At 43.0% G+C, this 57,671-nt stretch carries 60 protein-coding genes (1 of these 60 cut by a window edge); 17 read left to right on the top strand and 43 right to left on the bottom strand.

The features are described 5' to 3' along the window. From MHH68_RS17090 to pta, 9 genes are all read right to left on the bottom strand, one after another. Positions 1–885, bottom strand: the 5' portion of a protein-coding gene (locus MHH68_RS17090; RefSeq protein WP_339164321.1) for a T7SS effector LXG polymorphic toxin. 651 nt of this gene lie to the left of the window's left edge; the window shows 885 of its 1,536 coding nt (coding positions 1–885); it begins with the start codon at positions 883–885; its stop codon lies off the left edge, out of view. Between the two features lie 11 nt (positions 886–896). Then, entirely contained in the window at positions 897–1,175 is a 279-nt protein-coding gene (locus tag MHH68_RS17095) for a YwqI/YxiC family protein (RefSeq protein ID WP_061409906.1), read from the bottom strand. Beyond that, positions 1,168–1,578 (bottom strand): DUF5082 family protein, encoded by a 411-nt coding sequence (locus MHH68_RS17100; RefSeq protein ID WP_058013432.1) that lies wholly within the window; start codon positions 1,576–1,578, stop codon positions 1,168–1,170. Before MHH68_RS17100 ends, MHH68_RS17095 begins: the two co-directional genes overlap by 8 nt. A 175-nt stretch (positions 1,579–1,753) precedes the next feature. Beyond that, positions 1,754–2,020, bottom strand: a complete 267-nt coding sequence (locus MHH68_RS17105; RefSeq protein ID WP_058013431.1) for a hypothetical protein — start codon at positions 2,018–2,020, stop codon at positions 1,754–1,756. 13 nt (positions 2,021–2,033) lie between these two features. After that, positions 2,034–3,368 carry a TRAP transporter large permease subunit gene (locus MHH68_RS17110; protein ID WP_339164325.1) on the bottom strand — a complete coding sequence of 445 codons (1,335 nt, stop codon included), beginning with the start codon at positions 3,366–3,368 and terminating at the stop codon, positions 2,034–2,036. Between the two features lie 36 nt (positions 3,369–3,404). Then, a complete protein-coding gene (locus MHH68_RS17115; RefSeq protein WP_339164328.1) occupies positions 3,405–4,289 on the bottom strand; it encodes a prephenate dehydrogenase/arogenate dehydrogenase family protein in 885 nt (294 codons plus the stop codon). Between the two features lie 17 nt (positions 4,290–4,306). Then, entirely contained in the window at positions 4,307–4,972 is a 666-nt protein-coding gene (locus MHH68_RS17120) for an RraA family protein (RefSeq protein WP_339164331.1), read from the bottom strand. 143 nt (positions 4,973–5,115) lie between these two features. Further along, positions 5,116–5,967: a MurR/RpiR family transcriptional regulator gene (locus tag MHH68_RS17125; RefSeq protein WP_339164334.1), complete on the bottom strand. Its 852-nt coding sequence runs from the start codon at positions 5,965–5,967 to the stop codon at positions 5,116–5,118. A 130-nt stretch (positions 5,968–6,097) separates the two neighbouring features. Further along, positions 6,098–7,069 (bottom strand): phosphate acetyltransferase, encoded by a 972-nt coding sequence (gene pta / locus MHH68_RS17130; RefSeq protein WP_061409912.1) that lies wholly within the window; start codon positions 7,067–7,069, stop codon positions 6,098–6,100. Positions 7,070–7,308: 239 nt separating this feature from the next. On the opposite strand from pta, the gene hemQ reads away from it, so the two are divergent. After that, positions 7,309–8,079 carry a hydrogen peroxide-dependent heme synthase gene (hemQ, locus tag MHH68_RS17135; RefSeq protein ID WP_058013426.1) on the top strand — a complete coding sequence of 257 codons (771 nt, stop codon included), beginning with the start codon at positions 7,309–7,311 and terminating at the stop codon, positions 8,077–8,079. 66 nt (positions 8,080–8,145) lie between these two features. Then, entirely contained in the window at positions 8,146–9,306 is a 1,161-nt protein-coding gene (locus MHH68_RS17140) for an MFS transporter (RefSeq protein WP_339164339.1), read from the top strand. A gap of 13 nt (positions 9,307–9,319) precedes the next feature. On the opposite strand, the gene MHH68_RS17145 is transcribed toward MHH68_RS17140, so the two are convergent. Then, the gene (locus tag MHH68_RS17145) at positions 9,320–9,799 is read right to left on the bottom strand and encodes an Lrp/AsnC family transcriptional regulator (RefSeq protein ID WP_058013424.1); all 480 of its coding nucleotides are present in this window, start codon (positions 9,797–9,799) and stop codon (positions 9,320–9,322) included. Between the two features lie 145 nt (positions 9,800–9,944). Between MHH68_RS17145 and MHH68_RS17150 the strand changes: the two genes are divergently transcribed. From MHH68_RS17150 to MHH68_RS17175, 6 genes are all read left to right on the top strand, one after another. After that, positions 9,945–11,177, top strand: a complete 1,233-nt coding sequence (locus tag MHH68_RS17150) for an MFS transporter (protein WP_339164342.1) — start codon at positions 9,945–9,947, stop codon at positions 11,175–11,177. A gap of 149 nt (positions 11,178–11,326) precedes the next feature. Then, entirely contained in the window at positions 11,327–11,929 is a 603-nt protein-coding gene (locus MHH68_RS17155) for a bacilysin biosynthesis protein BacA (RefSeq protein ID WP_058013422.1), read from the top strand. A 1-nt stretch (position 11,930) separates the two neighbouring features. Further along, complete coding sequence (locus MHH68_RS17160) at positions 11,931–12,638, top strand: cupin domain-containing protein (RefSeq protein WP_058013421.1); 708 nt, start codon at positions 11,931–11,933, stop codon at positions 12,636–12,638. Continuing rightward, on the top strand, positions 12,635–13,396 hold the full coding sequence (locus tag MHH68_RS17165) for an SDR family NAD(P)-dependent oxidoreductase (RefSeq protein WP_339164347.1): 762 nt from the start codon (positions 12,635–12,637) through the stop codon (positions 13,394–13,396). Before MHH68_RS17160 ends, MHH68_RS17165 begins: the two co-directional genes overlap by 4 nt. Before the next feature lie 15 nt (positions 13,397–13,411). After that, on the top strand, positions 13,412–14,833 hold the full coding sequence (locus tag MHH68_RS17170; protein ID WP_339164350.1) for an ATP-grasp domain-containing protein: 1,422 nt from the start codon (positions 13,412–13,414) through the stop codon (positions 14,831–14,833). A gap of 15 nt (positions 14,834–14,848) precedes the next feature. Beyond that, positions 14,849–16,045, top strand: a complete 1,197-nt coding sequence (locus MHH68_RS17175; RefSeq protein WP_339164353.1) for an aminotransferase class I/II-fold pyridoxal phosphate-dependent enzyme — start codon at positions 14,849–14,851, stop codon at positions 16,043–16,045. A gap of 14 nt (positions 16,046–16,059) precedes the next feature. Here MHH68_RS17175 and MHH68_RS17180 read toward each other — a convergent pair whose 3' ends face one another. The 12 genes from MHH68_RS17180 to MHH68_RS17235 form a co-directional block, all read right to left on the bottom strand. Then, positions 16,060–16,851, bottom strand: a complete 792-nt coding sequence (locus MHH68_RS17180; RefSeq protein ID WP_339164356.1) for an SDR family oxidoreductase — start codon at positions 16,849–16,851, stop codon at positions 16,060–16,062. 100 nt (positions 16,852–16,951) lie between these two features. Further along, a complete protein-coding gene (locus tag MHH68_RS17185) occupies positions 16,952–17,407 on the bottom strand; it encodes a dTDP-4-dehydrorhamnose 3,5-epimerase family protein (RefSeq protein ID WP_339164359.1) in 456 nt (151 codons plus the stop codon). After that, complete coding sequence (gene rfbD, locus MHH68_RS17190; RefSeq protein ID WP_339164361.1) at positions 17,400–18,254, bottom strand: dTDP-4-dehydrorhamnose reductase; 855 nt, start codon at positions 18,252–18,254, stop codon at positions 17,400–17,402. The genes MHH68_RS17185 and rfbD overlap by 8 nt, the downstream gene beginning before the upstream one ends. A 3-nt stretch (positions 18,255–18,257) precedes the next feature. Then, a complete protein-coding gene (rfbB, locus tag MHH68_RS17195) occupies positions 18,258–19,223 on the bottom strand; it encodes a dTDP-glucose 4,6-dehydratase (protein WP_339164364.1) in 966 nt (321 codons plus the stop codon). Beyond that, on the bottom strand, positions 19,220–19,960 hold the full coding sequence (locus MHH68_RS17200) for a sugar phosphate nucleotidyltransferase (protein WP_180309900.1): 741 nt from the start codon (positions 19,958–19,960) through the stop codon (positions 19,220–19,222). Before MHH68_RS17200 ends, rfbB begins: the two co-directional genes overlap by 4 nt. A gap of 2 nt (positions 19,961–19,962) precedes the next feature. After that, positions 19,963–20,991: a glycosyltransferase gene (locus MHH68_RS17205; protein WP_144461579.1), complete on the bottom strand. Its 1,029-nt coding sequence runs from the start codon at positions 20,989–20,991 to the stop codon at positions 19,963–19,965. Next, a complete protein-coding gene (locus MHH68_RS17210; protein ID WP_180309898.1) occupies positions 20,988–21,728 on the bottom strand; it encodes a glycosyltransferase family protein in 741 nt (246 codons plus the stop codon). Before MHH68_RS17210 ends, MHH68_RS17205 begins: the two co-directional genes overlap by 4 nt. Next, positions 21,718–22,842, bottom strand: a complete 1,125-nt coding sequence (locus MHH68_RS17215) for an N-acetylneuraminate synthase family protein (RefSeq protein ID WP_339164372.1) — start codon at positions 22,840–22,842, stop codon at positions 21,718–21,720. The genes MHH68_RS17210 and MHH68_RS17215 overlap by 11 nt, the downstream gene beginning before the upstream one ends. Position 22,843: 1 nt before the next feature. Further along, positions 22,844–23,719: a GNAT family N-acetyltransferase gene (locus tag MHH68_RS17220; protein WP_144461572.1), complete on the bottom strand. Its 876-nt coding sequence runs from the start codon at positions 23,717–23,719 to the stop codon at positions 22,844–22,846. Then, positions 23,716–24,894, bottom strand: coding sequence for a DegT/DnrJ/EryC1/StrS family aminotransferase (locus tag MHH68_RS17225; RefSeq protein ID WP_144461569.1), 1,179 nt, complete (start codon positions 24,892–24,894; stop codon positions 23,716–23,718). The genes MHH68_RS17220 and MHH68_RS17225 overlap by 4 nt, the downstream gene beginning before the upstream one ends. 21 nt (positions 24,895–24,915) lie before the next feature. Then, on the bottom strand, positions 24,916–26,328 hold the full coding sequence (locus tag MHH68_RS17230; RefSeq protein WP_058013408.1) for a CDP-glycerol glycerophosphotransferase family protein: 1,413 nt from the start codon (positions 26,326–26,328) through the stop codon (positions 24,916–24,918). Positions 26,329–26,334: 6 nt separating this feature from the next. Then, on the bottom strand, positions 26,335–27,105 hold the full coding sequence (locus tag MHH68_RS17235; RefSeq protein WP_339164379.1) for a glycosyltransferase family 2 protein: 771 nt from the start codon (positions 27,103–27,105) through the stop codon (positions 26,335–26,337). 174 nt (positions 27,106–27,279) lie between these two features. On the opposite strand from MHH68_RS17235, the gene MHH68_RS17240 reads away from it, so the two are divergent. From MHH68_RS17240 to MHH68_RS17250, 3 genes are all read left to right on the top strand, one after another. Next, the gene (locus MHH68_RS17240; protein WP_339164381.1) at positions 27,280–27,954 is read left to right on the top strand and encodes a YIP1 family protein; all 675 of its coding nucleotides are present in this window, start codon (positions 27,280–27,282) and stop codon (positions 27,952–27,954) included. A gap of 222 nt (positions 27,955–28,176) precedes the next feature. Then, entirely contained in the window at positions 28,177–28,719 is a 543-nt protein-coding gene (gene gerQ / locus MHH68_RS17245) for a spore coat protein GerQ (RefSeq protein ID WP_012011646.1), read from the top strand. A 133-nt stretch (positions 28,720–28,852) separates the two neighbouring features. Next, a complete protein-coding gene (locus MHH68_RS17250) occupies positions 28,853–29,470 on the top strand; it encodes a cupin domain-containing protein (protein WP_061409937.1) in 618 nt (205 codons plus the stop codon). 41 nt (positions 29,471–29,511) lie between these two features. Here the strand turns inward: MHH68_RS17250 and MHH68_RS17255 are convergent, their stop codons facing one another. From MHH68_RS17255 to MHH68_RS17265, 3 genes are all read right to left on the bottom strand, one after another. Beyond that, positions 29,512–29,883 carry a DUF423 domain-containing protein gene (locus MHH68_RS17255; protein ID WP_003215282.1) on the bottom strand — a complete coding sequence of 124 codons (372 nt, stop codon included), beginning with the start codon at positions 29,881–29,883 and terminating at the stop codon, positions 29,512–29,514. 70 nt (positions 29,884–29,953) lie between these two features. Next, complete coding sequence (locus tag MHH68_RS17260) at positions 29,954–31,261, bottom strand: purine/pyrimidine permease (RefSeq protein WP_061409939.1); 1,308 nt, start codon at positions 31,259–31,261, stop codon at positions 29,954–29,956. A gap of 33 nt (positions 31,262–31,294) precedes the next feature. Beyond that, entirely contained in the window at positions 31,295–31,627 is a 333-nt protein-coding gene (locus MHH68_RS17265) for a YwdI family protein (protein ID WP_339164386.1), read from the bottom strand. 170 nt (positions 31,628–31,797) lie between these two features. Here MHH68_RS17265 and MHH68_RS17270 point away from each other — a divergent pair, with 170 nt between their 5' ends. Further along, positions 31,798–33,156 carry an aldehyde dehydrogenase gene (locus tag MHH68_RS17270; RefSeq protein WP_339164389.1) on the top strand — a complete coding sequence of 453 codons (1,359 nt, stop codon included), beginning with the start codon at positions 31,798–31,800 and terminating at the stop codon, positions 33,154–33,156. A gap of 33 nt (positions 33,157–33,189) precedes the next feature. Here the strand turns inward: MHH68_RS17270 and MHH68_RS17275 are convergent, their stop codons facing one another. After that, the gene (locus MHH68_RS17275) at positions 33,190–33,870 is read right to left on the bottom strand and encodes a uracil-DNA glycosylase (RefSeq protein ID WP_058013401.1); all 681 of its coding nucleotides are present in this window, start codon (positions 33,868–33,870) and stop codon (positions 33,190–33,192) included. Next, positions 33,867–34,694 carry a glycosyltransferase family 2 protein gene (locus MHH68_RS17280; RefSeq protein ID WP_144461550.1) on the bottom strand — a complete coding sequence of 276 codons (828 nt, stop codon included), beginning with the start codon at positions 34,692–34,694 and terminating at the stop codon, positions 33,867–33,869. Before MHH68_RS17280 ends, MHH68_RS17275 begins: the two co-directional genes overlap by 4 nt. Before the next feature lie 128 nt (positions 34,695–34,822). On the opposite strand from MHH68_RS17280, the gene MHH68_RS17285 reads away from it, so the two are divergent. Both MHH68_RS17285 and MHH68_RS17290 read left to right on the top strand, forming a co-directional pair. Next, the gene (locus MHH68_RS17285; RefSeq protein WP_169055932.1) at positions 34,823–35,128 is read left to right on the top strand and encodes a general stress protein; all 306 of its coding nucleotides are present in this window, start codon (positions 34,823–34,825) and stop codon (positions 35,126–35,128) included. Between the two features lie 126 nt (positions 35,129–35,254). After that, entirely contained in the window at positions 35,255–36,064 is an 810-nt protein-coding gene (locus MHH68_RS17290; protein WP_058013398.1) for a bifunctional hydroxymethylpyrimidine kinase/phosphomethylpyrimidine kinase, read from the top strand. 259 nt (positions 36,065–36,323) lie between these two features. Here the strand turns inward: MHH68_RS17290 and MHH68_RS17295 are convergent, their stop codons facing one another. From MHH68_RS17295 to MHH68_RS17315, 5 genes are all read right to left on the bottom strand, one after another. Further along, complete coding sequence (locus MHH68_RS17295; protein WP_058013397.1) at positions 36,324–36,578, bottom strand: hypothetical protein; 255 nt, start codon at positions 36,576–36,578, stop codon at positions 36,324–36,326. Positions 36,579–36,766: 188 nt separating this feature from the next. Further along, positions 36,767–38,224: a sucrose-6-phosphate hydrolase gene (locus MHH68_RS17300; protein WP_339164396.1), complete on the bottom strand. Its 1,458-nt coding sequence runs from the start codon at positions 38,222–38,224 to the stop codon at positions 36,767–36,769. 19 nt (positions 38,225–38,243) lie between these two features. Then, complete coding sequence (locus MHH68_RS17305; RefSeq protein WP_339164400.1) at positions 38,244–39,632, bottom strand: sucrose-specific PTS transporter subunit IIBC; 1,389 nt, start codon at positions 39,630–39,632, stop codon at positions 38,244–38,246. A 254-nt stretch (positions 39,633–39,886) separates the two neighbouring features. Then, on the bottom strand, positions 39,887–40,720 hold the full coding sequence (locus tag MHH68_RS17310) for a PRD domain-containing protein (RefSeq protein ID WP_058013394.1): 834 nt from the start codon (positions 40,718–40,720) through the stop codon (positions 39,887–39,889). Positions 40,721–40,772: 52 nt separating this feature from the next. After that, positions 40,773–41,051 (bottom strand): hypothetical protein, encoded by a 279-nt coding sequence (locus MHH68_RS17315; protein ID WP_180309883.1) that lies wholly within the window; start codon positions 41,049–41,051, stop codon positions 40,773–40,775. 500 nt (positions 41,052–41,551) lie between these two features. Between MHH68_RS17315 and MHH68_RS17320 the strand changes: the two genes are divergently transcribed. Next, a complete protein-coding gene (locus MHH68_RS17320; RefSeq protein WP_339164402.1) occupies positions 41,552–43,978 on the top strand; it encodes a S8 family serine peptidase in 2,427 nt (808 codons plus the stop codon). 81 nt (positions 43,979–44,059) lie between these two features. Continuing rightward, positions 44,060–44,287, top strand: coding sequence for a hypothetical protein (locus MHH68_RS17325; RefSeq protein ID WP_058013391.1), 228 nt, complete (start codon positions 44,060–44,062; stop codon positions 44,285–44,287). Positions 44,288–44,302: 15 nt separating this feature from the next. Here MHH68_RS17325 and MHH68_RS17330 read toward each other — a convergent pair whose 3' ends face one another. The 3 genes from MHH68_RS17330 to MHH68_RS17340 all read right to left on the bottom strand — a co-directional run bounded on the left by MHH68_RS17330 (position 44,303) and on the right by MHH68_RS17340 (position 47,432). Continuing rightward, positions 44,303–45,304: an LLM class flavin-dependent oxidoreductase gene (locus MHH68_RS17330; RefSeq protein ID WP_339164404.1), complete on the bottom strand. Its 1,002-nt coding sequence runs from the start codon at positions 45,302–45,304 to the stop codon at positions 44,303–44,305. A 56-nt stretch (positions 45,305–45,360) separates the two neighbouring features. Next, positions 45,361–46,110, bottom strand: a complete 750-nt coding sequence (gene nfsA / locus MHH68_RS17335; protein WP_058013389.1) for an oxygen-insensitive NADPH nitroreductase — start codon at positions 46,108–46,110, stop codon at positions 45,361–45,363. A gap of 110 nt (positions 46,111–46,220) precedes the next feature. Next, positions 46,221–47,432, bottom strand: a complete 1,212-nt coding sequence (locus MHH68_RS17340) for an FtsW/RodA/SpoVE family cell cycle protein (protein ID WP_058013388.1) — start codon at positions 47,430–47,432, stop codon at positions 46,221–46,223. 476 nt (positions 47,433–47,908) lie between these two features. On the opposite strand from MHH68_RS17340, the gene MHH68_RS17345 reads away from it, so the two are divergent. Next, complete coding sequence (locus tag MHH68_RS17345; RefSeq protein ID WP_058013387.1) at positions 47,909–48,175, top strand: spore morphogenesis/germination protein YwcE; 267 nt, start codon at positions 47,909–47,911, stop codon at positions 48,173–48,175. Between the two features lie 77 nt (positions 48,176–48,252). Here MHH68_RS17345 and qoxD read toward each other — a convergent pair whose 3' ends face one another. From qoxD to MHH68_RS17385, 8 genes are all read right to left on the bottom strand, one after another. After that, entirely contained in the window at positions 48,253–48,633 is a 381-nt protein-coding gene (qoxD, locus tag MHH68_RS17350) for a cytochrome aa3 quinol oxidase subunit IV (RefSeq protein ID WP_003215204.1), read from the bottom strand. Between the two features lies 1 nt (position 48,634). After that, complete coding sequence (qoxC, locus tag MHH68_RS17355; protein ID WP_003214975.1) at positions 48,635–49,252, bottom strand: cytochrome aa3 quinol oxidase subunit III; 618 nt, start codon at positions 49,250–49,252, stop codon at positions 48,635–48,637. Next, on the bottom strand, positions 49,252–51,210 hold the full coding sequence (gene qoxB, locus MHH68_RS17360) for a cytochrome aa3 quinol oxidase subunit I (RefSeq protein ID WP_003215069.1): 1,959 nt from the start codon (positions 51,208–51,210) through the stop codon (positions 49,252–49,254). The genes qoxC and qoxB overlap by 1 nt, the downstream gene beginning before the upstream one ends. A 27-nt stretch (positions 51,211–51,237) precedes the next feature. Then, entirely contained in the window at positions 51,238–52,194 is a 957-nt protein-coding gene (gene qoxA / locus MHH68_RS17365; protein ID WP_339164407.1) for a cytochrome aa3 quinol oxidase subunit II, read from the bottom strand. Between the two features lie 516 nt (positions 52,195–52,710). Next, a complete protein-coding gene (locus MHH68_RS17370) occupies positions 52,711–53,793 on the bottom strand; it encodes an aminopeptidase P family N-terminal domain-containing protein (RefSeq protein ID WP_339164409.1) in 1,083 nt (360 codons plus the stop codon). Between the two features lie 4 nt (positions 53,794–53,797). Next, complete coding sequence (galT, locus tag MHH68_RS17375) at positions 53,798–55,324, bottom strand: UDP-glucose--hexose-1-phosphate uridylyltransferase (protein WP_339164410.1); 1,527 nt, start codon at positions 55,322–55,324, stop codon at positions 53,798–53,800. 34 nt (positions 55,325–55,358) lie between these two features. Beyond that, positions 55,359–56,351: a UDP-glucose 4-epimerase GalE gene (gene galE, locus MHH68_RS17380; RefSeq protein ID WP_339164411.1), complete on the bottom strand. Its 993-nt coding sequence runs from the start codon at positions 56,349–56,351 to the stop codon at positions 55,359–55,361. Beyond that, positions 56,351–57,535: a galactokinase gene (locus MHH68_RS17385; RefSeq protein WP_339164413.1), complete on the bottom strand. Its 1,185-nt coding sequence runs from the start codon at positions 57,533–57,535 to the stop codon at positions 56,351–56,353. The genes galE and MHH68_RS17385 overlap by 1 nt, the downstream gene beginning before the upstream one ends. Positions 57,536–57,671: the final 136 nt, after the last annotated feature.

Consider the following 57,671-nt stretch of genomic DNA (forward strand, 5'->3'; position numbering starts at 1 on the left):
CATGACCTCAACCGTTTTGGCATTTTCGAAGTTGATCTTTTTGTACTCATTGATATCATATACTTCTCCATTTAAGGTCACGGTTGTTTGATTGATTTTACTAGACGGCGTTTCCCGAACAACCGTCTCCACATTCGCCTGTTCTTTCTCTTTCAGTTTCTTCATCATGATTATCATTGGATTGTCTTTTGGGTTGTCTATTTTATCCTTCAATCCACTGATGGTGCTGCTTATTTTTTCTACTTTTCCATTTTTAAAAATAGATCCTTTTTGATAGGTGGTGATGTCGATTTTTGGGCCGGTGAACATGGTACTTAAGGTATGTATGCATTGCTTCATTGTTTGAAGAGAGCTTGTGGTTTCATGTAAAGCGCTTGTCTGCTCCCGGTCAAATGCATGAAGCAGACCAATGGTTCTTGATGTCTCGAGCCATGCCTTTTGATAATTCTGCTGAAACGCTGATTCGTCTACATTTGGCAAATGAACAATATGACCAACTCTGCCGATGGCGTGGTTTACATCCGTTACAATCTCGGATATCGTTCGTTCAGCTTTTTTTAAGCCTTGATCAAGTTCGTGTTCAATAAATGCTTGTGATATAAAGCCATGCCCGTTTGATTCTAGTGCATGAAGCGCCTGCTTTGTGTTTTTCAATGCAGTGCTGTATTCCTCAATGACGAGCTGAAAGAATTGCAGGAAGGGAATATGACATTCTGTATAAAAGGAGCGAATGGCTTGTCCCGCCTCTCCCTTTAGTGCGCCATCAAGTGAGATGATGTGATGAATTTGTTTTTCTATGGAGCTGATTTGTTGTGATTGCTGCTTTAATGTATTCAGCGTTTGGTCAATTCCGTTTATTAGCGCAAAGGCGTCAAGGGTTTTCATTGCGTTCTCCTTTATTTTCTTTTACTGCTGGAGGCAAGCGCCTTGTCCGTTTCGATCATGGTGTTCACCGCTTGTTCTGTTTGTACAAGCTGTTTCTGAAGAATGCCTATGTAGGATGTACTTAATTCGTTCAATTGTTGATTGATTTTTTCTAATGTGTCTGCTGCTAGGAGCTGGTTTCTCCCTTTGATGGATGTTGGAAGTTTTGCATTCATTTGAGCGCCTGATTGTTTAGTATGTTGTAACACTTGTTTGATTTCACTGGCATCTATTTTGATTTCTCTACTCATGTGACTTCCCTCTTTTTTCTTCCAGTTGTTTCTGCTTTTCTTTCTCTATTTTTCTTTCAACAGAATGGATTTCATGTTCTAACGAATGAATTTCTGATTTTAAGTCACTGATTTTCTCATCAATTCGATTCACTAGATTGGTCAGCTGTACACCTTTAATCTCTTGACTGGCGGATGCCATCTCGTCTCGAATGTCATCAAACGTATCTGCAAGATGGCCAAACCATGTATGTGATGTCAGATCTGGATAAGTCATTTTCTTGTTAGCATCTGCCAGAGCCGATTTTGCTTCTTTTATTTCTTTTCGACACATCTTGAGTTCTATGATTTGTTCTTTTTTTATGGATATGTCTGCCTTTAACGAGTACAAGGCTGTTGTATAACCGATGATAGCTCCAGACATCGTCAAACACCTCTATTCCTCAAATAGTCCTCCGTTATGTTACCATTTCCTAGCACAAGAGGCATATGATTGAAAACAAATTCACCGAAAAATGAATCGTAGGTATTGGGTTTTTATACCTATTTCACATGCACAAAAAAAGCTGAATTCACCAACTGAATCCAGCTTTTGACGCTTATTTGACCGAATCACCAGCTGATGCTGATGGTTGATCGCTAAATGACGTGTCTTTCTTGTCAGGAATATAATGAAGAGAGAAACCGATAAGACTAAAAAAAGCGCTTAACACAAGTGTGGGATTTTTGAATAGGTTCGTACTTGCTATGATCAAATCTCCATTTTGCAAGAGAATCCCTAGAATTTGACCGAATACCAGCATGGTACCTGACGTTAAGAACAGGACAAGCAGCACTTTAAATAAAAATTCCATCAATGCTCTCATGTGTTTCTCCTTTCTATACTGGAAGTATGCCCATTCCAATGAGCCACCCAATTCCTACAATCGGCAGCATATAGTAAAGAATGAGCGGTATAAATGTTTTCTCCGGCCGGGCTCCTGCAAGACCAGAAGCGATGAAAATTGACCCTGATGCAGGCGGGGAAGCGCCTTCTGTTGATGAAAAGGCAAGAATGGCGACAACAGCGGCAACTGGATCTACTCCGACTGAGATTAAAGCTGAAAATGAGACAAGCCCAACAGCTGTTAATGTAGCAGTTGAAGATAATGGTCCAGCCACCAGCGTGACAAGAACACCAACAATGAGCACCATGAGCCACTTCGGAATGGCAAGTACTGATGTGATGTGTGTCAAATCTTCTGCGAGTCCTAATTCAGCAAGCACCTGACTAGCAGCAACAGCAAACAGCATCAAGGCACCGATCGTTGTAAACTTAGGAATGGCCGACTTGAAAAACTGAGACCAATCTAAAGCAGACGCCTTTTTTCTTCCAATTGTTAAGCTAATCAGCATCATGAGAATCGGAATCCACGTAATTAAAGAAATTTGATCCATTGCCTCTGGTCCAATGTTTGGATTACTTTTTAAGTAGTTTGCCAGCGGACCAATTGTGATCATGATAGGGATCAAGGCACCGAAAAAAATAAAAATCGATTTCCACCCTTGTTTCACAGCTTCTCTAAAGGGGACAATATCATCTGGCGGCATCGCTTGAATTTTATTTTTTCTCACCAGAATATACACAAGAATAAATCGGTATACGACTTGATACAGTCCACCTATTAAAAGAGCAATATATAAATCACCTTCAGAGACAAGGGCTGCAACTGGTGCAAAGCCGAGCATGATAAACATGGAAGAGTTCGGAGGTAGCGCGGCTCCAAGTCCGCCATTCCCGGCTAGAATCGTGGCCGTATGGGTTCGGCTCCATCCTGATTTAATCATCCAAGAAGCCGTAATAGAGCCAGTGGCAGCTGTGTTTGCAGAATTCGAACCTGATAGAGCGCCTAGGACTGCTGAACCTAACGTACTCATATAAGCCGCTCCCCCAGGAAGCTTGCCGACAACCGAATTCAAGATGCGCAGGAGTGCGTGAATTAATTCCAGCTTCTCGATTAAATAAGCCATGAATACAAACGCAACGGCTGCATAAAGCACCTCATATGTGGATGCAAATATTAAACCATCCCAGAACAGTCTAAGCGCATCCATTCCGCCAAACAAAGTGGTTGCAATAAAGCCTAACAGCATGGCTTCTCCCATATTTCGTTTCACGATGACATTCCATATAATGATGACGGCTATGAATACAATCAATGCAATAAAACCCATGTCGTTTCTTCGCCTCCCTTTCAATTAATAAAGCGTTTACAAAAATCGCCCTTGCTGCATCACATCAATGACTTCTTCCCAGCTGGCTGGTTTTTCCCCATTAAACCGTTCAACGAATTGAAAATCTGCTAATCTCTCTAGCTTCTGTTGTGCTGCCCGGGACATGCTCGCATCAATATGAGCTGAATCCAGCATTTCAATAGAGCCAAGTAGTTCGACCGCTCGTCTTTTTGCATGTAATGCACTTCCTGTCACAAGACGATTCATTGTCTCTACAAAACTTTTGCTATCCATCGTTTCGCTTAGTGAAGAAATCACTTGATCTTCTACATTATATTTTTTGGAAATTTCCAAAAATTCAATAAGTAAACCGACGATTCCTTTCATATAAATGCTTCTTATTAGCTTTAAGGCTGAAGCATCTCCTGGCTGATCACTGATTTTTGTAATATTCATACCGTATTCTTTCGTTAATTCAATGAATCGATCTGTTCCACTTCCGCTTGCCGTGATTGGAACCTTATGTTTGTTAACTGGGAGAGATCCTAGCATGGCGGCATCTACAAATAGAGCTTCTTGCTTTTTAATTTCGTCTGCCACTTGTTTTTTGATGTCTGGAGTTGATGCCGACACATCCACATATACTTGATTTTTTTTCAAACTTCCTAATACAGATTGAGCCACTTCTAAGGTTTTATTCGCTGGCACAGCCGCAATGACAATGTCAGATTTCTCAATGACCTCACTCACATTACTTATTAATTCGACGCCTGTACGAGCTGCTTTTTCTTTCATTGTTCCAGCCAGTTTCTCATTTTGTAATAGTACATCATACGCATAAAAATGATCTAATCCTTCTGTTTTCAACCCCGTTGACAGCTCATATGCCGCTTCTCCATAACCGATAAAGCCTATCTTCATCACAGATTCCCCTATCCCTAAAATTTTTTCATTTTGCCCTCTAGCCATGCAGGTGCTAGGAGACTAATATCCTGCTTTTCTTCACTCATATAATGTTGAATGGTTTTTAATCTTTGATTTTCATATGCTTGTTTCTCCTCAGCCAGCGACAGCATCTCTTCTGCTTTCTCCTTCGGGACAATCACTACTCCATCATCATCTGCAACGACCAAGTCACCTGGTGATACTTTGACCCCTCCACACGAGATGATTTCATTCAATTCACCAGGTCCATCCTTAAAAGGTCCATTCGGCGTGAATCCCTTACTATAGATTGGAAAAGCTAATTCCTCCAAAGCGACTTTATCGCGGACAAGACCGTCGATCACGATTCCTTCTATTCCAACAGCCTTTGCTGCACCTGCCATCAATTCTCCTAAATATGCGTGACCCCTATGATCTTTCCCATCAACGATGAGTACATCGCCTACTTGCGCAGAATAAATCGCTTGGTGAAGAAACAGATTATCTCCTGGCCGTAAGCTCACGGTAAAAGCTGTGCCGACTACATTCATGCCTCTCGCAACTGGTTTGATTTGATGATCCATCGCGCCGGTGCATCCCATCACGTCTGACAGCAAGGTCGAGTTAAGCTTTTTTGCCCTAGCTATGAGATCATTTGACACGAAATGAACAGTACTCATTGTTTCCATCATCCCCTTTGAGTTATATTCATTACATTTAATTAATTTAAAGTAATATATATTACTTTCGTGATATGATCATACCACCTCATTTTTAAATAGTAAAGCGCTTTCAAAAAAATAAAAAAATGAGTTCCACACGACTAATGTGTTGTGTGATAACTCATTTTCGTTAACATATGATTGATTTGATCTAAACGTGGTTTTGTTCTTTCAGGATCATCCATCGCTAATGCACTTAAGATGAAATCGACGATAAAGATAGCTGATACGACAGAGTTATGAGAGCCTACACTTGCTGAGGAACATGGTAATACATATTGTGCATATTTGGTTAGTGGAGAGCTGTAACTGTCTGTAATTAAAAGGACTTCCACCCCATAAGACTTCGCTGCTTCCATCAAATCCTTCATACGCTTTGCATAGCGCGGATAGCTGACAGCTATAATGAAATCACCCGAGTTGAAATGAACCAAATTATCCACCCAGTCACTTTGATCTGCATCAATATACTGGCAATTCCCCAATAGCCGATTGATTCCTAACGACATGTATTCGCCAACAGGTCTTCCACTTCGGACACTTGTACACAAAACGTGGCGTGCGCTAGCTATTTTCCCAACAATTTGCTGAAATGTTTCTTCCGTGATATTGTCCAATGCGTACTGGATATTTTGAAATTGCAGTTCTACATGGTTATGCAGGAGCTTACTCTTATTTGAATGCTTGAGATTCGCTTCAAGTCTCGTTTGAGGGTCGGCTTTATGCTTCATAGCTGATTGGAGCTCTTTTTGAAACTCCGAAAAACCGGAATACCCCACAGCAGCAGAGAATCGCATGATAGTTGCTGTACTCGTCCCGACTTTTGATGCCAATTTATCAACAGTTAAAAAAGCGACCTCCATTGGATGTTGTACGATATAATCTGCAATTCTCCTCTGTGCATCGGTTAAAAACGCGACCTTATGCTGAAGCTTATGTATTAAATCCTCCATTATAGCACCCGCCCATCCTATCGGCTTTATCTACGATCAGATTTGTTCTCTCTATATTGTACACATTTGTCCAAAATAAAAAAACAGCCAGCACGAATATCGCGCTGACTGCTTTAGCCGAGATGCTAGTTTATCGTGCTTGAGCTGCTGTGATAAGCGCAAGGTTGTAAACGTCTTCGGCATTACAGCCTCTTGAAAGGTCGTTTACTGGTTGATTTAAGCCTTGCAAGATTGGACCTACAGCTTCAAAGTTACCTAAGCGCTGTGCAATTTTGTAGCCGATGTTTCCTGCTTCTAGGCTAGGGAAAACAAATACGCTAGCATCGCCTTTAATGACGGAATCTGGTGCTTTTTTCGCTGCTACTGAAGGAACGAAAGCTGCATCGAATTGGAATTCTCCATCAAGTACAAGCTCAGGTGCCTTTTCTTTTGCAATACGAACTGCTTCAGATACTTTTTCTGTTTCGTCTGATTTTGCTGAGCCTTTTGTAGAGAAGCTAAGCATTGCCACACGTGGTTCGATGTCGAACATTTTGGCTGTGTTAGCACTTTCAATTGCAATTTCAGCTAGATCTTGGCTGTCTGGTGCAATGTTGATTGCACAATCAGCAAACACATATTGCTCTTCGCCGCGAGCCATGATGAAGACGCCAGATGTTTTCTTTACGCCTTCTTTTGTTTTAATGATTTGAAGTGCTGGGCGTACTGTGTCAGCAGTTGAATGTGCTGCACCGCTCACAAGTCCGTCTGCAAGACCTTTGTACACAAGCATCGTACCGAAGTAGTTTTCATCTAGTAATGCTTTTCTTGCTTGCTCTTCGGTTGCTTTGCCTTTACGTCTTTCTACGAAAGCTTGTACAAGCTCTTCAAAACCTTCATATGTATGAGGATCATACACGTCAACACCATCAAGTGTAAGACCTAATTCTTTTGCTTTTGCTTCAACTTCTTGTGTTTTACCTACAACAATTGGCTGCAAGACTTTGCCATCTGCTAGTTTTTGAACGGCTGTTAGAATGCGTTCGTCCATTCCCTCAGGAAAAACGATCTTTACTCCTTTACCTGCAACCTTTTCCTGAACTGTTGAAAAAATATCTGCCACTTATATACCCTCCTTGATTTTACAAAAAAAGCGTTCTCTTTTAAGCATACTCTTCTTCTACATAAATTCAAACTACCAACTTACATTATAGCGCTTACAAATTAAATTCTTATTTTTCAAACTAATTAAATCAATTTCCATAAATCTGACTTCGTCGTTCAAGTTTTGATCACATCTTCATTTGGACAAACTATGTTATAGTTGGAACAGATGGAAAACTGTTAATAGGAGTGAAAGAAATGAGCGAACAACATACAACCAATGAAGCAGCTCAAACACTAGACGGCTGGTATGCACTGCATGATTTTAGAACCTTTGACTGGACAGCTTGGAAGCTGCTGACAAGTGATGAGCGCCAAGCGATTCTTCATGAATTCACAGGTCTATTAGAAAAATGGAAAACAGCTGAGCACGATAAGGCTGGAAGCCAAACAATCTATAGTATTGTCGGCCAAAAAGCAGATATTATGCTCATGATTTTGCGTCCAACCATGGAAGAACTGGGTGAAATTGAACTTGAATTCAACAAGACACGACTAGCAGAGTTTACGATCCCAGCTTATTCGTACGTTTCAGTTGTTGAACTCAGCAACTACTTAGCAGGAGGCGGAGATGGCGGAGATCCTTACGAGAACCCGCATGTACGTGCACGTCTATACCCAGAGCTCCCTGCTTCTCAATACGTATGCTTCTATCCAATGGATAAAAGACGTTCCGGCAACGACAACTGGTATATGCTCTCTATGGATGAGCGTAAATCTCTTATGAGAAGCCACGGCTTAATTGGCCGCAGTTATGCCGGAAAAGTAAAGCAGATCATTACAGGCTCCGTCGGTTTTGATGATTATGAGTGGGGCGTCACTCTTTTCTCTGACGATGTGCTTCAATTCAAAAAATTGGTTTATGAAATGCGCTTTGATGAAGTCAGTGCACGCTACGGCGAATTTGGTTCCTTCTTTGTCGGAAACCGCTTAGCAAACGAGCAGCTGGCGTCTTATTTTCATGTATGATAAACTCTTAAGGCTTCGGATCTCTCCGAAGCCTTTTTATGTATTTTTTAGAAAGGTGATCACATCATGAAAAACTTCCCCATCGCTATTTTTGCTTTAACGCTCGGTGCGTTTTCGATTGGTATGACTGAATTTGTCATTATGGGACTTTTGCCAAACGTTGCTAACGACCTTCATGTATCTATCTCTGCTTCAGGGCAGCTGATTACTGGATATGCACTTGGTGTGGCAGTTGGCGGACCTATTTTAACGTTATCGACTGGAAAAATGTCGAGGAAACATCTTCTCATTTTATTAATGATCCTGTTCGTGGCGGGAAATGCTGTTGCTGCTGTATCAACCTCTTATGGCCTATTAATGGTTGCACGTATTTTGACATCATTTGCTCACGGGACCTTCTTTGGCGTCGGAGCGATCATGGCGGCACGGCTTGTGCCTAAGGAGAAAAGTGCAAGTGCGATCAGCTTCATGTTTACAGGACTGACGGTCGCCAACGTACTGGGTGTGCCGTTCGGTACCTTCATTGGAAATCAATTCGGCTGGCGTATGTCGTTTCTCGTCATTGCTGTCATTGGGCTCATTTCCTTAATCGGTATCATCAGCTTAGTACCCAATCAATCGAAGGAAGAAGTACTGGAAATTCGAAATGAAGTGTCTGTTTTGAAAAAGCCACAAGTACTCGTCTCCTTTGCAATGACGATCTTTGGTTTTGCAGGTGTGTTTACCGCCTTTACGTATATCAGCCCGATCCTGCTGCAAGTGACTGGTTTTCAAGAGAATGGGGTGACGCTCATCCTTGTTCTCTTCGGACTTGGGGTCACCATCGGGAATTTAGTTGGCGGAAAGCTTGCCGACTGGAAGCTGATGCCGAGTATTATCGTGTCCTTGATCCTGCTGATGGCTGTCCTGTTATTGTTTACTATCACTTCCGAATTCAAAGTGCCTGCTGTGCTGACCATTTTTGTGTGGGGAATCATTTCATTTATTCTTGTTCCTACCTTTCAATACCGCACGATGAACATGGCACATGAAGCACCGACACTCGCATCAACGCTCAGCCATTCTGCCTTTAATATCGGGAATGCCGGCGGTGCTGCGCTGGGCGGCCTTGCCATCCAGCTTACACATTTACAGCTTGTACCGTTATTTGCTGCAGCTGTAACTTTCATTGGACTCATCATTACGATCATCAGCTATCAGTCAGACAGACAAACAAAAAGGACCTGAGTCAGGTCCTTTTTTATTTCATCACGGTCATTTCTGGCTCTTCTATTTGTTTCACACGTTCCTGAATTGGGTGGGAAAAGGAGTGCTCGGATAAGACGATATGAGATACGGTTTTTGTAAACCCAGACACTGCCTGAATAAAGGCTTCAATTTCTTCAAGGGAAGCGACTGACAGCTTAATGAAAAAGCATGACTGTCCTGCCACTCGATAAGCAAAAAATGCGCGTGGGTGCTGATTCATAAAAGCCACAAAACGCTGATACTCCCCGTTTAGCACTGTGACTTCCAGTAAGCAGTCAATCATAAGCCCTAATTTTTTATAGTTGACCTGAACCGAATACCCTTCGATAACCCCTGCATCCTCTAATTTACGCACTCTTTCTGCTACCGCAGGGGCGGATAAATTGACTCGTTTGGACAACTCCCTCATAGATAAGCGAGCATCTTTTTTCAATTCATTTAAAATATGCACATCAACATCGGTGATTTTCATTCGTACCTCTCCTATCCAAAAATCGTTCCATTTGAAAAGTATTTTATGATAATACTTATGATGCGAAATGTAAAATAAAACTAAATAATGGTAGAATTTATTTTAACGGAATTGAATGAAAAAGCAAGTATGGAGGGATCACCTGATGAAAGAATCTTTAGACAGCCAGGCTTCTAAAACATTTCCCATCACACTTGCCATCGCGCTGACACTTGGCGTCTTTGCGGCGGGATCGGAAGAACTGGTGATTTCACCACTGCTGCCTGATTTATCAAACTCCTTTCAGCACTCTCTTGATATTCTCGCCCTTTCCATCAGTATTTATGGGTTAGCTGTGCTTATTGGAGCCCCGCTGCTTGTTCCTTTAGGGGACCGGTATTCAAGGGAGCTATGTCTGATCATCGGACTTTCTTTCTTTTTGATTGGGACCGTGATGTGTGCGGCTGCCCCGAATTTGGCGGTGTTTTTTGCCGGCCGTGCTATTTCTGGGCTGGCGACCGGTGTATTTGTGCCAACAGCCTATGCGCTTGTAGGCGACCGGGTTCCTTATGAATATCGTGGCAAAGTGATGGGGCTCATTGTGTCGAGCTGGTCTCTTTCTCTTGTCCTCGGTGTACCAATTGGCGCCTTCATCGGTCAGAGTTTAAACTGGCGATGGACCTTTTGGATTTTCTCCATTATGAGTCTCATTGTCCTACTGCTCGTCATTCTTGAATCTCGTAAACAAACCGCCACAGCGAATACAGGAACACCTCAAGCTAGGGAGAAAGCTGGCTCTTTATGGGGAGCTTTGAAAATTGATCGTGTCCCCGCCTATTTGACCGTGACTTTTTGTAATATGCTAGGATTTTATGGCATGTACTCGTTTTTAGGAGCGTATCTGCAAAGTTTGTTTTCTGGAGGGCAATCGACGGCAGGACTACTAATCATGGCTTACGGCGTCGGCTTTTCCATGAGTGTATTTACTGGGAAATTAGCAGACTGGTTTGGCAAAACTCGTTCTCTTTTCTTTGTGCTGGGCGGCATTACGCTCGTTCTGGCCTTACTTCCTTATGCTCCTTTCTCCTGGATATTGCTGATTTTTGCCCTATTTATTTGGGGTGCCATGCAAAGTTTATCCGTCACGCTTTTGAGCACTGTTCTAAGTGACTGCTCCCAAACCCACCGAGGCAAAGTGATGGCTTTTTACAGTCTTGCGTCCAACCTTGCCGTTATGCTTGGTTCCGCTCTTATGGGACCTGTCTATGTCCATTTCGGCTATCATACGGTAGGGCTTCTATGTGCCCTCATTACGCTCGTTGGTTTTCTTGTTAGTTTCGCCAGCTATAAACGTGAACGAACCTTACAGCAGAAACATAAAAACACATTTGAAACGTAAGCTCCATTCACTGCACATCTAGGTATGTGCAGTTTTTTAGATCAATTTTTAATATCATCATAAAATACATTTTTTATAAATTTTGTTGACAATTTACAAAAATATTTTTTATAATCTAGTAAAAATTTGAAAAAGATTGGATGGTAAACATGATCTTAAAGAATGATGTTTTTCATTTCAAAGAAGAGCCCATCGTTTCACCTAAGATGTTTACAGTCAATACACTAGGCCCTAAGGGGACAAGCAGTGAATACGCAGCAAAACATTTCATCTCTCATTCCACCACTACACTCGGCACTCATACGAAACTATCCCTTTACGACACGTTCGAAACTTGCATTGAACATACTCTCTCTCACGCACTCCAATACACTCTCGTTCCACACGCATACGAAGGAATCAAACACTTCTACATGAGACCTGATCTGCAGCTCTTACAAATTTTCAGATGTGACACACCCATGTATGGTTTGGCTGTCAGACCAGATTTTCCATTTCATGAACAAATGCTCCACCATTTAAAAATTGTCTCTCATCCTGCACCTGTCAATTTAATTCAATATTTCATTCACCAAAATGCTGAATTTGAGCTGGTCAATTCAACAAGTACTGCCGCACAAAAAGTAAGAGACGGCGAATTTGATTTCGCTTTAACCAATGAGGTAGCCAGAGCCACATATGGCCTCACCTTCGTTCGAACGTTTAAAAGCATCCCTATGAGCTGGTCCATATTCGGAAAAGGAGAGATATAATATGCAAACTGAACAAAAGACGCAAGAACGATATTTTCCACAAGCCAAAAAAATAGAATGGGAGAATGGTGTCACACAATATTCCACGGTCAGAGGTGATACGGAAGTGTTAATCTCATACGTCCCTCCTCACACGATCATTGAACCTCACGAGCATCCCGAAGCACAAATCGGCATCGTATTAAAAGGTGAGCTTCAAATGACAGTCGGTCCATCAATCCAATTACTCACCCCTTTAGAATCAGCCTATATCGCACCACCTTTTGTCCCTCACGGCGCTTCTAACCTGACAGATGAAGAAGTGATTGCTATTGATATTAAGAGATTAAAAGATGGCGAGGAATATACGGCGCCTCCTACTTATTTCTTAGACATTTTCAAAACACGGGATTTACTCCCTGGCATGGAAGTGACCTTTTTTGTTGAGGACTGGATGGAGCTCATGATTGCCAACATTCCTGGAAATGGCGGAGAAATGCCTTTTCATAAACACCGCAATGAACAAATCGGCATTTGCATCAGCGGAGGTTATGATATGACCATTGAAGGCTTTACAGAGAAAATGGAATTTGGTACTACCTACTTCTGTGAACCTAAGGAAGACCACGGGGCGATAAATCCAAAGCCGGAAGCCTCAAAGTCTATTAATCTCTTCTTCCCTCCCCGCTATAATCGGTTGAAGCCAAAAGCGTCTAAGGTGAAGAAATGAACCTTACCGGAAAAGTCGTCTTGATTACAGGAGGTGCATCGGGGATTGGGCTTGCCGCAGTCAAGCTTTTCCTTGAGCACGGAGCAAAAGTCGCAGTGGCTGACATCAATGAAAAAGGCGGAAAACAACTCGTCGAATCATTGGCGCACGAGCATCTTGCGTTTTTCAAAACAGATATTACGAATGAGTCTGACTGTCAAATAACCGTTCAGTCTGTGCTGAACCAGTTTGGGACAATCGATGTGCTGATTAACAATGCAGGCATTGAAATTGTCTCTCCCGTTCACGAGATGACACTGGAGGATTGGAATCACATTGTGCAGGTCAACCTGACGGGTGTATTTCTCATGAGTAAGCATGCTTTGCCGCATATGCTTGAGAAGAAAAGCGGAAGTATTATTAATACCGGATCTGTCGGAGGGCTTGTCGGCTGGCCTGACATTCCTGCCTATAATGCAACAAAGGGCGGTGTCATTCAGCTGACCAAATCGATGGCGGTCGACTATGCCGCCCATCAAATCAGGGTAAACTGTATCGCCCCAGGCATTATTGATACGCCATTAAATGAAAAATCCTTTTTAGACAATCATTCAGAAAGTCTTGAGGTTGTTAAAAAGGAAAAAGCAAAGGTGAATCCATTACTTCGTCTCGGAAAACCCGAAGAAATTGCGGGCGTCATGCTGTTTCTCGCCTCTGATCTATCCAGCTATATGACTGGAAGTGTTGTCACAGCAGATGGCGGTTACACCGCTAGATAAAAAGGAGTGCTTTCATTGAGTAAAAAAAACGTTCTTGTCATTGCTGATCTGGGAGGATGCCCGCCCCATATGTTTTATGAAAGCGTGGCTGCATCGTATCATATCATTTCTTATATCCCGAGACCCTTTGCGATTACAAAGGGACACGCTGAACTAATCGAAAAATACTCTATTGCGGTCATCAAAGATCGAGATTATTTTGATACAAACCCTTCTTTTGAACACCCAGATTCGATTTACTGGGCACATGATGATTATCTGAAATCAGAAGAAGAGGTGGTGGATGACCTCGTTCGCGTCGCTTCCTTTTTCAAAGCGGATGCGATCACCACCAATAATGAATTATTCATTGCACCAATGGCAAAAGCCGCTGAGCGACTTGGGCTGCGCGGCGCTGGGGTAAAGGCAGCTGAATTAGCGCGTGATAAAAGCCAAATGAGGGCTGCATTCAACGCGGCTGGGATCAAAGCAGTAAAAACTCAGCCTGTCACGACTTTAGCTGATTTTCAACAAGCCATTGAGCATATCGGGACACCGCTTATTTTAAAGCCTACATATTTAGCAAGCTCCATTGGCGTGACCCTTTTTCATGACCGAGCCGGCAGTGATGATCTCTTTTTACACGTACAATCCTATTTGCAAACCATTCCCGTTCCAAACGCTGTGACGTATGAAGCACCCTTTGTCGCTGAAACATACTTGGAGGGCACTTATGAGGATTGGTATCAAGACGACGGCTATTCTGATTATGTCAGTGTAGAAGGATTAGTTGTTGAGGGTGAATATATCCCTTTTGTCATTCATGATAAGACCCCTCAAATCGGCTTTACAGAAACGGCTCATATCACTCCGTCGATCCTAGACAATGAAGCTCAGCACATCATCATTGAGGCAGCAAAAAAGGCAAATGAGGGGTTAGGACTCGAAAACTGTGCCACTCATACAGAGATCAAGCTGATGAAACATCGGGAAACTGGACTGATCGAATCAGCAGCTAGATTTGCTGGCTGGAATATGATTCCGAATATCAAAAAGGTCTTTGGGGTAGATATGGCCAAGCTGCTGATTGATGTATTGGTCGATGGAAAAAAAGCTGATTTGCCAAAAAAACTACTTTCTGGACATACGCATTATGTAGCAGACTGTCATTTATACCCTCAGCATTTCAAAGAGAGCGGGCACATTCCGCCTGAGGCCGCACACATCACCATTGATCATGTGCATATTCCGCAGGATACTTTAGTTGGAGATACTGTCATCATCAGCGAATCCGTCCCACCTAAAGGAACCTTTGTAGATCTATCTTTATTTGAAGCATTTAATGGCATCGTGTCTCTTGAATTAAAAGGGTCGTCTTCTCAAGATGTTGCCGCCTCCATCCGCAACATTCAAAAGCAGGCATCCATTCAGTTAATGGATGAATTAGTGAAGGGATAAGAAAGAGAGGATGTCGTGGTGAAAATCTTACCTTCTAACATGATTGAACGGCTGCCAGAACAAAAATTCGGAACCGTATTTGAGAAAATTGCGCATAAAACAAAACACGGAGCGAACATCATTAACCTTGGTCAGGGAAATCCCGATCTTCCTACTCCTGCGCATATTGTGAGTGCCCTTCAAGAAGCAGCAGGCACTTTGCAATTTCAGCAATATGCACCTTTTAGAGGCTTTGACTTTTTCAAGCAAGCCATTGCGGATTTCTACAGAAAGGAATTCGCCATTGAGGTTGACCCGAAGAAGGAAATTGCCCTTTTCAATGGAGGAAAAACAGGCCTTTATGTGATGAGTCAGTGCCTGCTTGATCCAGAGGACATTGCCCTCGTCCCCGATCCTGGATACCCAGAATATCATTCAGGTATCTTGATGGCAGATGCAAAGCCATACTGCATCCGGCTAGAAGAGGAAAATGGCTATTTGCCGAATTTCTCATCAATTGATCCAGACGTGTTAAAAAAGGCAAAGGTCCTTTTCTTAAATTATCCGAATAACCCAACAGGTGCTGTAGCAAATGAGGCTTTTTTTGAAGAGGCTGCGGCATTTGCCTCTACTCACGGACTTCATGTGATTCATGATTTTGCTTATGGTTCATTTCATTATGAGCAAAAACCAGTGAGCTTTCTAAAGGCTCCTCTTGGAAAAAACGTAGGCGTGGAATTATATTCTTTATCCAAAACATTCAATATGGCAGGATGGAGAGTCGCTTTTGCTGTAGGCAATGAGGACATCATTCATGCCATTAACGCTTTCCAAGATCATGTGTTTGTCAGTATGTATGGTGGATTTCAGCATGCCGCCACCGTCGCTTTACAAAGTGATGACTGTCATATTCAATCTTTGAAAGAGGTCTACCTTGAACGAATAAATTTCTTCATCCGTCAAGCGGAGAAGCAGCTTGGCTGGACCATTGAACGTCCAGCCGGCGCCTTTTATTTGTGGGCACCGATCCCTGATGATTTCGAGGATTCTCATGCATTTGCCGACTATTTACTCGAGCATGCAGATGTCGTCGTGACGCCTGGGGGTGTGTTTGGAATACACGGAAGACGTCATGTCCGCATCTCAATGGTGACGCCAATTGAACAGCTTGCCCTTTTTATCGATCGGCTGCATATACTGCCGATTCGGTTTCATCAAAAAACCCGCATATAGCGGGTTTTTCATATCTATATACTTTTCATCGAACCACCATCGACAGATATTTGCTGTCCAGTGACATAGGAGGCTTCCTCTGATGTGATAAATGCCGCCAATGAAGCCATTTCACTCGCTGAACCTACTCTTTGCATCGGGATTCCTGACGCAACAGCCTGTACAGCTTCTTCGCGTGATAATGACTGCTCACGCATCATGTTTTCGATAAATTGTTCATACCGATCTGTAGCAATAAATCCTGGGTTTAAACAATTCACTGTGATCCCAGAAGGCGCAAGCTGTGTGGCTGCATTTTTACTAGCATTGATGATCGCTGCATTCATCATACTGTTCGTAAACATTTGATGACCAGGTTCCTTCCAAAGGTTCCCGACAATTTGAATGATTCGGCCATATTCATGCCTTTTCATTATTGCTGCCGCGCGTTTCATCATATCAATATACGCAAGAGCTTTCTGAGAAAATGCTGCCAGCATCTGCTCGCTTTCACATGAATCAAAAGTATCTGGCTTCCCTCCTGGAATGTTGTTAATCAACACATCCAGTCTGCCAAACTTTTTATCTATTGCCGCAAAGGCCTCAGCTCGCACTCCTTCATGCGACATATCGCCACAGAAAAGAGACACCGGTTCCTTTGTTTCTGCCACACGTTCAATGTGCTGACGCGCATCTTCTAGTGAGGATTGATTTCTAGAATTGATGATGACCTTTATATGATCCTGGGCGGCAAGCTTTATGGCAATTGCCTTTCCAATCCCTGTACTTGCCCCTGTTACAAATGCAATTCTTTTAGACACACTCATCCACATCCCTTTTCTGCTTAACTTAAAAAAATACATAAAATGACACTTAGAATGTATTTCAACAAAAAAAGACCTTTCTCCTGCGAAAGGCCTCTGTTCTTTATTTAAAAGTCGTTTCCCAATCAAATCCGATTGTCTCGTCATTCCATGCAATTCTCTTTTCATCTGGGTTTTTTGGGTCATAGGATTCTGTCGTGAAATAGACAATTTGCAGAGGCGTCTCGCCTAGTACCCGGTAGCCATGTGCGACACCCTTTGGGATGAGGAGGAGCATTGGATTGTCTTCCCCCATATAATACACATCAGTTTGACCCTTTGTAGAAGAACCCTCACGCAAATCGTATAAAACGACCTGAGCATGACCTGCTGGGAAAAACCAAACGTCATCTTGCTTTTCATGATAATGAAAGGCTTTGATCACTCCTGGAAAGCTTTTCGACCACGATGCCTGCCCAAAACGTTGCAGCATCGGCTCATCATCTCGAATGAGCTCTGCAAAAAAGCCGCGATCATCACAATGTTTCATGAGTTTTTTCGTTTGTACACCATCAATCATGCTGATGCCATCTCCCTTCTTTCTGCAAATATTCGTGAAGCGCATCCTTCCAATGTCTCGGCTGCCAGCCTGTGGCTTCAATGGCTTGAAGGTCTAACACAGAATAGGCTGGACGAGGCGTTTGGAAGCCGTACTCTTCCGTGGAAATTGGCTCAATGGTCGTAGACAGGCCGCTTTTTGCCACAATTTCTGACGCAAAGTCAAACCAGGAACAGCTTTCTCGGTTACTGACATGATAAATTCCTGCATGCTGATCAAACAAATGAATGATGGCCTCTGCGACATCCTTTGTATAAGTCGGTGAGCCTACTTGGTCATTCACGATGCGCAAATGATCCTTTGTTTCTGCGAGCCGAAGGATGGTTTTCACAAAATTATGTCCCTCATGACCGTATAGCCACGATGTACGGATGATTTTCACTTCGTCTGATACAAGATGGATCAATTCCTCACCAAGCTTTTTACTTTTTCCATAAATGGTTTGAGGATCTGCTTGTGCATCCACTTGGTAAGGCGTGTCTGCTTGCCCGTCAAACACATAATCTGTACTGACATGTAACACATCAGCCCCTACGTTCTTTGCCTCCAGCGCTGTATAGTAGGCGCCAATGCCATTAATAAGATACGCCTTTTCCGTTTCTGTTTCACACTGATCTACTGAGGTATATGCTGCTGCACTGACAACAATATTAGGACGAAAGTGTCTCATCGCATGTTTGACTGCTTGCTGGTCTGCGATATTGAGCATGCTCCTCGTTAAGGCAATGACGGTGATGTCTTTCTCCTTAAGCTGTCTGCTCAATTCCTTCCCTAGTTGCCCGCCTGCACCGGTGATTAAAACTTTCATCCGTCACCCTTCTTCGCTCTGATCATATTTGGCACGATACCAATTGATCGTTTTTTCAATACCTGCTTCAAATGACGTCTCCTGCGTCCAGCCAAGCTCCCGTTTTAGCTTACTGGCGTCAATCGCATACCGCCGGTCATGTCCTTTACGGTCCTCAACAAACGCAATACGGTCATGACTGATCCCGAGCTGCGTCAGTATGGTTTTGGTCAAATCGAGATTCGTTTTCTCGTTGCCACCGCCGATATTGTACACCTGCCCAGCTGTTCCGTTTTCAAGAACCTGCTTTACAGCTCTTGCATGATCCTCTACATACAGCCAATCACGAATCTGCTGGCCATCTCCATAAATCGGGATTTTTTCTCCATTGATTGCTTTTCTAATAATCGTCGGTATTAATTTCTCTTCATGCTGATGCGGTCCGTAGTTGTTGCTGCATCGTGTGATCATTGCGGGTAATTGGTGAGTGTGGATATAAGATTTTACAAGCAGGTCTGAGCTTGCCTTGCTTGCTGAATAAGGATTATTCGGTGAAAGCGGTGTTTGTTCTGTGAAAGCTGGATCATTCAGTTCTAAATCTCCATATACTTCGTCTGTTGAAATATGAATCAGTTTTTTCGCCTTGCCCTTTAAAACTGCCTCCAGCATACGATAGGTACCGAGGACATTTGTTTGAATAAAGGGCTCTGCCGATTCAATACTGCGATCAACATGGGATTCTGCTGCAAAATGAATGATCGCATCATAGACTTCATCAAACGCTTGATCCAGCTCATGTTGAAGGGTGATATCCCCTTGAATAAAACGAAAATGAGACAGCTTTAATAATTCATCCATCTCCTCTGGATGACTGGCATATGTTAACTTATCAAAAACAGTGAGCCGGACATCTGTTTCCTGAAGCAGCAGTTTCACAAAATTCAGTCCAATAAATCCCGCTCCGCCTGTAATTAAATAAGACTTCGTCATTCGTATCCCTCTTTTTTCTTCATCGTTTCAAACATTTTCGTCGATGCTTGGTGGAGAGATTCATGTGTTCCTGCATCAATCCACCACCCTTTTAACATATCATAGGTCAGCTGGCTATTTGAGATATAGAGATTGTTTACATCTGTAATCTCTAATTCGCCTCGATCTGACGGTGAGATTTTCTCAATATATTGAAAGACTTCTTGATCATAAAAATAGATACCCGTGACGCAGTAGGATGAACGCGGATGCTCCGGTTTTTCCTCAATTGATAATATTCGCTGGTGGGCAGCATCAATTTCTGCAATACCAAACCGCTTTGGATCTGTCACTTCTTTCAACAGAACCTTCGCACCGCTTTCTTGCTGCTGAAAGGCTTCAACAAAAGGAGTTAGCGAATCCTCAAATACATTATCACCAAGCATTAGCACAAACTTTTCCCCTTCTACAAAGGGCTTTGCGTAGGATAAGCCGTCTGAAATTCCAGAAGCTTCTGGCTGTACCTGATACACGATGTTCATCCCCAGTTCCTCATCGCCTTCAAGCAGCTTTTGAAACAGCGGGATTTGTTCTGCTTGTGATATGACCATTACTTCTAAAATCCCCGCTTCTTTCAATTTGAACAATGACCAATAAATCATCGGATATGGGCCAACCGGCAATAAATGTTTATTGAAAATCTTCGTTAAAGGTGCCAGTCGTGATCCCTTTCCTCCTGCTAAAATAACTCCCTTCACATCTACACATCCTTATGTTCTTTTTGGTGATGATTCATGAGGTATATAAGAATGTTTTTCACTCGTTCGGTTCCTTTTCCATCAATGAGTGACCGTCCATTGAGATGAATGCTCCTGCGAAGAAAGTAGCTGCCGGACAGTCTTCGCACAGCACGCCATATATCCTTTTCATTCACAAGGCTACCCAATCCAAGATGGTGACAGGCTCCCTTTTGTGCAAAACGAGTGGCTGTTACTGCTTGGTGGTCTACTTGTGAAAGGACAATGCTGGGCACCCCGATACAAACAGCCTCATATAGCGTCATCCCGCCAGCAACAATCGCTAAATCGGCTTCGGCAAGATGGGCAGGTAATTGATCCGTATGGCGAATGAATTGAATATGTGCAGCCTCGATTTTCTCTTCGATACGAGAGGCTTTTCCTGTAACCGCTAGAATGTGTAAATGGCTGGCTTCGAGAAGTGCTGATACAGCTTTTGTTAATAATCCGCCTGGATCACTGCCCCCAAGGCTGATCACCACCTTCTTACATTCTTTGCGAACCTCATATGTGTCTTTTAATTTGCTGATCTCGTGATCTAACAATAAATAAGGTGTTCCATAAAAGTAGTCCGTTCCATTTACTTGCAGGTGCTTTTCATCCAGTCCACCATAAATGCCGTTTATGACAGCATCAGCAAGCTGGCAAGCTTCTGCTCTTTCTTCTTCAAATAAGACCAGTTTTGCATTTCTGAAGGACGCTTTGATCGATCGAAGGAACTGAAGGTCACAATCAAGAACATCGATCAGCAGAAGATCAGGATTTAGCTCTTTTATGTCCTGCTCCATTTGAAGAAATACGTTTGATTCCTGCACCAAATGAACGTGCCATGCTGAATGCGAGAGCATTTCTACACAAATCTGTTCATTTGTATAGAAATATAAGTCGTTTCCTTCTTGAATCAGTTCCTTTGCCAGACGTTTCATTCTAACGATATGCCCCATGCCTCTCAAAAAACCACCGTACACAACAATCATGATTTTTTTGTTCATTCAGCATCCTTCTGTCTCACAAATTGATTCAACCGAACCATATTAGGATCTTGTTCACAAATGGTGATGAGTTCAGCTGTAGGCACTGCAATAGACCCGCCGGCTTTTTCAAGTAAACGGGTGGCAAATACGTAATCTTCTTCTGTATCAACCGTGAATCGATAAGCAGGATATGCGAGTTCTTTGGGCGGTGTGAATAATTGCAGATGAAATTGCTCAGGGTGCTTTCGGATATACAGCGTGACATGCTCACGCTCCGGCTGCGTAAGGGGAAAATTGTCGATTTCACATAAGATAGTTGCGTTGATCATTTCCCCGGAAATACCGAGTGGTGTTCCAGTCGTATACGTGTAATCAGCCTTCTTCTTTCTATGTTCTTCAAGCATTTTCGACAAAAGCGCTGGATCTATAAATGGATTATCTCCCGTTAAACGTACAATGGTTTGTGGTTCAAAATGTTGAGCTATCTTTGCGAATCGCTGCAATACATCCATCTCACTGCCACGAAATACCTTATAGCCCTTTGATAAACAATAATGAGCCAATAGATCATCTTCTGCTTCGACTGTTGTGGCGATCATGAGGTTTTGCGTCTTGTGATTGTAATGATTTGATTGCTTTACACGTTCAACAATGAAATCGATCAATGCCATACCACCGATCGGCTTCATCACCTTTTTTGGCAGTCTTGTTGAGCCCATTCTAGCCTGTATGACAAAGAGCACATCATTGATCATTTGTAGACTCCTGCATGAGCACATCTTTCCACGAAACCCCTGTATGGGCTGGAATGTCTCTGACAGCCTTGGCACCAATTAAAGTCTCCATGTACCGCGGATGAAGACCTTGGCTTTTTTGTCCTGGACGTAATACGGCTAGATTTTCTTCAGTCAAAGTCTCGCCCTTTGCAATCCCTTTTATCGTAAAAATCCCTCGATACGCAAATTCACGAATCTGCCCTTCAATGGCAGTTGTTGTTTTAAAAGAACTGCCAAGGAGCTCCTCTGACACAGAATGAGCGTCTGTTTCTGATTGATTTCGGTCCTTTTCCGCCGCTCGAATATACTGAACCATTTCCTTTAATTCTTCGGGATCGAGCGCAAAGGAATGATCGGCGCCAGGCAGCGTCTTATCAATCGTAAAATGCTTTTCAATTATGGCTGCCCCAAGTTTCACAGCGGCAACAGGGGCTTCAGTAGGATGCTCACTATGATCGGAAAAGCCGATGACTGCCTCAGGAAAAGCGGAGGCTAAGGTTTGGAGCACACGAAGATTCGTGTAAGCTCTGGGCGCCGGATACTTTGCGACGCAATGCATGATAGCGACCTGATCGTTTTGCTCGCTTGTAATCGCCTCATATGCTTCATGAACATCTGCAATAGTGGCCCCGGCAGTTGAGAAAATGATGGGCTTTTGAAAAGAAGCTGTATGTCGCAAAAGAGGCAAATGATTGATTTCATAGGATGCTAGTTTGAAAGCTGGCGGATCGGTTTGATTTAATAAATCCGCAGATTCCTCGTCACACACTGTGCTTAAAAATATCAGCCCTTTTTCCTTACAGCGGGTTAATAACACCGGCAGCCATTCTGGCGGCAGCTCCATTTGTTCGACTAAGGAAAAAATGGACACCTCTTCTCCCTTGGCTGTCTCGTATAAACCTGGTTCCTTTTGATACATCCGATCAGCTTGAAACATTTGAAATTTCACTGCATCGGCACCTGCTTCTTTTGCCACATCAATTAAAGCAAGCGCCTGATCCAGCTTTCCATCATGGTTAATGCCCGCCTCTGCAATGATAAAGACAGGCGCTCCATCCCCCACTTTGCGATCTCCAATGTAGAAATGCGCCATCTTACCTCTCTCCTTTTTTCGGCCATACATGGTAATACAAAAAGGCATTTTTTGTTCTAAAGCCCAGCTTTTCGTACAGCTGAATAGCGGTTGTGTTATGCATCTGAGTTCCTGCAGACATAAACCGATGTCCTCTCTCATAAGAGGCTTTCACCATCGCAATCACCAGCTTTTTTCCGAGCCCTTTTCCTTGTGCATCCGGTCTAATGGCTAGTAAATCAAGCACCAGTTCATCGTCCTTGATCACCCCTTGGATCAAACCAACGACTTCATCGTTCACCTTTGCCGCGATATTGATATCTGCACGTCCGAGCAAATTATTTTTCATCCATTCTTGAAAGAAATGCTGGACGGCACTCTGGTCTAAAAAAGGATCAAGCGCATACCTGCTTTTCACAAAAGCCTGATAAGCGAGTGAGACCGCCTCATCGTATTCCTTTTCATTCGGCAGACTGATGACCACCTCTTCACCTGTTGATGGCATTTCCATGTGAACAGGCGGCGCTTCAAGACGAGTAAGACCGCCCACATAGTACACATGTGACAGCCTTTGGACGATGCGGTTTTTTTCAACATCCGCCGCTTCAAGACGTAAAAAGAAAAAATCGCATTTTTCTGATCTCATCCAATTGATAAAGCGCTCCATTAATTCCTGAAAAGCAGATGCTGACTCAGCTTCTGCAAACTTCACATGAAAAATATGCTGATCAAATATGCCACTTTCCCATTTTGACCAGTCGTATAACAGCACCGCTTTGAGCTGGGCGCCACTGACAAGACCAAACTGTTTGAAGCCTTTCATTTGTTCAATTTGTTGACCATAATTCTCAAGCCAAGCGGACAGCACCTGATCGTCTATTGCATGAACAGCCTTCATGAAGATGCCTTCTGTTCTTTTAAAATAGACAGCACCGCAGTGATGACATCCTGCACATCTTCATCTGTCATACTGGGGTAAAGGGGGAGTGAGAGGGTCCGCTTGTAGTACGCAAGTGACTCTGGAAAATCCTCTGGTGAATAGTGGTAGGTTTGTTGATAGTATGGATGCATATGAACAGGGATAAAGTGAACACTCGTGCCGATCTTATAGTCTTTTTGCAGCTGATCAATTAGCTCATCGCGTGTGATGAATGCTTCTTTCGGGTCCACTTGCAGTACATATAAATGCCATGCATGTCTTCCCTCATGATGCACTGGCGGCAGGATCAGCCCTGCTTCCTTTTGAAATGCCTGATTGTATGCTTTCGCAATGTGTTCTCTCCGTGCCTGCATATCATCTAGACGGCTTAGCTGGACAAGCCCTAACGATGCCTGCACATCAAACATGTTCATTTTATAGCCAGGTTCCTCGACCTCGTAGTACCACGTTCCTTTTTCTCCATAACGATTCCATGCTCCTTTGCTCATCCCATGGAGTGCTAGTCTTCTGATCCGAGCGGCAAGTGCATCATCATTTGTCGTCAGCATGCCGCCTTCCCCGGTCGCTATATTTTTCGTCGCATAAAAACTAAAGGCAGTCGCATCACCAATCGCTCCAATCGGCTGCCCGTGATACGTCGTATGCAGAGCATGAGCGGCATCCTCGAGCACAAATAGATCGTACTTTTTGGCAATGGCTAAAATCCGGTCCATATCGCACGATTGACCAGCAAAATGAACAGGGATAATCGCTTTTGTATGTGGTGTAATCGCCGCTTCTAGTCTCTCTGCATCGAGGTTGAGTGTCGCTGGGTCAATATCGACAAATACAGGAGCTGCCCCTGTATGAATGATCGTATTGGCTGTTGCGCAAAATGTCAGAGGCGTTGTAATCACCTCATCCCCATTCCCAATCCCTCTAGCTTTTAAGGCTAAAAATAAAGCAGCCGTACATGAATTGACAGCGATCGCATGTTTTGCACCGGTCAGCTGTCGAAACTCTTCTTCGAACTGTCTGACTTTTGGTCCGGTTGACAGCCAGCCTGATTTTAATGTTCCAATGACTTCGTCAATTTCTTCCTGCTCAATCAACGGCAGGGCATAAGGAAGAAATTGTTCTCTCTTTTTTTCCATATCGCTTGCACACCCCTATCTTCATCTCTGAAAATCTACACCTGTTTTTGTTTTAAGCAGAGAAAGCAGAACATCAGTCGATCGCGCATGCGGATAATGTTGTTTAATGAACTTAGCTCCTTGCTGCTTTGCCAGCTTCATCTCTTGATCATCCGACAAAATACGAATGGCTTTCTCAGCCAGTTCAACAGGGTTTTCCATCTGATAGCTGCCAAGCGACTCGTAATAAGGGTATCTTCTGCCTTCTGTCATTTTCCCGATCAGCACACTCTTTTCAAAGAGCATCGCTTCAAGACCGACGGTTGATGTGAGCGTAATGACCATATCCATATATGGCAATAGGTCATACAAGTCGATTTCTTTTTTAATCAATCTCACATGATTTCCTGCTCGTTCAATGGACATATACTCATTTAATCGATTGCGGGCAATTTCCCACGGATGCGGCTTCATGATCAACTGAATGTCTTTCCGTTTTGCAATCGTTTGAAGCACATCACCATAGAAAGCTTCTGAAAACGGCTGCGTCGCCACAAGTACGGTCTTTTTGGCAGGATTGAAGTTCAATTTACGAAAGATGAGTTCCTGCTGAAGCGGCGTTCGATCCTTCACCAAATCAAACCTCGGATGACCCGTGATCTCCACCTGTTCCGGCTGACAGCCTTTGTCTACATACCAGTCTTTTTCATACTTTCCAAACACCCCGTGGCACGTCGTGAAAATTGGTAAAAAGGCTTCGTCTCCCATCAGTGCGCCGTGCTGAAGACAGATACTCGTGAGCTGACGTTTCACAGTTTGCAGTGCAAGTACCCGGCTGTATGCATCCTCCGTTGTCCCCACAATGATAGCTGCAATTGGCTCCATCTGAAAAAGCACTTCTGTCTGGTCTATCACATCAATAAATTGCACAATGTCCTTCCGAAGCTTTTCTCTAAAAAAGACATTGCCAAAGACCGGGTGCTTTGCGTAAGGTTTAAGGAGAGCATTTGCTTTCTCAATATATTCAGCATGGGCTTCTTTATTAACCTCTCCAGCTAATTCAGGCTTGCTGATGACAGGTAAACCGAAATAGTCTGCCTTCTTCCAGCGAGCAAGCACCACGGTTTGACTCGGATGGAACCGCGTGTAATTTTGTTCAGTAAAACGCAGATGTTCAAAGTGAAGCAAGACCTTTCCATTCGCCGGACGATACGCAATACGCTTGATCTGTTGCTTATGTTGATCAAAAAATGGCTGAATCTCTTCCGGCAGCGGACAATCGGTTGTCAATTCTTGACCGAATGCTTCATCCTCCATACGTTCCCTTACCTCAGGACTGATATATTGATAGAAATTGCTGATCAACCCAAGAGGAATTTGTTGATAGGACAAATCCTTCATGAGATTTACAAACTCAAAGTACACCTGCCAATAATGATGAATATAGTGCGACACTTAAGGTCACCTCCCATGTTTTTGTTTTAATATGCGGCGGAGCTCCCAGCAGGTAGACTGCTCAGGAAGTGCTTGAATAAAGGCATTTTTCTCTTCTTCCGCCAACTGATAGTGAATGGACTGTTCTGTGATGTAATTTGTATCTAACACTTCATCATAGGGATAGAACGGATAAAAATGATTTAATCGAAAAAAGAAACGGGCATCCCCTATTCGATAAAAATGCGGACTCTCGTCCCAGTAAGACCCAAATTCAGCATGAATTTTTGTTAAAATCGAAGCACGATGAATGACCGAACAATGATCTATTGCACAAGGTGCATTCCATTGCACCGTTTGCGCAGGTCGAATCGTTTCCTTTACTGGCTCTTTTTCACTATTTAAATAGATTACTTTTGAAGCAGAATAGACAATATCTTCACCTGGTCGAGCATCTAGATAATGTGTGAGCTTCTCTAAACGGTCCGGGGCATAGACATTGTCATCTGTGGCATAGGAAATATACTCTCCCTTTGCTAGTTCTAATGCTTGATTAATGAGGACGGCGTATCTGGTTTTCGCTGTTCTCTCCTCCAGCGATTTGACACCGCTTTGGATAAAATGAACACGGGGATCATTGCGAAAGGGCTCAATCGCGGCAAGGGTTTTTTCGTTTGAACCATCGTCCATGATAAATAGTTCAAAATCTGACAGCGTCTGCTGCAAAACCGCTTCAATCGATCTGCCGACGTAAGCCGCCTTGTTGTAGCTCGTCATAATGACAGTTACTTTTGTCAAAGTTTTCACCTCGGTCTCTTTCAAACTATGTTTATCATATGTGTCTCCTCTTAAAGAGACTGTAGAGTGACCTATTTTTTATAAAATTGTATTTTTTATTGTTTTATCTTTGAAAAACGTGAACTTTTTGGTAATATAAGTAATCATTTGTGTGTATTAAAGGAGTAAAGAACATTGGAAGCTATGAAGAATGATCACTCCCAAGAAGAGGAAGCAAAAGGTTTTTTTCGTTTTTTCAAAATTTTCGTCGCAACAAAAACAATTATTCGCTCATATCAACATTCCTCTATTCCCATTTGGCTGATGATGCTCCTTGCAAGTATCGCTGGTACAGGCTGGGTCTACGAAGGGTATTTTAGCGATTATATGGGCAATCATATTCCATTCCCTTTTATTCTGTTACAAGGTGCGGGATATGGTATTCTCGCAGGCAATCTCGGTCTATTTTTCGGTGTACTCATCCTAAAGTGGTTAGGGCGTCTTTTTTTCGGCAGTCAAGCGGCATATCGAGATGTACTCAAAGCCTTCACGCTGACGACCTTTTTCCCTTCCGCTTTATTTGCACTTAGTTGGATTTTCACGATTGGAATGCTTGGTCCGTATACGTTTGTCAAAATCTCACCCTATTTAGATCAGCATTATGAGGTTTGGTATTATCTTGATCTTTTGACACTGATTGAGGCTTATGCAAAGACGTGGATATTTGGAATGACGGTTTTAGGTATTGTCGCTGTGATGAAGCTCAGATTATGGCAAGCCTTTCTCATTGTGATCACACCGCTTGCGGCATGTTTTCTCATCGTGACACTTTCATTTGATGTCCAGCGCGCTGTAAATTGGATGATGTAAGGAAGGTTGCACATCATATTCGTAAGCAGCGAAGCGCAGAACTGGCAAAGAATGCGGGGTTAGCCCGCGCCTAAGGAACTGCACCGCAGTTCCTTTTTTTCGTTCAATGTACATATTCTGCCCTCCTGTCTCATAGTGTGAAAGAGAGAAAGAATGCTATGGAAACAACAGGTGCTTAAGTGCCTTCTGTTTAGAACACCATGAGGAAAGAGGAGGAACGTTATGAAATTGAAAAATCAATTTGGGCAAGGTTCGGGTTTCGAAGGTCAAGATTTTCGCCAGCAACAATATGGAGCAAATCCGTATCCTGCGCAGCAGATGGGTTATTCAGTCCCTCCCCAAACGCAGGGTCAAATGCAAGGACAAATGCAGCAGGGATTTTCACCAATGCCGTCTACTGGTTCTTCACAAGGGGGGCAGGGCATGCAGAGCAGCGGGCAGCCTTATCAAATCCCTTCTGGCCCGATTTATCAGCAGAATGTCACTGGTCAGCTGCCAATCGAGCAGTCCTATATTGAAAATATTTTACGTTTGAACCGTGGCAAGGTAGCCACGATTTATATGACGTTTGAAGCAAGTAAGGAATGGAACTCGAAGATTTTCAGAGGCGTCATTGAAGCTGCAGGACGTGACCACATTATCATTAGTGATAACAAGACAGGAACACGATACTTACTATTAACGATCTATCTTGATTACATTACGTTTGATGGGGAAATTCAATACGACTATCCATACTCCATGTCCACGTATTCTCCGAGGTAGACAATGTCACATATCGCAAAAGCAAGGAGCAGGCGCCCTTGCTTTTTTCTTTTGACTAGGTTTTTGTCACACCTCTCAGGCGCTGCTCATAAGATGCCTAGTAGTTTTTATCAAACACCTAGAGGTGACATTCATGACTGTTGAGCTGGATTATACATCACCAAATGTTAAATATTCATACGATCTAAATCAAAGCCCACTTGTGAAATACGATCAGCATAACCTGATTAACGTTTTAGGAAAAAAGCAATTAAACTCGTTGGATCAAGTATCCCTGCTGGATATATATTTGAGTAAAAGCAAAGTCGTAGAGCCTCATTATCATCAAAATGCCGCAGAGCTTGTTTATTGTATAGCCGGTTCTGCTGCCGTCTCAATGCTGAATCCATTTACAAAAAAACTGCACACCTATACCATCACCCCTGGACAGGTAGCAAACGTACCTCAAGGCTGGTGGCACTACGAAGTTGCCCTTCAAGACAGGACTCATTTGTTAGCCATTTTTAACGCATCTACGCCAGAAGTGATCCTGGGCTCAGACCTTCTCACCCTCACCCCTGCTCACATCATGGCACATACGTATTGCATGAACGAAACACAGTGGAAACAGGCGATTCAACCTGTGAAGCCAAGTGTGTTTATCGCGCCATTTTGCCACAGAGAAGAGGAAGCACAAACGAACCCTGTCCCTCCGTCTCACTACATCCCTTATTATCAAGCACCGCCAAACTACGCCCCTTACTGGAATTAAGAAAAAAACCGATGCCCCTCTCAGAGCATCGGTTTTTTGGCTTATAAATTTTTTGCTGCTGCAATGACAAGCATGATCCAAGAAGCGATAAATGCTACTCCGCCAATTGGGGTAATGGCACCTAGAATCTTCACCTGAGTTAATGCCAGAACATAAAGGCTACCTGAGAAGAAAAGGATGCCTGCAAGCATTACCCAGCCAGCGGTTGGAACTAGAGAAACACCTGACAGCTTATCAGCAAGAAAAGCGACAATAAATAGTCCTATCGCATGGAACATTTGATATTGAACCCCTTTGTTCCAAATCTCTATATACTTTTCAGGAATTTTCCCTTCAAGACCGTGCGCACCGAAGGCTCCGAGTCCAACAGCTAGCATCGCATTAATCGCACCTAAAATGAAAAATAGTTTCATTCGTCATTCTCCTTATCTCGTCAATTATGTTTATCATAGCGCGTGTGACAGACGATATTCAACTTTCCGTTTACGTTGACACGAGATTGTCGGATTTCTTTTTCTTTCGTAACAGAACTTGATCGACCGCGATCGCAATGAGTGTACCTAGTACAAGTCCATTGCTTAATAATGAAATAAGCACAGGATGCATGCCTTTCAAGGCTCCCTGCGGTACAAACATCGCCCCTACACCTGCTAAAACGGCAATTCCTAGGACAAAGCGAATACGCGGAATTTCTTCTTTCTCATACTGATCGAACTCAGACATCGCAATACCAATCATTGAGGAGAATACCACAAAGTTTACAGCAAGCCCCACAGGTGATGGCAATGCGGAGAAAAAGCTCATGAGCAGCGGGAATAAACTAATGAGTACAATGAGCAGACTTCCTATGAAAAATGGCTTTCTCGATGGAATTTTCGTTGTCTGGATAAATCCTGCTGCCCCGGAAATAGGTACAGGCGCAATCGCTCCGATCAATCCGCTCAGTAAGTGGCCAAATGCTGCGACAAAACCAGCCGGACGAGCTCTCTTCCGTTCACGCAGTTCACCAAATGCCTTCACTGAACTTTCCACAATTCGAATACTTGCCAGCATGTTCACAATGAGTAATATCGTAATGAAAAAGGACGTGACAAGCAATCCGCTGTCAAATACCGGCATTCCGAATGGGAATAGTTTCGGAAACTCGATGATTTTCTCTGGAATTCGAACCGGCTTTGCCAGCCCGAGTAGAGCGAATAACAACCAGCCTCCTGCAAGGGCAAACAACACAGAAAACTGTCTTAAGTAATGCCATTTTGAGCGGCTGATCATGAAGGTCAGAACAATAATCAAGATCGATAGGCAAAAGACAAGCCCGTCCACCTGATTTCCCCGATAGCCGATGCCCATCAGCCCTTTCATGATCGGCTGACTTAACTGCACGACTAATAATAGCAAGTAAATACCTGTGACGACTGGCGTAAATAAAGACGCGAGCCAATTGATGATTTTAAATAAACTAAAAATAAAAAAGAAAGCGGCACTAAAAATTAAAGCTCCTTGTAGTGCTTGCAGAGTTTCAGGATACGTTGCAAAGATGGTTCCTGTCATACCTGCATAAAGGGTATACACACCCCACCAAAGCCCTGCTGGACTTTCATTGATCGGCAGCATATGGCCGCATAAACATTGCACCATCGCCACAAGACCAAGTGAAAAGAATGTACTTTGAATCAGCTCCGCTGACTGCACTTGGTTCAACTCAAATGCTTGTGCAATCGCAATTGGTACAGCAATAGAAGCTGCGATAAAAAATGCCATCCACTGAATGGCGCCCAAAAATAGTTTCAAACCGATCACCTTCCCTTTGTCGTGACAAGACCATTAAAAATCAAAGATAGAGTCGCCGTTCCCGTCCTTCTCTTTTTGCCCCTCTTCTTGATGCTGAAATTTCTTCGCACCACTCGCACCCATCAGTTTCTCAAGCATGGCTTGATTTGAGGATATGGGCGGCGTGGACGGTGTCTGTATTGAAGAAGGTGGCGAGATAACCGGCGCTTGCGGCATTTGCACCTGTGATGGTGCATCGAGAATGACATCACATAGTGAAGAAATCGCCGCCACTTGACGTTTCACCTCTTCATCATTTCCACTTTGTTTCGCCTTTTGAACCGCTTCCTCCATTTTTTGAAGCAGGCTTGATATATGAATATTCAAGGGTAGACCCTCCAATCTAAAAAAGTCTCTTTTCAACATTATTTTACCAAATGAACAAACGAAATGGGTTCATTTTTTCAAAGCAGTCTGCTCCCGCCTCTCTTATTTGACCCGACATAGCCCTTCACACATAATAAAAGAAACAACATCGTTTATGAAAGGATTGAATAATGGACAAACTCACTGCTCTTTTTCAGAAACAAAAAGTCTTTCAAAAGCGGCTGGTTGAAGAACGCATCCGTCTTCTTAAAGACTTAAAAGCAGCCATCAAACAGCATGAGAAAGATATTTTACAAGCCTTGGCCCATGATTTACATAAATCCGAACAGGAAGCCTACACAACAGAGATCGGGATGGTGTATGAAGAAATCAATCATACCATCAAGCACCTTCACAAATGGGCGAAGCCAACACGCGTGAAAACACCCCTGACTCATATTGGATCAAAAAGCATGATCATCAAGGAACCTTATGGAAGTGTGCTCATCATTGCTCCTTGGAACTATCCTTTCCAATTGGCCCTTTCTCCATTAGTTGGTGCCATTGCTGCGGGTAATGCCGTTATTTTAAAACCGTCTGAGCTAACGCCGCAAGTTTCAGAAGTAATCAGTACAATCGTGGAACGTGTATTTCAAGAAGACCATGCAGCTGTCGTAGAAGGCGGAGTAGATGTGAGTACAGAGCTGTTGAAACTGCCCTTTGATTATATCTTCTTTACAGGAAGTCTGGCAGTCGGCAAAGTCGTCATGGAAGCCGCCGCAAAGCATTTGACCCCAGTCACACTTGAGCTTGGCGGAAAAAGCCCTTGCATCGTCATGCCTGATGCAGATATCAAATTAGCGGCAAAGCGAATCACGTTCGGCAAATTTACCAATGCTGGTCAAACGTGTATTGCACCAGACTATCTGCTTGTTCATGAATCCATTAAAGAGGATCTTTTGCGGGAAATGACAGCCTGTATCCGTGACTTTTATGGCGAACAACCGGAAACACATCCGCACTTTGGGAAAAATGTCAGCCAGCGTCATTTTGACAGGCTCTCACAATTCCTCTCAAATGGAACGATCGTCACGGGGGGACAGCGCAACGAAGACGAGCTCAAAATCGCTCCGACCATTTTAGACCACATCACATGGGAAGATCCCGTCATGCAGGAGGAAATTTTCGGACCGATTCTGCCTGTCATGACCTTCGAATCTCTGCACGAGGCAGCACATATGATCAAAGCAAGACCGAAGCCGCTTGCACTTTACTTATTTACAACAAGCAAGGAAACAGAATCCTATATCCTAGACCATCTCTCATTTGGCGGAGGATGTATCAATGACACGCTCATGCATGTCGCTACTCCTTACCTGCCATTCGGAGGCGTGGGTGAAAGCGGCATAGGACGATATCACGGGAAAGAAAGCTTCTTTACGTTTACGCATGAAAAAAGCATCCTGCGCCAAACGAATCGCTTCGATTTTTCCTTCCGTTATCCAAATGCGAAAAACGGACTCGATTTGGTTCGTAAATTTTTAAAATAAACAGGACGAAGGGTCTCTCCCCTCGTCCTCTTTTTATTCAATATCTTGGATACACCAATTGATTTCTTCAATCCCCATTTGATTTAAATACGCGTTTACCTTTGAGAACGGACGACTGCCAAAAAAGCCGTTTCTTGCAGAAAAAGGACTTGGATGAGGTGACTCAATGATGTAATGCTTGTTTTGATCAATGCGTTCTTTCTTATTTTGAGCATGTCTTCCCCACAGCACAAAAACGACGGGCTGATCACGTTCATTCAGCACATCAATCACGCGGTCTGTCACACGTTCCCAGCCCTTGCCTTTATGAGAGTTCGCCTCGCCCTTTCTCACGGTCAGCACAGTATTTAAGAGCAGCACACCTTGCTCAGCCCAGCTCACAAGTGAGCCGTGATTTGGAACAGGACAGCCAAGATCATCCTTTAGCTCCTGAAAAATATTTCTCAACGATGGCGGATGCTTCACGCCAGGCTGAACTGAAAAGCTTAATCCATGTGCCTGACCTGGGCCATGATAAGGGTCTTGTCCCAAAATCACGACTTTGACTTCTTCATAAGACGTCAAATGAAGCGCACGATAAACGTCATCCGGTTTCGGAAAAACGGTCTGCGTGCGGTATTCCTCCTTCATCCATTCACGTAATTCTTGATAATATGGCTGTTCAAATTCACTTTTCATCACAGCCCACCAGCTATCATTTAAAAATGGCTTCATTGGGGTTCTCCTCCTTGTGTCTGCTGTGCAAGCCTTGAGATCATCGGTTTTCCGTCCCACACAATCTCACTCTCTGATTCTCGTTTTTTCATCGCTGGTTCTTCTAATAAGACAGCAAAGTTCGCTGTTGGCAAATCGCCCAGCCCGTGCTTTTCACTGAGATCATCTAAGTAGTTCTTCCTTGTCTCACCAAGATCACTAGACTGATTCCCGCCGCCGTCAAAAAACGCATAGATCACACTGGCAGCTGGTACTCGTTTGACCCGGGCATGCTGTGTGACACGTAAGAAAAAGTCCCAATCCCAGTAATGATGCATCGCTGGATCAAAATAGCCAATCTCATCGTGTATACAGCGTTTGTACATACTGCCGGAAGGAACGTATGTAGAAAAGACACGCATATCCTCAATAGCAGCTGTATACGCAAACAGACGTCTTGACACAGGGAAGCGGGTCGCACCTTTTTCTTCAAATGATACAATTTCTGCATCAGAAAAGACAAAATCGGCCTCATCCAGCGCCTTACTCATACGTTCAATATGACAAGGTGTAAAATAATCATCGTCATCACTCAGCATGATCACATCGCCTGTCAGCTCCCGCACTCCCACATTTCTAGCATTCACATGCTGGACATTCTCATCTAAATGGATCAAGCGGATCGGAAGTTCGGGGTAGAGTTCCTGAATGATCTCGACGCGCTCTCCTGCATCATTCACAACCACAATTTCAAAAGGCTGTACGGTTTGTCTTTTAATAGATTCAAGCAGCTCACACAGTGCGCTGAGCCGGTTATGTGTCACAATTAATAAGGAAATCTTCATATTCAGCTTACTCCTTTAATAGATTCGTCTTTTTCCATTAAAACATAAAATGGCGTTCTTCTCATGATATAAAAGGCGGTTTGATATGACGGGAAAATGGGAATTTTTGATGAAAAGGAGTGATCATGATGGAATATTTCATAGTAGAAAATAGCAAAGAAGCCAACCAGACCATCGAACAAATACGTTCAGCAAAGGATGATATTTTTGTTTTTGCGTATGATCCAGAACGCTCTGATACCGTCACCGAGCATACGAATGCCAAAAGCATGACAGCGGTCGATCAAGGGATTTTAGATCAAATGGCCAATGTCATCCGCACCCGGGATGACGAGCTCATGGCCAAATTGATGTCGGTTGGCGCCGATCAGGAATTAGCTTTATCACTTTTGGACGAACTGAAAAAGGGGAAATTGGTGATTTGTAAAAGGTAAGGGGAAAGGCGTTCTTCCTAGGGTGGAACGCTTTTTTATGTCGTTTCATTGTGATAAATGGAAAAGCTGATTATAATAAGGGATAGAACAGTAACTGTTACACATCAAATTGGAGGTTCAGCAACTATGTCTATGAATAAAGCACTCACCATCGCAGGCTCGGATTCAAGCGGCGGTGCAGGTATCCAAGCAGATTTAAAAACGTTTCAAGAAAAAAACGTCTATGGGATGACAGCTTTAACCGTTGTCGTTGCAATGGACCCACATAACCATTGGGATCATCAGGTGTTTCCAATTGATACGGCGACAATTCGTGCGCAGCTCTCTACCATTGTAGAAGGCATTGGGGTAGATGCGCTGAAAACGGGTATGCTCCCAACAGTCGACGTGATTGAACTGGCAGCGGACACCATCAAAACATATGACCTAAAAAATGTCGTCATTGATCCTGTTATGGTTTGTAAGGGTGCGAACGAAGTGCTATATCCGGAGCACGCTGAAGCACTGCGCGAAAAGCTTACGCCACTGGCAACCGTCATCACGCCTAACCTTTTCGAAGCAGGTCAATTAAGCGGAATCGGTGAGATCAAAACGATCGAACAAATGGAAGAAGCAGCAAAACGCATTCACGAACTTGGTGCCAAGTATGTGGTCATCACTGGAGGCGGTAAGCTAAGCCCAGATAAAGCGATCGATTTGCTTTATGATGGACAAACCTTCGAACGACTTGAAACAGATAAGATCGATACAGATTACACACACGGCGCAGGCTGCACATTCTCAGCAGCAGTCACAGCTGAACTAGCAAACGGCTCAGACGTGAAAGAAGCCATTTATGCAGCAAAAGAATTCATCACAGCTGCCATCAAAGGCTCTTTCCAGCTAAATGAATACATCGGACCAACAAAGCATTCTGCTCATCGTTTTGATAAGTAGAATAGAAAAAACCGATTCGCCTTGTCAATGGGCGAATCGGTTTTTGTTTGTACTTACAAGCTCTTGGATACCTTCTCTATTCTCTCAATTTCATCACGTCAATCACAACGAATATTTTGATCTTTTCAATATCATCAATGGGTACAAACTTCTTGTCCTCCAAATAAATATACGTTTCTATCTTCAATTGACGTCACCTTTCATTTCATAAAAAAAGCATACCCGCATCTGGGTACACTCTTTTATACACAAGGAATACCTACTTTTGCTGATCAGATTCTTTGGCCATTTTTCGAATAAAGGCTTCAATAGATTCAACAAATAAGGCATATTCTTTCATTTGTTTATACGTACCTGACAGCTTCTCTTTTAATTCTTCCTGCTCTAGAGAAGGTTCACCGAGAATAGATTGGACTTGAATGAGCAATTCTTTATATTCTTCACGTTTATCTTCAACATGATCTGCCATTGTCTCCAAGCGTTTTCTAGTCGTCGGCTGCTGTTTTGAATTCAAGTAAACAACCCCTTTTTGTCCTACCGCATTTGGATAAACGTCAGCCTCAGCTGTATATATTTTAAAATGATACCATAATTCCACTTGTTATCATATATGTAAAACGTCATCAAACCGCTTCTGACCACCCTTGTATATACATGATATAGCCCCTAAGATACAGGTTGAATTCACTAGAAAAAAGCAGATCATTGATCTGCTTTTCTTTGTAAATGCCATGTTTTTAGTTTAAGCTTTGTTTCATTTCTGCCACTGATTGAGATTGATTTATTTCCCGGGGAAGGAAAATAACGAGCAGTCAATACTTCTCTGCCTCCGTTTACAAAAATCTCAATTGACGATGCATCGATAAAGATGTGAAGGGCATGTAATTCCTCTATTGCCACTTCTCGAACTTCTTTTGTTCGATCTTCAAATCGATCTCGCTCTAATGTCAGTTTGCCCTCATCTTTATCATAAATGATACGGGCTGCCGCTCGAATACAGCATTCAAACCCTTTTTGTGTATCAATTTGATCAATGAATAACTCTGCGCTCGTAATATCATCTACAGGAATCGATTGGACGGAGCGTTTGATATGGAAAACATGCTCCTGTTCGTTGGTTCTCATCGCCTGGAGCTCAGTAACTGGCTTTTGAATCAGATGTCCGTCTTCATCTAAACGCAGCTCTCTCGGAATGGTGAGGCAGTGTATCCATTGATACGAAATTGTTGGATGATGCTCTTCTCCTTGATCAGGCACTCCCATCCATCCAATTAAAAGTCGTCTGCCTGATTCGTCTAAAAAGGTTTGCTGCGCATAGAAGTCAAAGCCTCGGTCCAGCTCCTCAAACGCTCCGTGCGTATATTGATAAGTATGATCATCCAATTTCCCAACAAAATAACCTGATTGATGTGTATTATGATATTTTAAGCCATCCGGCTCGAGCCCCTGCGGCGACACAATCAATACATCCCGGCCATCTAATTCAAATAGATCTGGACATTCCCACATGTAGCCGAAATCCTCTAATCCATTTTTCCCACTGCCTGCAATGATGCCTTGAAACGTCCAATTGTCTAAAGTATCAGAGGTAAACAGGACGAGATTCCCTTTCAGATACAGGCTTTGTGCACCTAGAACCATGTACCACTGACCATTTCGCTTCCATACTTTCGGATCACGAAAATGGGCGGTGAATCCTTCTGGCAGCGTCGCCACGACACCTTTTTTCTGAAAATGAATGCCATCCTCTGAAACAGCTAAACATTGATACGTCTCGCGGTTTCCTTGTTCATCTCGAACGTTGCCAGTGTACATCACATACATCTGTCCATCGTCAATGACTGCACTGCCAGAATAACAGCCGTTTTGATCAAACCAATCACTTGGCGCAAGGGCGGCTTCCTCGTGCTGCCAATTCACTAAATCCGTCGATGTGTAATGGCCCCAAAATTTTGCGCCGTGACCGGTTTTGAATGGCTGCCACTGATAAAAAACGTGGTAAATCCCTTTCCACTGAATCAACCCATTCGGGTCATTTAAAAGACCAACTGGCGGCATTAAATGAAAATGCTGGCGATACACATCTTTTTTCACCAAATGCTCATAGTTTCGAATACGTTCTGCTACCTTTTGACGAAGTGCTGCGTCAGTTGTTGTCATGACTGTGACCACTCCTTGCTTATTTTTCTACTTCTTTTACTTTAAACATGATAGTGAGAGTAAATGAGACCGTAACAGCGATTAACATACCAATCACATAATTCACCACATTTTGCACACCGAATGGCGCTGCAATCGCAATCATCGGAATACCTGTTAAACCATATGCGTTGGCTGCTACCTTTGTAAAGACAACAAATGCCCCGCCTAATGCGCCTCCAATCATCGCAGCGATAAACGGCTTACGATAGCGGAGATTGACACCGAATATCACGGGCTCGGTAATCCCTAGGAAAGCTGAGAAGGCTGCAGGAAGTGCGATTTCTTTTGTTTTCGCGCGTTTCGCTAAGAAAAAGACCGCCAAGCCTGCCCCGCCTTGCGCTACGTTGGACATCGCCCAAATTGGCAGCAAATAGTTACGCCCAATATCATTCAGCAGTCCTGCTTCAATCGCATGGAAGCTATGATGAACCCCTGTGAGTACAATGAGAGAGTAGGCTCCTCCGAAAATGAGTCCTGCTAAGAACCCTGCATGATCATAAATAAATGTCAGTGCATTCGAAATTCCTGTACCGAGCATTCTTCCAAGTGGTCCAACAGCAATAAACGTCACAAATCCCGTCACAATCACCGTCACAAATGGAGTCACAAGTAAATCAATACTGTTCGGAACCACTTTTCTTAAATTCTTTTCAACAAGGCACATGATGTACACAGTCAATAACACTGGAATGACTGTTCCTTGGTAACCAAGAAGAGCAATATCAAAATTGAATAAATGCATATACTCTGGTTTCGCATCCGTCAGTCCCCACGGGTTGAGAAGATTCGGGTGAATCATAATCCCCCCAATAACGGCTCCTAAATACGGATTTCCACCAAACTCTTTCGCTGCACTGACCCCAATTAAAATCGGCAAAATGATAAAGGCTGCACTTGAGAACATATCAAGCATTTGAAAAATCGCGGAGCTTGGGTCAGCCCATTTGAAGGCTTTCATCATGCCTAAAAGCCCCATTAATAAACCGCTTGCAACAATGGCTGGAATGATCGGCACAAAAATATTTGATAACGTCTTTGCAAAACGTGCGAGTGGATTCATTTTTTGTTTCACTGCTTCATCATGGCTGACAGGTTTTTGTTTCTCGTCGTCTGTCTCAAGGCCGACCTCACGAGCAAATGGTTCATATACTTTGTTGACTGCACCCGTTCCAAAAATGATTTGGAATTGCCCCGAGCTTGAGAAAGCCCCCTTTACCCCTTCAAGTTCCTCAATGGCATCTTTGTCAATCAGTTCCTCATCTTTCATCACCAATCTGAGTCTTGTTGCACAATGCGTGGCACTGATGACATTTTCCTTGCCGCCTAATCGTTCTGTTAATTCTTTAGCTGTTTTTTGATAATCCATGTTGTCTCCTCCTTTTTTAAAGCAAAAAAGACCTAAAATTCACCAACGATAAAAGGACATACACGTCCCCTCGTTACGCAAATTTTAGGTCTTGCCTGCCTGACAGTCACAATCCCGCGATATCAAATTTTGATTACGCTTTCATCATAGTATAAGAGCGTGATATGCGTCAACCTCTTTTTTCGAATCTATTGACCCATATACACTATTTAAAGTAGTGTGCACAAAAAAAAGCCTGCATGCAGGCACAACCACTAAACCAATTCGGCATCCTGCAGACGCTGGACATGCAGCGTGATGTAGCCGATCTCCGATTCAGGGAGATGAAGTTCATATTCATTTTTCAACAAATCAGCGAGTCCACGTGCACACTGGTAAGCCAAATCATACTTTGTTTGGATAAAACTCAGCATGTCATCGTCCATGATTTGAAATGCCTCATTTGATTCCAACCTGCTTAATGCATACCTCAAATGTGTCACAAGCCGCTGATAGGAAATACTATCCTCATCAATTGAATGCTGAAAATAGCTTTCTATATGCTCGATCATTTCTTTGATCATCGTTGTATATTTCACGGTCTTTTTCATAGACTCCGTATTCATTTTGGCCGTATGAATATGGAGTGCCACATACCCTGCCTCATCGTCCGGCAGTTCAACCCCAAGCCGATCCTTTACATAACGAATGGCATACTTTCCAATATCATATTCCTGCTTATATAAGACTTTGATCTCACCAAGCAATTTATTATATAGCACAATGCCCTTTTGAATGCGTTCTATAGCAAAGGATAAATGGTCAGTCAGTGATATATGGATATGATCACTAAGCGGCATCATCAGTTCACCCTCTGCATAACTGATGATATGCTCTGCTACCTCAATATGCGCTTCGGGCAATGTCGCAAGAATTTGTTTGAATTTCTCATTTTCTTCACGCACAACAAAGATTTTCTCTATTTTTTGAACGGGAACGACGTCATTTTTCCCCTTCTGAAAAGCAATTCCGGGCCCCATCACAATTTTCTCCTGATCACCTTCCTTTACAACCACTGCATTGTTATTCAATATTTTATATATCTTCAAGGGGTATCCTCTCCCACCAGATAACGTTTCTTATGTGGGATTTTACCCTGTTTCATCTCCCATGTAAAGGTAAGAGCGGACCAGCACGCGCCTCTCTCGTCGTCTTCTCATCAAGCATCATCAAACTTTGCTTAAACGGTTTCTCTGACCTGCGCTTCTTGTTCTTTTCTTCTGCCAGCTTCTCTAGCTCTCTCTCGTTCACAACTTGAAAGAAACGATCATCCACCGCAGCCGCCTGAAAACGTTGCTGCTTCATCATCACACCAGGATTCACAAGCACATTCATCATGAAACCAAACCATACACTCAACCAGTTTTTGAATTTCTTCACTGAACATCCCTCCGCTTTTCTTAGAATCTAGCAGTTCTAGCAAAACAACTGCTCCTATCATATCCCGAGAAAAAAGAGAGGTTTGTCACAATCTGGGTGAAAAAACAAACTAGTTTTCAGAAGTTTTGTTGAAAAGTGGAGAAGATGATCATGTATGAGGGTGTTTGAATAAAAATTTTATACACACTATATCCAAAAGATAAGCACACCTTATCAACAGGGTTTATCCACATATCAACACCCTGCTACTAGATTTTGTGTATGGGATTTTTTTATTTTCCATATATATATCTAAATAATTGAGTTATCAACAGAAGTTTGTGCATAAGTGAGACTTTATAAACAAAATAGTCCTTTATGACTATGTAAAATAAGACCATTTTAGTAAAGGAATTGTTTTCATCGTATTGAATACTTAATAACGGGCAGTGAATCTTTCCTATTTATCCACAAAAAGAAAGGCTATCTCCCTAAAAACACAGCTAGAAAGGGGAAAATTAATGAAAAAGGTTATCTCTCGTTCTTCTATTCTATTGTTCTCCACTATTTTTATTTTATCCACATTCTTTACAGGTCAACAGGCTAGTGCCGCTCCATCGAACAAACAGGTGGAACTGGAAAAAGCAGAAATCTTCGGTGAAATCAATGTCAAATCTAGAAAACATACCACTGTCATTGTTGAATTAAAGGAAAAATCCTTAGTTGAAGCAAAGCAAGAAGGCAAAGCTCAAACAAAGGCCTCCCTCAAAAAATCTCGAACAAAAATAAAAAATGCAGCACTCAAAGAAGTTGATAAAGCGAGTGTGCGTCAAGAATATGAAAAAGTCTTCTCTGGTTTCTCTATGAAACTTCCTGCAAACGAAATTCCGAAGCTGCTCGCAGTTGACGGAGTAAAAGCCGTTTATCCGGATGTTACATATCAAACAGATGAAGTGAAAAAGGAAAGCATTCAGCTTCCAAATGAAGATGTTTCCCCTCTTATGGATAAAAGCGCTCCATTTATCGGTGCACCAAAAGCTTGGGATGCCGGCTACTCTGGAAAAGGGGTAAAAGTCGCTGTCATTGATACTGGAGTAGACTATACCCACCCTGATTTAAAAGGAAACTTTGGTTTATACAAAGGCTATGATTTTGTTGATAACGATTATTCTCCGCAAGAGACACCTAAAGGAGACCCTAGAGGTGAATCGACAGACCATGGCACACACGTCGCAGGGACAATCGCTGCCAATGGACAAATTAAAGGTGTCGCAAAGGATGCCACACTTCTTGCGTACCGTGTACTTGGGCCAGGCGGTTCTGGGACAACTGAAAACGTCCTTGCAGGCATCGACCGTGCGGTTACTGATGGAGCAGATGTCATGAACCTCTCTCTCGGAAACAGTGTGAATAACCCTGATTATGCCACAAGTATTGCACTCGATTGGGCCATGTCTGAAGGCGTTGTTGCTGTCACATCGAATGGAAACAGCGGTCCAAACAGCTGGACAGTCGGATCTCCCGGCACGTCAAGAGATGCCATTTCAGTCGGAGCAACTCAGCTTCCGTACAGCCTTTACAATGTGAAATTCCCGAACTATTCTACTGCAAAAGTGATGGGCTACTACCAAGAGAGTGATTTAAAAGCACTTGACCAAAAACAAGTCACACTCGTCCATGCAGGTATCGGTGACGAAAAAGCATTTGAAGACATCGATGTGAAAGGAAAGGTTGCCGTGATCGAACGAGGAGCCATTGCCTTTGTTGATAAAGTCGACAATGCAAAAGCTGCTGGTGCAATCGGCGTTGTGATGTATAACAACACCGATGGAGAAATTCCAGTCGATGTACCAGGTCTCGCTCTTCCAACGATTAAACTATCAAAAGCTGAAGGAACGGCGCTTGTCAAAGCCATTGAGGCTGGAAACAATACAACGACTTTCTCCATTCAATTTGTCAAAGAGCTTAGTGAGCAAGTCGCAGACTTCTCCTCTCGCGGACCAGTTGTGGATACGTGGATGATTAAGCCTGATTTATCAGCGCCAGGCGTCAGCATTGTAAGTACCATCCCAACGCATGATCCTTCTCAGCCTTACGGATATGGCTCAAAGCAAGGAACAAGCATGGCTTCACCGCATGTGGCAGGAGTTGCAGCGATCATGAAGCAAGCAAAGCCATCTTACTCAACAGAACAAATTAAAGCATTGCTGATGAATACAGCAGAAAAACTATTCGACGCAAACGGCAGCCCATTCCCTCACAACACACAAGGGACAGGCAGTGTTCGAATCATTGAATCACTCCAAGCGTCATCTATCGTTTCTGATGCGAGTTATTCTTACGGCACTTTCTTGAAAGAAAAAGGCGTTCAAATCAAAACAAAGAAATTCAAGGTAGAAAACCTATCAAAAGCACCGAAAACGTATACCATTGATTACAAATTCGATGGCAGCGGCATCAGCACAAACGGAACGAAGAAAATCACTGTCAAAGGGAATTCCACGGGGTCCTTTACTTCCGCGGTACAAGTGAACTACGGTAAAACCAAAAAAGGAACGTACCAAGGCAGCATTACCCTTCGTGAAAATGGCAGAAAGGTCACAGAGATTCCGACTTTATTGATTGTAAAAGAACCTGATTATCCGCGCGTCACTTCGGTTTCCGTAGAGCCGGATAACCGTGCTGGAAGCTATGTCATTAGCAGCTATCTGCCTGGCGGAGCTGAGAACCTTGCATTCCTCGTCTACTCGACAGATGGAGAGTATTTAGGTGAAGCAGGTGTTTATCAACACGTTGATAAAGGAGAACACCGCGTAAAATGGAATGGCACAATCAATCAAGGTCAAAAACTCGAACCTGGTGAGTATACAATGCTTGCGTATGCAAGTCTGAAAGGAAAATCCGATACTGTTCAAACGAAGGAACCTTTCGATATTTACCCTGAATAAATGTGAATCACAAGAAAAGCCTTGTATGAGCGGATCAACTCATCAAGGCTTTTCGATCATATATGGAGGAAAGAGAGACTGATGTTAATATTGCTATGGATCGTTTCTTGTTTTACTGCTTTTTTTCTAACGATCACCTTGGTGTATTTTTTCACCCTTTTATATGCGAAACATCCTCGTCCTTTTCATCAAGCATGCGAGCTGACGGTCTATGTGTCCTTCATTTACCCGCTTAGTTTGCTTGTGACAGCCTCGTTTATTTTCATCATGATGCTCCTCTTCCCTCTCTACTGGCTGCGTGGACGTTAAACAGACATACATACGTTATGCATCAAAGGCTTCTTTTAATAAACGATAAGATGTGAGCCGGTCTTGCATGCGGTGAGTGATGGTCACGGCAATTACTTCATTTGTACGATAAGCCTTCGTTAGTGCTGTCAGCTGCTTTTTCACAGAAGATAGCGTCCCCACCACCATCCTTTGACGATTGGCAGCCACTCGTTTTTGTTCATATGGACTATAGGAATAAGCTTGTGCACTTTCATATGAAGGAAAGCCTCCGAGGTTTTGCCCCTGTTCATTGGCGAGTAAAGATAAATCTAAGCTGACTGCCAGTTTTTCTGCCTGCTCCTCTGTTTCAGCACATAAAACGAAGACCGCGAGACTGACGCGCGGCTCATCACCGAATGCTGAAGGTTCGAACCGGTTGATATATTGCTCCACAGAATCTTCTCCGCCTTCACCATTGATAAATAGTGCAAACGTATAGCCTGCACCTGCTTTTGCCGCAAGTCTTGCACTTCCTCCAGAGGAACCAAGCATCCATACCTCTGGTGCAGTCTCTACTTTCGGAGAAGCGGTTAAATGGGGGAGCGGATAAAATTCATCCGCTAGGTCGTGTAAATAGACCTTCAACTCTTCTACCTGCTCAGGATATTGATCACCTAGACGTTTTCGTTCACCATGATGAAGAGCTATGGAGGAAATGGGCATACCACCAGGAGCACGTCCAATCCCAAGATCGATTCTGCCAGGAGCGAGGGCTTCGAGAACCCTGAAGTTCTCTGCTACTTTATAGGCGCTATAGTGAGGCAGCATCACACCGCCTGACCCAATACGTATATGTGACGTAACGGCTGATAAATGACCGAGGAGCACCTCTGGGCTCGATCCTGCAAGCCGGTTTGAAAAATGATGCTCTGATACCCAAAAACGGTGATAGCCCCACTTTTCTGCCTGCTTTGCCAATTCAACCGTTTGCTTCAAGGCTTCAGCAGGTGTTGCATCTCCAATCAAAGGAGATTGATCCAGTATACTTAATTTCATCTTACTGCTCCTCTTACAGAAATCCCCCTCTCTCCATCGAAAGGGGGATGTCTTATTTATTTTCGATTAAAGCCCTTCTCTTTCACAAATTCTCCAAGGAAGGCACGCTTTGGCTGACTAAAGCCGCGAAGCATCTGCTTAGACCAAGTATCGGTTCTCTCTCCGTTTGTCCGTTCTTCATAATATGATGAAATACGGTCATCGTATTCTTTTAAATAACGATCCACATGCGTTTCATCTTGCTGATATGAATTTTCATGATAAATGAGTTCAACTGGCAGCCGTTCCTTTTGTGACGATTGACTCGCTGGATGTCCGACAACCAGACCAAATAACGGCAGCACATATGATGGTGTTTCAAGCAAATCAGAGACTTCTCTCAGTTGATTGCGCAGACCGCCAATATAGCAGATCCCAAGTCCCATTGATTCTGCGGCTATACTCATATTTTGCGCAGCGAGCGCCGTATCAATGACGCTAATGAGAAAGGCTTCTGTATTCTCAAGCGCCTCCTGATGATTCTTCCCTGCTTTTTTTGCAATATCATCATGGCGTTTCAAGTCTGCACAGAAGACAAAGAAATGCCCATTCTTCTCAACGTATGGCTGATTACCAGCCAGTTCAGCAAGCTTGGCCTTCTTCTCTTGATTTGTCACACCAATAATACTGTACGCCTGTACATAGCTTGATGTCGAAGCAGCCTGTGCACTTTTAATGAGTGTCAGCACCTCTTCTTCGGACAAACGCTCGTCTGTAAACGAACGGATGGACCGATGATTTAATATCGTTTCTATCGTTTTGTTCAATTCGAAGACCTCCTTCACTTCTACTATCATAAGACAAAGACATATGGCTTTTCAAAAATTAAAACTCGAATGAAAAAAGACAGTCTATGCTTAGACTGCCCTTACCCGTTTTATTTAAATAAATAACTTTGGTATTTCGTTAATTGAACACTTGCGTTATAAGCAATTCCGAATCCAATGAGAACAGATAAAACAGAGCTTCCTCCGAAGCTGATAAATAGGAGCGGAATCCCTGTTACAGGCATTACGCCGATGTTCATCCCAATGTTCTGGAACGTATGGATTACAATAAGTGCTGTATATCCTACACAGAAGAATGACGCAAATCGGCTATAAGGATGGATACGGTCAATCAGTACGACAAGCCGATAGATCAAGAAGAAGAACATGATCACAACAAACGCACAGCCAATAAAGCCAAACGCTTCTCCTATAATGGAGAAAATCATATCTGTTTGTGCTTCTGGGACATAGACTTTTAAGTTTTTAACTCCATTCCCAAAAATCTGTCCAGCACCGATAGCCATAATGGCCTGGTCTACTTGATATTTATCAGACCCAGACGCATCCTGAGTCTGCGCCTGATTGGCTGATGTAGAGCTATCAGGCAGCCAAGCGGTAATCCGGTTAATTTGATACTGCTGAATGCCGATTGTTTTTGCAACATCAGGGAAGAGAATGATCACGGCTAACACAGCGGCAACTAAAAGCACAACCACAGAACCGATGAGAGAAATCAGCTTCCAATTGACCCCTGATAAAAACACCATCACAACGACAATAAACATACAGACAGCTGCCGTACCTGCATCCTGTAAGAAAATCAGTCCAACTGGAACAGCTGCTACACCGGCAATTTTTAATAGTAGGAAGATATCGTCTTCTAATGTCCGTTTTCCTCTAGGGCTTGACTTGCCGATGACAGATGCAAGCATCATAATCAAACCAATTTTCATGAACTCTGAGGGCTGAAGTGTCCCAATCCCCGGTATCACAAACCAGCTTTTTGCACCGTTTTTAATTGGAGCAAAATCATGACCTCCGATTTGCGCAGGAGCGACTTTCAGAAAAAGTAACAACAGGATGCCGCCTATAAAAATATAAAGACTTAGCTTCTCTAATTGCTCCAAATCAAAGTAATTTATGGCTACAATACATATAACGCCGACCATGTAGTAAATGATCTGCCTCGTCCATGCATTAGATCCATACTGCCCAAATTGACCCGCAGCATAAATCGCAATGACACTAATGGCAAAGAAGGCTAAAAATATAAAAATTAAATCCCCTTGATAGTATGGAGATGTATTCTGCTTGTTCATGAACTAACCACCCTTATTACAAAACATAAAAGCCCTTATTTATATTAGATTGAAATTTTCACAAAAGCAACTCACCTTAAATATGACGGAAGATACATCCGAAAGGTTCCAATCATTTTTAAAAAAATGAAATACTTTTCATCCTAACAATAGGAAAAAATTCCTCTATACTCTTTTCATTCAACCGATCATGAGTCCTTTAAAAAGATTATTTTACAGATATTAAGGGGAAAATTCAATGACCTATGTGGCGATATGACAAGCAATTATTAAACCAGCATAAGCTGTACGAAGAGAAAAAGAAAAAGCCACCTTCTACGGAATAAGGCCCATTTTCCAATTATTGCGTTTACTTCAAAGTCAATTGTGGTATAATACTTGTAACAAAATGTTCACAATATCTCCTAAAAACAGACACAATTGCATCCTGACCTCTCATTTGAATTGAACATCAACTTACAAAGGAGTTGGATACGATGGATATGTTCTTTGCGTACCTATGTATTGCAACGGCTACACCCCTGTTTTTATGGCTTGAAAACAGAAAAATTGCACTAGCTTCTATTCCACCTATTATGATTATGTGGATTTTCTTCGGTCTTTACATGACAAGCAGTTTATCTCCAGCAGGACATACCTTCATGATCGCATTCTTTGCCATTAACGTCATTTTGGCACACGTTGCAGCGTTCCTCATTTATGGACTTCCATTCATTCGCAAAAGATTCAGCAGCACCAGATAAACAACGCACCACTTATTGGAGGCGTTATCAACATCATGATAAAAACCACTCACCTTTAAGAGATGAGTGGTTTTTTATTATTTCTCTGAATGCTCAGATTGCTTTGGCGCAGAAGGTGAATAACCGTCTTTGCTGTTCTCTCCGTGGCTGTAGTGAGCCGCAAAGATCCAAACAGATCCGATAACGAAGATAATCGCACAAAACAGACCAAACAATGTATTTCCGACTTGAACAGTTCCGTTCTCGCTTTCTGTCATGTGCATAAACATGAATAGCTGCAAGAACGCTTGAATGAAAGCAAAACCAAAGATAATCCATAGTTTTGCAGAACTGCCAATTTCAGCTCCAATAGCAATCCAGAATGCTAAGATCGTTAGCACGATGGATAGGATGAAGCCAACTACGTGTTTCCAAGGGAAGTGTTCGTGCTCTGCTGAGGAATTTGTTTTTCCAGCCATATCACAAAAGCCCCCCTAATCCGATCAAGTAAACAGCTGTGAAGATGAAAATCCATACTACATCAAGGAAATGCCAGTATAGACTTGAGATAAAAATCTTCGATGCTGTTTGTGGAGTTAATCCACGTTTTTTAATTTGGAACAAGACCCCGGTAATCCAGAAGATACCGATGGATACGTGTAGTCCGTGAGTTCCTAAGAGTACAAAGAATGCAGACCAATACGCACTTGTATGGATGCTCGCACCCTCGTGTACATAATGGAAGAACTCGAAAATCTCAAAGCCAACAAAGCCTGCACCTAGAAGCAGTGTGAGAATCGTCCAAATGACAACCCCTTTTGTACTTCCACGACGCATTTCATGAACAGCAATCCCACATGTAAATGAACTAACCAATAGCAGGAATGTCATGATCAATACAAGCTTCATATCAAACAGCTCAGCTGGTAAAACGCCGCCAGCTGTTCTGCCATGAAGAACAAAGTAGGTCGCAAAAAGTGTTGAGAATAACACGATTTCCGCGCCAAGGAATATCCAGAAACCAAGGATGTTTAAACGTCCCGTTTCAGACTGATATTCAAGCGGTGCATTTGCATAGCTGCTATCATTATGTCCCATTACTTCTGCGCCTCCTTATTCTTTTTCTCTGTTTCAATCACTTCTTCAACAGGAATATAGTAGCCATCGTCATATTCAAATGAACGTAAAATCATTGTTGCGAATACACCGATTAAGCCAATAACGCCAATCCAGTACCATTCAAATACAAGACCGAATGCTCCAAGTCCGAAGAATGCAGACATGATAAGCGGTCTGCCTGAATTGTGCGGCATGTGAATTTTCTTGAATTCTTTCTCAGGATGAACGTCTACATTGTTTTGCTTCCAATGATGGAATGCATCTGGTGTTGTCACTTCTGGAAGTGCTGCAAAGTTATAATGCGGCGGAATTGCAGAAGATGTTGCCCAGTCAAGAGTACGTCCTTCTCCCCAGCTGTCTCCAGACACTTCACGCTTCGCGTGTCTCCAGCTGTAGTAAATGTTGTAGCAAAGGATGATGAATCCGACACCCATCATAAATGCACCAATTGTTGAAATAAAGTTTAGTGCAGTCCAGCCATCTTCTGGTCCATACGTATAAATACGTCTTGGCATTCCTTGCAGTCCTAAGAAGTACTGCGGGAAGAAACAGATGTTAAATCCGATCATGAATACCCAGAAGAACCATTTGCCGATTCTTTCGTTTAACTTGTAACCAAACATTTTTGGATACCAGAAAACAAGACCAGCAAAACAAGCAAAGACAGTACCTGCGATTAATACATAGTGGAAGTGGGATACAAGGAAGTACGTATTATGGTACTGGTAATCCGCAGCTGCCATCGCAAGCATAACCCCAGTGACACCACCGATAACGAAGTTCGGGATGAAACCAAGTGCCCAAAGCATTGGTGAAGTAAAGCTGATACGGCCTCGATACATTGTAAAGAGCCAGTTAAAGATTTTCACACCTGTTGGTACAGAAATCGCCATTGTTGTAATCGAGAAGAATGAGTTAACCGCTGCACTGTTCCCCATTGTAAAGAAGTGGTGAACCCACACAAGGAAACTAAGAACAGAGATTGCCACAATCGATACAACCATCGCTTTGTAACCAAACAACTGTTTTCTTGAGAACGTCGCAAAGATTTCTGAGAAAATACCGAAAGCCGGCAGGATCACGATATATACCTCAGGATGTCCCCAAATCCAGAAAAGGTTCGCCCAAAGCATTGGCATACCGCCTGCTTCGAGTGTAAAGAATGCAGAACCGAATAAACGATCAAATGTCATAAGTGCTAAAGCAACTGTTAGTACAGGGAATGCGAATACGATGATGACAGACGTGATCAATGTTGTCCATGTAAACATTGGCATACGCATAAGCGTCATACCTTTTGTACGCATTTTTAAAATGGTCACCATGAAGTTAATACCAGTCATAAGTGTACCAATACCTGCAATTTGGAGCCCGAGCAAGTAATAGTTCTGTCCAGGTCCTGGTGAGAAATCATTTCCGGCGAGCGGCATGTAACTCGTCCAGCCTGCACTTGGTGATCCTCCAATTACGAAGGAAATGTTGAACAGCATCGCTCCGACCATAAATGTCCAGAAGCTCAGGTTGTTCAAATAAGGGAATGCAACGTCACGTGCACCAATTTGAAGAGGAACAACGACGTTAATTAAACCAATTAAAAATGGCATCGCCATGAATAGAATCATGATCGTACCATGCGTTGTGAATATTTCATTATAGTGGTTGGAATCTAAAAACGTATTATTAGGAAGCGCCAGCTGTGCGCGCATCATCAGTCCGTCTACCCCACCGCGGAAGAACATAATCACAGCAGCAAGGATATACATGATCCCAAGCTTTTTATGATCAACTGATGTTAGCCATTCTTTCCAGAGCCATTTCCACTTTTTAAAGTAGGTTAAAACAAACACGATAGCAATGGAAGTAAGAGCGATAGAAATTTGCGCACCAAGAATTAATGGGTCTCCAGTTACAAAAAACTCATCCCATTTCAAATGCATAACGGCCTCCTCCTTTCCTTAGTCAGTTTATTCATTATCTAGTTTTCTTTTATAGTTCTTCACATTCTCGAAAGGATCTGTTTTGGAATGCGGAGAAACTGATTGGTAACCTAAACGTTTGCGTGCTTGGAGTGCGTATTCAGAATCCTCTCCATGCTTCGCAAAGGATAAATGTGTTGATGAGAATGTCTGCACATCTGCAGCATCAGGAAGCATCAAGTAGTCATACGTTTTCTTCGTTAACTTCGGTGCTTCTTTTTTCGATTTGCTTACCCATTTATCATAGTCAGACTGCGTCATCGCATTGACTTTGAATTTTTGCTGAGCAAAGCCTTCGCCTGTGAAGTTGGCGTTTCTTCCTTCATATGTGCCAACTTGATCAGCTTGAAGATATTGTTCCATCTCCATTCCAGCCATCGCATACTTCTCCCCGCCTAGCTGAGGAATCCATAGTGATGCCATTGTATCAGCAGAAGTGATTTTGAATAAAATCGGCTGATCTTTTGGAATGTTTAAGTAGTTCACTGTCTCAATATTTTCCTCTGGATAGCTGAAGATCCATTTCCAATCAACAGCTGTAGCATAAACGACAAGAGGATCTTTATGGCTTGTTGCTTGAGGTGCCTCTTCCAAAGAGTAAATTGTTTTTACAGTTGGAACTGAAAGGGCAGCAACGATTAATATTGGGATCACTGTCCAGACAACTTCTAGAAGCGTATTCCCGTGTAGTTCTGGGTTATAAGAGGCGTTTCCAACGTCCTTACGCTCACGGTATTTAACCAAAATGATGGTAAACAGTACAAATACCGCACCAACGATAAAGAGCATGAATCCGATGGATAAAAGGATTAAGTCTTTTTGTTGTGCTGCGACAGGTCCTTTAGGATCTAAAACAGCGATATTGCTGCAACCTCCTAATAAAAAAACACTCACGAGCATCGCTAATAAAAGCATAGGTTTAATGGCTCTGAACAAGAAGATCACCATCCTTCCTTAGATAATGTATAAATTGCTGAATAATTGTGAAAAGCCATCTGCCTTCGAAAACTTTTCTTCCCTTTGTAATGCTATCAAAATCTGTTAGAGTTAGCTTCCCTTTTTTAAAAAGTTCATTTATTTTTCAACAGATTTCTATTAAAATGTCATAAATTCGACATAAATTTATATTATTGCACACACAATAAATTTCTAGGATTTTGAAAAGTTGAGAGTTGAAGGCAAAGGACAAACAATCAAGAACTTTGTCAAATTTAGGTTTACCACAATAAAAAAGTTTGGTCAAATTTCAATTTAACTTAATGAAATTTTATCTAGGTAAACAATTTCGAAATAGGCATCCCCATATTTAACAAAAACCTTACTCATTTTAACGCAAGTTCACAAGAAAAGAAAGTATCGATCCTCTGTGTATACGCTGTAAGAATTGGTAATGATGCTGAATTAGTGGAATCTCGCTAAAGACTTCCAGCAAAAAACCGGCTCAGCGCCGGCACTCTGCATTTATTCATCCCTCACTAAGATGTCAGGTCGTCTATAGATCTTCCCTTCATGTTCAATGTCCATGTACGTCCACTTGCCTGTATACGTTAAAAAGCGATTGCCCTCTTTTTCTACAACAATCGTATCCTCTGATTTCAGTCCAGGCAACGAAGGGTTCCATGTAAACACTTGATGCAGCTGAATTTCTCCCTTCGATGAGGGAACGGCAATGATTTCCCTAGATACAAATCCCGTCTTGCCCCCTTGATGAAGCTTTTTCCAGCTATCAGGGAAACCCTCTTTTTCGTACTGAGCAATACCTGCTTTCAAAACATCACCTAATGTTTTCCCAGGACGTGTGGCGGCATTCATGACCGTGTCAATTCGTGCTAGTCGCTCTTTGTTCTCTTCAAGCTCCTTCGGAAGCTGACCAAAGTAAACAGACCTTGTGACATTTGCAACGAGCCCGTGCCGCTCCGCGCAGAGAACAACAAGCGCGTGCTTTTGAAGAGATTTATCTGTTGGAATCGGGTGACGGTATTGATGAATCCGGTCATCCGTTGCCACAAGCAGAACCTCTATCGTCATCCCTTGCGCAATAGCTCTTTTGGCAACAAGCGAAGCAATTTCGTGCTCGGTCTGCCCTGGAACGATTTCTTGACAGATACTTTCTACAATGACCGCTGTTTCATGACAAAGCGTTTCATATTGTCTGAGCTGTGAGGCACTAAGGATCGAGCGGACATGCGACAAATTCGGTTCAATCCATTCGAATCCATCCATTTGAATATCCGTCCCAATTCGTTTACCTTTTGCGAGTTCTTGAATGTATGGGGCCTCATCCTCATACCAATCCATTGTGACCACTTGATACGGATGATCGACGTGCGCCATTTCTTCTTCAATGATCCGCTTTTCTTCCATTTGATTCACAATGAGAACGAGGTCGTCTTTTAAGACGAGCAGCTGACACACGCCCTCTGGCGTATTTAACACAATGTGATTCCTTCTTCCGCCTGTGAGCCAGGAGAAGTTATTTCGCTTTTGAATCAAAACACCATCGAGCTGCTTTTCTTCCATTAGCTCTCTTACTTGTTCAATCATCTAATCACCTGCCTGTTTGAAGTGTTTGAATGAAACGGTTAAAAGCTGTTTTCCCTTGCTCAGTTCTTTTAAACACACCTGCTTGGGAGAGAATTCGAGAAAAAATAATGCCGATTTCTTTTTGTAAAATGGTTTCGGTATTCTCCTCTGTAAAGGCGTTCTCTTCAAGCAGCCGCTTTGCCCAAGTCTCGTGCTTCATGATCGCAGGCCGGGCTTTGATTTCTTCAAGTGGGCTTTCAGATAGCAAAGCCTCTTTTAATTGGCTTAATTCCTCTGCTAATCTACCAGGAAGCACAGCAAGGCCCATGACTTCAATTAATCCGATATTCTCTTTTTTAATATGGTGGACTTCTTCGTGCGGATGGAAAATGCCGTCCGGGTGCTGCTTGTCTGTACGGTTATTACGCAGCACTAAATCTAATTCATAGGCATCCCCGTGGCGCCGCGCAATAGGTGTGACGGTATTGTGAGGAGTCTCTCCTGTATGAGCGATGACCCCCACCTCTTCATCTGAATACAGTTTCCACTCATGTAAGATAAAGTCTGCTGCATCTGCGAGCGGCTGCCGCTCACTGCTTCGAAGGCGGATCACAGACATCGGCCATTTCACAATACCAGCTTGCACATCTGGAAAGGCGTTGAGAGAAAAAACCTCTTCCATCTCTGCTTTTGCCATCGGAAATTCATGGGCACCACCCTGAAAATGGTCATGACTTAATATACTGCCTCCGACAATCGGAAGGTCGGCGTTCGACCCGATGAAATAGTGCGGGTATATAGATATGAAGGAAAGCAGTCGTTCAAAGGTCTCTTTGGTGATGCTCATTGGCTCATGTTTGCCTTTGAACACTATGCAGTGCTCGTTGTAATACACATAAGGTGAAAATTGCAGAAACCACGATTCACCTGAGAGTGTCACAGGAATAATCCGATGATTCTGTCTCGCTGGATGGTTAATCCGCCCCTCGAATCCTACGTTTTCTTTACAAAGGAGACAAAGAGGATATTGCTTTTGACTGAGCTTCTTCGCTTGAGCGATGGCTTTAGGGTCTTTTTCTGGCTTTGATAGATTAATGGTGATCTCCAGCACGCCATCGTCTGTTGATGTAAACCACTGTACATTTTTGGCAATCCTGCCTGTATGAATGTAGTGGGCATGCTGCTGCATTTCATAGAACCAGCTCGTAGCTGCCTTCGGTCCTCCCTGCTGACGTTTTTCCTCAAACTTCGCATAGATGACACTTGGAGGTGCCACCAAACAGCCCATGATTTTCGCATCTAGTAAATCACGATACGTATCCGTCCCCTCAGGGATAAGTCCTGTTTCTACTGCCCAATCGAGCATCGGCATTAAGATGTCTTCAAGGTCTTCTTCTACTGAGACTGAAACTGTTCTTGCTTCCGCTTCATCGAGCCTGAGCACCTCAAGCAGTCGATTTCTCGTATATTCGATATCTAGTGATGTTATCAGCTCTTTATTAATTCCGTATTGAATCAGCTGTTCCAGCTTTTCAAAAATATCAATCGCCATTCCCTCAGTCCCCTCTCTTGCCTGCCTTTACGTTTTATTCACTTTGATAGCCATTTGGGTGCTTCTGAAACCAATCCCACGCACTTTGAATGATCGTGTGAAGGTCAGCATATTGAGGTGTCCATCCCAATTCTTGCAGCGCTTTTTCAGAAGAAGCAATCAGCTTTGCTGGATCTCCCGCACGCCTTTTTGCCATTTGTGCCGGGATAGCATGCCCCGTGACTTTTCTAACAGCTTCTACGACCTGCTTCACGGAGAACCCTGTTCCATTCCCTAAATTGTAGGTCGCACTGCCTTTTCCAGCACGCAGCCGGTCAACGGCTAAGATGTGTGCCTCTACTAAGTCCATCACATGAATGTAATCTCTAATACACGTGCCATCCTCTGTCTCATAATCATCACCGTAAATCATGATTTGATCTCTTTTTCCTAAAGCAACTTGCAGAATAATTGGAATGAGATGCGTCTCAGGCTGATGATCCTCTCCGACAAGTCCTTCTGTATGGGCACCAGCTACATTAAAGTAGCGAAGAACCACGTATTCTATTCCATACGCTTCTTCAGACCACTTCAGCATTTTTTCAATCGCTAGTTTCGTTTCTCCATAAGGATTCGTTGGGTTCGTTTCATCCGTTTCAACGATCGGCACCCGCTTCGGTTCACCGTATGTAGCAGCAGTTGAAGAAAAGACGATGTGTTTCACATCAAATTCATTCATGACTTGTAGTAAAGCAGTTGCTCCGACGACGTTGTTGTCATAGTACTTAAGCGGGTCTGTTACACTCTCCCCAACAAGTGAATCTGCAGCAAAGTGCATGACCGCTTCTATTTGATGCCTTTTGAACACCTGTCTTAAAAAGGCGTGATCTCGTAAATCTCCCTCCTCTAAGACAGCTCCTTCCAAAACAGCTTCTTTGTGGCCTGTCTGCAAATTATCCACTACCACTACTCGTTCGCCTTTCGCTAAAAGAGCCGCTACCGCATGACTGCCTATGTAACCTGCTCCTCCACAAACTAAAATTGTCATCACACTTCCCCCTTTGTGAGTTCTCTTGCGCCGCCTCCAATTCCAGCTGTGTAAAAAGAGGCTTGAATACCTGTTTTCTCTTGATATAACGCACCAGTTTCTTCTATAAATGAATCTAGCAGCTCTTCTTTCACTATGCTGATCGTACATCCGCCAAAGCCTGCACCTGTCATACGAGAGCCAATCGTCCCCGGGTGCTGCCAAGCTGCTTCAGCCAGGGCATCTAGTTCAAGTCCTGTTACTTCATAATCATTCTTTAAAGAAAGATGAGAAGCCTTCATAAGCCCACCTAGTTCTTCCATTTTATCATCTTTCAAAAAATTTACTGCTTTCATCGTCCGCTCATTTTCCGTCACGACATGTCCTGCTCGTTTGCGGCAGTTGTCATCTTCAATCAAGTGGGCAAGCTCTGCAAATTCATTCGCAGTGAGCTCACATAAGTGGGCAATGTCGATTTCTTTCTGAAGATCATGTAAAGCGGATTGACATTCTGCCCGGCGCTCATTGTATTTGGAATCAGCCAGTGTCCGTTTTTTGTTTGTATTGGCGATGACAAGCGACAGTCCCTCTTGCCGAAACGGACTATATTCAAAGGCAAGTGTGTCACAATTGAGCAAAATGGCGTGATCTTCTTTTCCAAGGGCAATCGAAAACTGATCCATGATCCCGCAATTGACACCAATAAATTCATTCTCTGCACGCTGTGAAAGAAGAGCAAGATCGACATTTGAAACGCTGAATGAATGCCATTCATTGATGAGAACAGCGGTGACAAGCTCTATAGAGGCAGAGGAAGACAGACCTGCGCCATTTGGAATATTGCCGCTATACACAATGTCAAAGCCATCTTCTATCCTCATTCCTGCTTCTATAAACTGCTTGAACACACCCTTCGGATAATTTGCCCAGCCGTCCGACTCTACGTAAGCGATTTCAAAAAGATTGAATTCTTTCACACCATCGCGATCAAAGTTCAAGGAATACATTCTCACGCGGCCATCTGAACGCTTTGCACAGGCAGCATACGTTCCGAGAGTAAGCGCGCACGGAAACACATGTCCTCCATTGTAATCTGTATGTTCACCAATCAAGTTCACTCTTCCTGGGGCAAAAAAATAGTGAAGTTCTTCCCTATCTCCAAATTGCTGGTGAAATGCCGCGCGTAACGTATCGATCATATCCATTCCCCTTTTCTCTTCTGATACTTTTATTTTAGTTGTCCCAGGAGCATCAGTTCAATGGTAAAAAAATCGTTAAAAAATACCCTTTTTTTGCTGTGAATGGTACGATGTGATATGAGGTGTAACATGATTCTAAATA

Source organism: Bacillus sp. FSL K6-2841 (genome assembly GCF_037976435.1).
Lineage (GTDB): Bacteria > Bacillota > Bacilli > Bacillales > Bacillaceae > Bacillus > Bacillus pumilus.

Coding starts and splice junctions, on each gene's coding strand:
- MHH68_RS17145 (WP_058013424.1), bottom strand. CDS start 9,799: ATGAAAATCACCGATGTTGATGTGCATATTTTAAATGAATTGAAAAAA.
- MHH68_RS17330 (WP_339164404.1), bottom strand. CDS start 45,304: ATGAAATTAAGTATACTGGATCAATCTCCTTTGATTGGAGATGCAACA.
- MHH68_RS17215 (WP_339164372.1), bottom strand. CDS start 22,842: ATGGCGCATTTCTACATTGGAGATCGCAAAGTGGGGGATGGAGCGCCT.
- MHH68_RS17280 (WP_144461550.1), bottom strand. CDS start 34,694: ATGAAGATTTCCTTATTAATTGTGACACATAACCGGCTCAGCGCACTG.
- MHH68_RS17255 (WP_003215282.1), bottom strand. CDS start 29,883: ATGAAACTATTTTTCATTTTAGGTGCGATTAATGCGATGCTAGCTGTT.
- rfbD (WP_339164361.1), bottom strand. CDS start 18,254: ATGAAAGTTTTAATCACCGGTGCAGGCGGGCAACTAGGGAAGGAATTG.
- MHH68_RS17150 (WP_339164342.1), top strand. CDS start 9,945: ATGAAAGAATCTTTAGACAGCCAGGCTTCTAAAACATTTCCCATCACA.
- qoxC (WP_003214975.1), bottom strand. CDS start 49,252: ATGGGACATAATGATAGCAGCTATGCAAATGCACCGCTTGAATATCAG.
- rfbB (WP_339164364.1), bottom strand. CDS start 19,223: ATGACGAAGTCTTATTTAATTACAGGCGGAGCGGGATTTATTGGACTG.
- hemQ (WP_058013426.1), top strand. CDS start 7,309: ATGAGCGAACAACATACAACCAATGAAGCAGCTCAAACACTAGACGGC.
- gerQ (WP_012011646.1), top strand. CDS start 28,177: ATGAAATTGAAAAATCAATTTGGGCAAGGTTCGGGTTTCGAAGGTCAA.
- galT (WP_339164410.1), bottom strand. CDS start 55,324: ATGGCGATTGATATTTTTGAAAAGCTGGAACAGCTGATTCAATACGGA.
- MHH68_RS17370 (WP_339164409.1), bottom strand. CDS start 53,793: ATGATTGAACAAGTAAGAGAGCTAATGGAAGAAAAGCAGCTCGATGGT.
- MHH68_RS17125 (WP_339164334.1), bottom strand. CDS start 5,967: ATGGAGGATTTAATACATAAGCTTCAGCATAAGGTCGCGTTTTTAACC.
- MHH68_RS17300 (WP_339164396.1), bottom strand. CDS start 38,224: ATGACAACAACTGACGCAGCACTTCGTCAAAAGGTAGCAGAACGTATT.
- MHH68_RS17140 (WP_339164339.1), top strand. CDS start 8,146: ATGAAAAACTTCCCCATCGCTATTTTTGCTTTAACGCTCGGTGCGTTT.
- MHH68_RS17225 (WP_144461569.1), bottom strand. CDS start 24,894: ATGGAAAAAAAGAGAGAACAATTTCTTCCTTATGCCCTGCCGTTGATT.
- qoxD (WP_003215204.1), bottom strand. CDS start 48,633: ATGGCTGGAAAAACAAATTCCTCAGCAGAGCACGAACACTTCCCTTGG.
- MHH68_RS17345 (WP_058013387.1), top strand. CDS start 47,909: ATGGATATGTTCTTTGCGTACCTATGTATTGCAACGGCTACACCCCTG.
- MHH68_RS17095 (WP_061409906.1), bottom strand. CDS start 1,175: ATGAGTAGAGAAATCAAAATAGATGCCAGTGAAATCAAACAAGTGTTA.
- MHH68_RS17155 (WP_058013422.1), top strand. CDS start 11,327: ATGATCTTAAAGAATGATGTTTTTCATTTCAAAGAAGAGCCCATCGTT.
- MHH68_RS17160 (WP_058013421.1), top strand. CDS start 11,931: ATGCAAACTGAACAAAAGACGCAAGAACGATATTTTCCACAAGCCAAA.
- galE (WP_339164411.1), bottom strand. CDS start 56,351: ATGACAATTTTAGTTTGTGGAGGAGCAGGTTACATAGGCAGTCATGCG.
- MHH68_RS17105 (WP_058013431.1), bottom strand. CDS start 2,020: ATGAGAGCATTGATGGAATTTTTATTTAAAGTGCTGCTTGTCCTGTTC.
- MHH68_RS17205 (WP_144461579.1), bottom strand. CDS start 20,991: ATGAACAAAAAAATCATGATTGTTGTGTACGGTGGTTTTTTGAGAGGC.
- MHH68_RS17210 (WP_180309898.1), bottom strand. CDS start 21,728: ATGATCAATGATGTGCTCTTTGTCATACAGGCTAGAATGGGCTCAACA.
- MHH68_RS17285 (WP_169055932.1), top strand. CDS start 34,823: ATGGAATATTTCATAGTAGAAAATAGCAAAGAAGCCAACCAGACCATC.
- MHH68_RS17320 (WP_339164402.1), top strand. CDS start 41,552: ATGAAAAAGGTTATCTCTCGTTCTTCTATTCTATTGTTCTCCACTATT.
- MHH68_RS17120 (WP_339164331.1), bottom strand. CDS start 4,972: ATGAGTACTGTTCATTTCGTGTCAAATGATCTCATAGCTAGGGCAAAA.
- MHH68_RS17180 (WP_339164356.1), bottom strand. CDS start 16,851: ATGAGTGTGTCTAAAAGAATTGCATTTGTAACAGGGGCAAGTACAGGG.
- MHH68_RS17110 (WP_339164325.1), bottom strand. CDS start 3,368: ATGGGTTTTATTGCATTGATTGTATTCATAGCCGTCATCATTATATGG.
- MHH68_RS17290 (WP_058013398.1), top strand. CDS start 35,255: ATGTCTATGAATAAAGCACTCACCATCGCAGGCTCGGATTCAAGCGGC.
- MHH68_RS17185 (WP_339164359.1), bottom strand. CDS start 17,407: ATGATTGATGGTGTACAAACGAAAAAACTCATGAAACATTGTGATGAT.
- qoxB (WP_003215069.1), bottom strand. CDS start 51,210: ATGCATTTGAAATGGGATGAGTTTTTTGTAACTGGAGACCCATTAATT.
- MHH68_RS17270 (WP_339164389.1), top strand. CDS start 31,798: ATGGACAAACTCACTGCTCTTTTTCAGAAACAAAAAGTCTTTCAAAAG.
- MHH68_RS17115 (WP_339164328.1), bottom strand. CDS start 4,289: ATGAAGATAGGCTTTATCGGTTATGGAGAAGCGGCATATGAGCTGTCA.
- MHH68_RS17100 (WP_058013432.1), bottom strand. CDS start 1,578: ATGTCTGGAGCTATCATCGGTTATACAACAGCCTTGTACTCGTTAAAG.
- MHH68_RS17325 (WP_058013391.1), top strand. CDS start 44,060: ATGTTAATATTGCTATGGATCGTTTCTTGTTTTACTGCTTTTTTTCTA.
- MHH68_RS17250 (WP_061409937.1), top strand. CDS start 28,853: ATGACTGTTGAGCTGGATTATACATCACCAAATGTTAAATATTCATAC.
- MHH68_RS17340 (WP_058013388.1), bottom strand. CDS start 47,432: ATGAACAAGCAGAATACATCTCCATACTATCAAGGGGATTTAATTTTT.
- MHH68_RS17305 (WP_339164400.1), bottom strand. CDS start 39,632: ATGGATTATCAAAAAACAGCTAAAGAATTAACAGAACGATTAGGCGGC.
- MHH68_RS17165 (WP_339164347.1), top strand. CDS start 12,635: ATGAACCTTACCGGAAAAGTCGTCTTGATTACAGGAGGTGCATCGGGG.
- MHH68_RS17275 (WP_058013401.1), bottom strand. CDS start 33,870: ATGAAGCCATTTTTAAATGATAGCTGGTGGGCTGTGATGAAAAGTGAA.
- MHH68_RS17385 (WP_339164413.1), bottom strand. CDS start 57,535: ATGGATATGATCGATACGTTACGCGCGGCATTTCACCAGCAATTTGGA.
- MHH68_RS17220 (WP_144461572.1), bottom strand. CDS start 23,719: ATGAAGGCTGTTCATGCAATAGACGATCAGGTGCTGTCCGCTTGGCTT.